The 57,671-nt window shown below is 48.3% G+C and carries 50 protein-coding genes, 1 tRNA gene and 1 pseudogene (2 of these 52 cut by a window edge); 25 read left to right on the forward strand and 27 right to left on the reverse strand.

From position 1 onward, the window contains the following. The 4 genes from CWM47_RS26005 to CWM47_RS26020 form a co-directional block, all read right to left on the reverse strand. Positions 1–624, reverse strand: the 5' end (the start) of a protein-coding gene (locus tag CWM47_RS26005; RefSeq protein ID WP_100991356.1) for a SusD/RagB family nutrient-binding outer membrane lipoprotein. Its footprint begins 1,020 nt before the window's first position; only the first 624 of its 1,644 coding nucleotides appear in the window; the start codon lies at positions 622–624; its stop codon lies beyond the left edge, outside the window. A gap of 21 nt (positions 625–645) precedes the next feature. Further along, positions 646–4,059 (reverse strand): SusC/RagA family TonB-linked outer membrane protein, encoded by a 3,414-nt coding sequence (locus CWM47_RS26010; RefSeq protein ID WP_100991358.1) that lies wholly within the window; start codon positions 4,057–4,059, stop codon positions 646–648. 81 nt (positions 4,060–4,140) lie between these two features. Further along, a complete protein-coding gene (locus CWM47_RS26015) occupies positions 4,141–4,338 on the reverse strand; it encodes a hypothetical protein (RefSeq protein WP_100991360.1) in 198 nt (65 codons plus the stop codon). Between the two features lie 89 nt (positions 4,339–4,427). After that, positions 4,428–4,970 carry an RNA polymerase sigma factor gene (locus CWM47_RS26020; RefSeq protein WP_100991362.1) on the reverse strand — a complete coding sequence of 181 codons (543 nt, stop codon included), beginning with the start codon at positions 4,968–4,970 and terminating at the stop codon, positions 4,428–4,430. A 638-nt stretch (positions 4,971–5,608) separates the two neighbouring features. On the opposite strand from CWM47_RS26020, the gene CWM47_RS26025 reads away from it, so the two are divergent. From CWM47_RS26025 to CWM47_RS26035, 3 genes are all read left to right on the forward strand, one after another. Next, on the forward strand, positions 5,609–7,840 hold the full coding sequence (locus CWM47_RS26025; protein WP_100991364.1) for a ligand-binding sensor domain-containing protein: 2,232 nt from the start codon (positions 5,609–5,611) through the stop codon (positions 7,838–7,840). Positions 7,841–7,881: 41 nt separating this feature from the next. Then, entirely contained in the window at positions 7,882–8,817 is a 936-nt protein-coding gene (locus CWM47_RS26030) for a glycerophosphodiester phosphodiesterase (protein ID WP_100991366.1), read from the forward strand. Positions 8,818–8,983: 166 nt separating this feature from the next. Further along, positions 8,984–10,129, forward strand: a complete 1,146-nt coding sequence (locus CWM47_RS26035; protein ID WP_100991368.1) for an acyltransferase family protein — start codon at positions 8,984–8,986, stop codon at positions 10,127–10,129. A gap of 213 nt (positions 10,130–10,342) precedes the next feature. On the opposite strand, the gene CWM47_RS26040 is transcribed toward CWM47_RS26035, so the two are convergent. Continuing rightward, complete coding sequence (locus CWM47_RS26040) at positions 10,343–11,272, reverse strand: dihydrodipicolinate synthase family protein (RefSeq protein ID WP_100991370.1); 930 nt, start codon at positions 11,270–11,272, stop codon at positions 10,343–10,345. A 1-nt stretch (position 11,273) separates the two neighbouring features. Continuing rightward, on the reverse strand, positions 11,274–12,866 hold the full coding sequence (locus tag CWM47_RS26045) for a sodium:solute symporter (RefSeq protein ID WP_100991372.1): 1,593 nt from the start codon (positions 12,864–12,866) through the stop codon (positions 11,274–11,276). A gap of 171 nt (positions 12,867–13,037) precedes the next feature. Here CWM47_RS26045 and CWM47_RS40070 point away from each other — a divergent pair, with 171 nt between their 5' ends. The 4 genes and pseudogenes from CWM47_RS40070 to CWM47_RS26060 all read left to right on the forward strand — a co-directional run. Beyond that, positions 13,038–13,466, forward strand: coding sequence for a carbohydate-binding domain-containing protein (locus CWM47_RS40070; RefSeq protein WP_317046651.1), 429 nt, complete (start codon positions 13,038–13,040; stop codon positions 13,464–13,466). Between the two features lie 18 nt (positions 13,467–13,484). After that, positions 13,485–15,629: a beta-N-acetylhexosaminidase gene (locus CWM47_RS26050; protein ID WP_317046652.1), complete on the forward strand. Its 2,145-nt coding sequence runs from the start codon at positions 13,485–13,487 to the stop codon at positions 15,627–15,629. Between the two features lie 43 nt (positions 15,630–15,672). Then, a complete protein-coding gene (locus CWM47_RS26055; RefSeq protein ID WP_100991374.1) occupies positions 15,673–16,509 on the forward strand; it encodes an ROK family protein in 837 nt (278 codons plus the stop codon). A 25-nt stretch (positions 16,510–16,534) separates the two neighbouring features. Beyond that, positions 16,535–17,479 (forward strand): annotated as a pseudogene (locus CWM47_RS26060) (MFS transporter); the annotation flags it as partial. A 43-nt stretch (positions 17,480–17,522) separates the two neighbouring features. On the opposite strand, the gene CWM47_RS26065 reads toward CWM47_RS26060, so the two are convergent. The 4 genes from CWM47_RS26065 to fabD form a co-directional block, all read right to left on the reverse strand. Continuing rightward, positions 17,523–19,889 (reverse strand): hypothetical protein, encoded by a 2,367-nt coding sequence (locus CWM47_RS26065; protein ID WP_100991376.1) that lies wholly within the window; start codon positions 19,887–19,889, stop codon positions 17,523–17,525. Between the two features lie 27 nt (positions 19,890–19,916). Then, positions 19,917–21,149: a DegT/DnrJ/EryC1/StrS family aminotransferase gene (locus CWM47_RS26070; RefSeq protein WP_100991378.1), complete on the reverse strand. Its 1,233-nt coding sequence runs from the start codon at positions 21,147–21,149 to the stop codon at positions 19,917–19,919. Between the two features lie 162 nt (positions 21,150–21,311). After that, a tRNA-Gln gene (locus tag CWM47_RS26075) sits at positions 21,312–21,382 on the reverse strand. A 122-nt stretch (positions 21,383–21,504) separates the two neighbouring features. Continuing rightward, complete coding sequence (gene fabD, locus CWM47_RS26080; RefSeq protein ID WP_100991380.1) at positions 21,505–22,383, reverse strand: ACP S-malonyltransferase; 879 nt, start codon at positions 22,381–22,383, stop codon at positions 21,505–21,507. 333 nt (positions 22,384–22,716) lie between these two features. Between fabD and CWM47_RS26085 the strand changes: the two genes are divergently transcribed. From CWM47_RS26085 to CWM47_RS26100, 4 genes are all read left to right on the forward strand, one after another. Beyond that, entirely contained in the window at positions 22,717–23,412 is a 696-nt protein-coding gene (locus tag CWM47_RS26085) for a succinate dehydrogenase cytochrome b subunit (RefSeq protein ID WP_100991382.1), read from the forward strand. A gap of 81 nt (positions 23,413–23,493) precedes the next feature. After that, positions 23,494–25,431, forward strand: a complete 1,938-nt coding sequence (locus CWM47_RS26090; protein WP_100991384.1) for a fumarate reductase/succinate dehydrogenase flavoprotein subunit — start codon at positions 23,494–23,496, stop codon at positions 25,429–25,431. Between the two features lie 108 nt (positions 25,432–25,539). Further along, positions 25,540–26,298 carry a succinate dehydrogenase/fumarate reductase iron-sulfur subunit gene (locus CWM47_RS26095; protein WP_100991386.1) on the forward strand — a complete coding sequence of 253 codons (759 nt, stop codon included), beginning with the start codon at positions 25,540–25,542 and terminating at the stop codon, positions 26,296–26,298. 157 nt (positions 26,299–26,455) lie between these two features. Further along, positions 26,456–26,944: a GtrA family protein gene (locus tag CWM47_RS26100; RefSeq protein ID WP_100991388.1), complete on the forward strand. Its 489-nt coding sequence runs from the start codon at positions 26,456–26,458 to the stop codon at positions 26,942–26,944. Positions 26,945–27,135: 191 nt separating this feature from the next. On the opposite strand, the gene prfA is transcribed toward CWM47_RS26100, so the two are convergent. Next, positions 27,136–28,209, reverse strand: coding sequence for a peptide chain release factor 1 (prfA, locus tag CWM47_RS26105; protein WP_100991390.1), 1,074 nt, complete (start codon positions 28,207–28,209; stop codon positions 27,136–27,138). A gap of 238 nt (positions 28,210–28,447) precedes the next feature. On the opposite strand from prfA, the gene CWM47_RS26115 reads away from it, so the two are divergent. Further along, complete coding sequence (locus tag CWM47_RS26115) at positions 28,448–29,038, forward strand: hypothetical protein (protein WP_206170544.1); 591 nt, start codon at positions 28,448–28,450, stop codon at positions 29,036–29,038. A 101-nt stretch (positions 29,039–29,139) separates the two neighbouring features. Here CWM47_RS26115 and mnmH read toward each other — a convergent pair whose 3' ends face one another. Continuing rightward, positions 29,140–30,207, reverse strand: coding sequence for a tRNA 2-selenouridine(34) synthase MnmH (gene mnmH, locus CWM47_RS26120; protein WP_100991396.1), 1,068 nt, complete (start codon positions 30,205–30,207; stop codon positions 29,140–29,142). A gap of 148 nt (positions 30,208–30,355) precedes the next feature. Then, positions 30,356–31,078, reverse strand: coding sequence for a pyridoxine 5'-phosphate synthase (locus tag CWM47_RS26125; protein WP_100994053.1), 723 nt, complete (start codon positions 31,076–31,078; stop codon positions 30,356–30,358). 131 nt (positions 31,079–31,209) lie between these two features. On the opposite strand from CWM47_RS26125, the gene CWM47_RS26130 reads away from it, so the two are divergent. From CWM47_RS26130 to CWM47_RS26145, 4 genes are all read left to right on the forward strand, one after another. After that, complete coding sequence (locus CWM47_RS26130; protein WP_100991398.1) at positions 31,210–31,659, forward strand: GatB/YqeY domain-containing protein; 450 nt, start codon at positions 31,210–31,212, stop codon at positions 31,657–31,659. 104 nt (positions 31,660–31,763) lie between these two features. After that, positions 31,764–32,291: a CvpA family protein gene (locus CWM47_RS26135; RefSeq protein ID WP_100991400.1), complete on the forward strand. Its 528-nt coding sequence runs from the start codon at positions 31,764–31,766 to the stop codon at positions 32,289–32,291. Positions 32,292–32,352: 61 nt separating this feature from the next. Continuing rightward, a complete protein-coding gene (gene rlmN, locus CWM47_RS26140) occupies positions 32,353–33,402 on the forward strand; it encodes a 23S rRNA (adenine(2503)-C(2))-methyltransferase RlmN (protein WP_100991402.1) in 1,050 nt (349 codons plus the stop codon). Between the two features lie 251 nt (positions 33,403–33,653). Continuing rightward, positions 33,654–35,075 (forward strand): inorganic phosphate transporter, encoded by a 1,422-nt coding sequence (locus CWM47_RS26145; protein WP_100991404.1) that lies wholly within the window; start codon positions 33,654–33,656, stop codon positions 35,073–35,075. 75 nt (positions 35,076–35,150) lie between these two features. Here the strand turns inward: CWM47_RS26145 and CWM47_RS26150 are convergent, their stop codons facing one another. Next, on the reverse strand, positions 35,151–35,954 hold the full coding sequence (locus CWM47_RS26150) for a lysophospholipid acyltransferase family protein (RefSeq protein ID WP_100991406.1): 804 nt from the start codon (positions 35,952–35,954) through the stop codon (positions 35,151–35,153). A 285-nt stretch (positions 35,955–36,239) separates the two neighbouring features. On the opposite strand from CWM47_RS26150, the gene CWM47_RS26155 reads away from it, so the two are divergent. Together CWM47_RS26155 and CWM47_RS26160 are read left to right on the forward strand one after the other, a co-directional pair. After that, entirely contained in the window at positions 36,240–36,932 is a 693-nt protein-coding gene (locus tag CWM47_RS26155) for a porin family protein (RefSeq protein WP_100991408.1), read from the forward strand. A 323-nt stretch (positions 36,933–37,255) separates the two neighbouring features. Continuing rightward, positions 37,256–37,867: an outer membrane beta-barrel protein gene (locus CWM47_RS26160; RefSeq protein WP_100991410.1), complete on the forward strand. Its 612-nt coding sequence runs from the start codon at positions 37,256–37,258 to the stop codon at positions 37,865–37,867. 147 nt (positions 37,868–38,014) lie between these two features. On the opposite strand, the gene CWM47_RS26165 is transcribed toward CWM47_RS26160, so the two are convergent. Continuing rightward, positions 38,015–38,458 carry a hypothetical protein gene (locus CWM47_RS26165; protein WP_100991412.1) on the reverse strand — a complete coding sequence of 148 codons (444 nt, stop codon included), beginning with the start codon at positions 38,456–38,458 and terminating at the stop codon, positions 38,015–38,017. A 357-nt stretch (positions 38,459–38,815) separates the two neighbouring features. Here CWM47_RS26165 and CWM47_RS26170 point away from each other — a divergent pair, with 357 nt between their 5' ends. Further along, positions 38,816–39,847, forward strand: coding sequence for a fatty acid desaturase (locus CWM47_RS26170; protein WP_100991414.1), 1,032 nt, complete (start codon positions 38,816–38,818; stop codon positions 39,845–39,847). Between the two features lie 155 nt (positions 39,848–40,002). Here the strand turns inward: CWM47_RS26170 and CWM47_RS26175 are convergent, their stop codons facing one another. Together CWM47_RS26175 and CWM47_RS26180 are read right to left on the reverse strand one after the other, a co-directional pair. Then, positions 40,003–42,093 carry a cytochrome c biogenesis protein CcdA gene (locus CWM47_RS26175; protein ID WP_100991416.1) on the reverse strand — a complete coding sequence of 697 codons (2,091 nt, stop codon included), beginning with the start codon at positions 42,091–42,093 and terminating at the stop codon, positions 40,003–40,005. 153 nt (positions 42,094–42,246) lie between these two features. After that, a complete protein-coding gene (locus tag CWM47_RS26180; protein ID WP_100991418.1) occupies positions 42,247–43,080 on the reverse strand; it encodes a phytanoyl-CoA dioxygenase family protein in 834 nt (277 codons plus the stop codon). Between the two features lie 142 nt (positions 43,081–43,222). Between CWM47_RS26180 and CWM47_RS26185 the strand changes: the two genes are divergently transcribed. Continuing rightward, complete coding sequence (locus CWM47_RS26185) at positions 43,223–44,092, forward strand: AraC family transcriptional regulator (RefSeq protein ID WP_100991420.1); 870 nt, start codon at positions 43,223–43,225, stop codon at positions 44,090–44,092. A gap of 115 nt (positions 44,093–44,207) precedes the next feature. Here the strand turns inward: CWM47_RS26185 and CWM47_RS40350 are convergent, their stop codons facing one another. Next, positions 44,208–44,510 carry a YXWGXW repeat-containing protein gene (locus CWM47_RS40350; protein WP_100991422.1) on the reverse strand — a complete coding sequence of 101 codons (303 nt, stop codon included), beginning with the start codon at positions 44,508–44,510 and terminating at the stop codon, positions 44,208–44,210. Between the two features lie 293 nt (positions 44,511–44,803). On the opposite strand from CWM47_RS40350, the gene CWM47_RS26195 reads away from it, so the two are divergent. The 3 genes from CWM47_RS26195 to CWM47_RS26205 all read left to right on the forward strand — a co-directional run bounded on the left by CWM47_RS26195 (position 44,804) and on the right by CWM47_RS26205 (position 47,353). Continuing rightward, positions 44,804–46,093, forward strand: a complete 1,290-nt coding sequence (locus CWM47_RS26195) for a serine hydroxymethyltransferase (protein WP_100991424.1) — start codon at positions 44,804–44,806, stop codon at positions 46,091–46,093. Between the two features lie 104 nt (positions 46,094–46,197). Then, complete coding sequence (gene tatC, locus CWM47_RS26200) at positions 46,198–47,055, forward strand: twin-arginine translocase subunit TatC (protein WP_100991426.1); 858 nt, start codon at positions 46,198–46,200, stop codon at positions 47,053–47,055. Between the two features lie 79 nt (positions 47,056–47,134). Next, positions 47,135–47,353 (forward strand): hypothetical protein, encoded by a 219-nt coding sequence (locus tag CWM47_RS26205; RefSeq protein WP_206170545.1) that lies wholly within the window; start codon positions 47,135–47,137, stop codon positions 47,351–47,353. On the opposite strand, the gene CWM47_RS26210 is transcribed toward CWM47_RS26205, so the two are convergent. From CWM47_RS26210 to CWM47_RS26250, 9 genes are all read right to left on the reverse strand, one after another. Next, positions 47,350–48,702 carry a DUF58 domain-containing protein gene (locus CWM47_RS26210; protein WP_100991428.1) on the reverse strand — a complete coding sequence of 451 codons (1,353 nt, stop codon included), beginning with the start codon at positions 48,700–48,702 and terminating at the stop codon, positions 47,350–47,352. The two genes, CWM47_RS26205 and CWM47_RS26210, sit on opposite strands and share 4 nt — an antisense overlap. A 60-nt stretch (positions 48,703–48,762) precedes the next feature. Beyond that, complete coding sequence (locus CWM47_RS26215; protein WP_100991430.1) at positions 48,763–49,116, reverse strand: DUF1016 N-terminal domain-containing protein; 354 nt, start codon at positions 49,114–49,116, stop codon at positions 48,763–48,765. Between the two features lie 29 nt (positions 49,117–49,145). Further along, a complete protein-coding gene (locus CWM47_RS26220) occupies positions 49,146–49,964 on the reverse strand; it encodes a tetratricopeptide repeat protein (protein ID WP_100991432.1) in 819 nt (272 codons plus the stop codon). Continuing rightward, on the reverse strand, positions 49,961–51,097 hold the full coding sequence (locus tag CWM47_RS26225; RefSeq protein WP_100991434.1) for a hypothetical protein: 1,137 nt from the start codon (positions 51,095–51,097) through the stop codon (positions 49,961–49,963). The genes CWM47_RS26220 and CWM47_RS26225 overlap by 4 nt, the downstream gene beginning before the upstream one ends. Then, entirely contained in the window at positions 51,094–52,068 is a 975-nt protein-coding gene (locus CWM47_RS26230) for an AAA family ATPase (RefSeq protein ID WP_100991436.1), read from the reverse strand. Before CWM47_RS26230 ends, CWM47_RS26225 begins: the two co-directional genes overlap by 4 nt. Before the next feature lie 167 nt (positions 52,069–52,235). After that, positions 52,236–53,414 (reverse strand): DUF4350 domain-containing protein, encoded by a 1,179-nt coding sequence (locus CWM47_RS26235; RefSeq protein WP_100994055.1) that lies wholly within the window; start codon positions 53,412–53,414, stop codon positions 52,236–52,238. A 30-nt stretch (positions 53,415–53,444) separates the two neighbouring features. Beyond that, entirely contained in the window at positions 53,445–54,248 is an 804-nt protein-coding gene (locus CWM47_RS26240; RefSeq protein WP_240625479.1) for a DUF4129 domain-containing protein, read from the reverse strand. Continuing rightward, positions 54,232–55,119 carry a hypothetical protein gene (locus tag CWM47_RS26245; protein ID WP_100991438.1) on the reverse strand — a complete coding sequence of 296 codons (888 nt, stop codon included), beginning with the start codon at positions 55,117–55,119 and terminating at the stop codon, positions 54,232–54,234. The genes CWM47_RS26240 and CWM47_RS26245 overlap by 17 nt, the downstream gene beginning before the upstream one ends. Next, a complete protein-coding gene (locus tag CWM47_RS26250) occupies positions 55,116–56,060 on the reverse strand; it encodes a stage II sporulation protein M (RefSeq protein WP_100991440.1) in 945 nt (314 codons plus the stop codon). The genes CWM47_RS26245 and CWM47_RS26250 overlap by 4 nt, the downstream gene beginning before the upstream one ends. 172 nt (positions 56,061–56,232) lie before the next feature. On the opposite strand from CWM47_RS26250, the gene CWM47_RS26255 reads away from it, so the two are divergent. Then, the gene (locus CWM47_RS26255) at positions 56,233–56,928 is read left to right on the forward strand and encodes an RDD family protein (RefSeq protein ID WP_100991442.1); all 696 of its coding nucleotides are present in this window, start codon (positions 56,233–56,235) and stop codon (positions 56,926–56,928) included. Between the two features lie 70 nt (positions 56,929–56,998). Further along, positions 56,999–57,671 carry the 5' portion of a M20 metallopeptidase family protein gene (locus tag CWM47_RS26260; RefSeq protein WP_100991444.1) on the forward strand. Its footprint extends 515 nt past the window's final position, so only the first 673 of its 1,188 coding nucleotides appear in the window; its start codon is at positions 56,999–57,001; the stop codon falls past the right edge of the window.

Consider the following 57,671-nt stretch of genomic DNA (forward strand, 5'->3'; position numbering starts at 1 on the left):
GAGTTTCTGCCATTTGGCCGGATCACCCGCATAATACATATCAGCGTTTTCGACAATGCTGGAATAGGCTGTTTTTGGTTTCGACAGCAAAACGCTGGCTTTATCCAGATCCGCCAGAATGCCCGCGTAGATGGTGGCCTGATCGTCAAATTTTGGCGCAATATAATCTGCGCTACCCTGTTCGCCCTTCAGCGCATTGGTGTAGGGCGCATCGCCCCAAAGGTCGGTAATCATGCCAAAGATCATGGATTTCATAACCAGGGCCACTCCCTGCTGAAATTCCATGTTGAGCGTAACCGCCCGCTGGTAGAGCAGGTCATTGTTGCGCAGCAGATCATAATATCCGGTCCAGCTTTGGTCGCCACCCCAGTCGTAGTCATTATGTCCGCTGAAAAAGGCATCTTTCTGCGTGTGCTGAACCACGCCGGACATGTCCTGATAGCCAAGGTTTAAGAACGTCTTCCCGGTCTCGGTGAGCACGGTGGGCAGAATCAGGTTCGGGTTAACCGTTTCGGGCTGAACGCCGTTTGGGTTCACATTCAACTGGCTCAGGTCTTTGCAGGAAAACAGGAAAGACAGTAGCAGAACCAGGCAGGCAGTGTTCTTTATAAAGGTATTTTTCATGGCAAATGGCGTTTGAAGTTCTTAAAACGTGAGACCAAGTTTGAAACCGACCGGAATAGTCCAGGGCGTTACGTTGTACCGCTCGATGCCTTGTTTAAACTGCGTACCGGCCTGTGGGCTGGACTGAGGCTGGAAAGCCATTTCGGGATCGACGTTGATTTTGGCAGCTGTCCACAAAATGATGTTTCGGCTGTAGACCGAGAATGTAGCGCTTTGCAGGCCAATCGACTTGACAAACTGAGCGGGTAGTTCATAGCCCAGCGACACTTCCCGAAGTTTGACAAAGGAGGCATCAAATGTGGCGGCTCGGGTAAAACTCCAGGGGTAGTTATCGCCATAAGGAATAATTTTGGTGCCTGCTCCACCCAGATTTTCGGTGTAGCCGGTTATGTTACCCTGCGAGTCATACTGCGCAATAACCCCCGGATTGAAAACGCCATACGCATACGTTTTACCACCAAATTCAAATGGATAGCCACCATAGGCTGCTGTTGGTCCACCTACGATAGGGAAGTAATTGCCCTGAATCTTGATGTTCTTATCGGCGTTTTCTACCAGCCAGTTACGGAGGGCGTCGCCGGTTCGGTCGCCGGGGTTAATCAGGTTATCCAAAAACCGCTGTGAGCGCAGGTCGGATTCCATGTACCGGTAGGTTTGCGATACGAAATCGCCACCTGCCCGCCAATCGAGGGAGAAGTTGAGTGTAAACCCTTTGTAGGAAAGTGAGCTTTGGGCACCCAGCATGAAGTTGGGATTGAAGTTCCCGATCTTGTTCTTCGTGTTAGTCGCGCTTTTGCTCTGCCAGGAACCGTCATTGTCCAGAATGGGATAGCCATAATAGGATGATTTCTGGTCGGTTACGGTAATAACCTCTGCATCGTAAATGTCCCCTACTTTATCGCCTACATACGTCCAGGCACCCCCTTTCGCATCGGTCCAGAGAGTATAATAGGGAATGCCTTCGGCCAGTTCTTTTATACGCGTTGTGTTCTTGGTGAAATTGGTGGTCAGGTCCCAGCGCAAACCACCTTTGTCGACGAGTGTGCCGCCGAGCGATAGTTCGATACCACGGCTTTCCAGCAGACCCGCATTGATGTTTTTTGTGGTGAAACCAGACGATGGAGAAATCTGCGAAGGCAGAATCTGGTTGCGGTTGTCGGACATATAGTATGTTCCCGAGAAGCGGAGTCGATTTCGGAACATGTTGTAGTCAATACCTACTTCGTAGGAAGTGGCAATTTCCGGTTTCAGATTGGGCAGCAAAATACTTCCCGATTTCGACAGGCGTGTTACACCGTTCCAGGCACCCGCATCGCCCAGGGTAGGATAGAGGCTGTAGGGGTTTGCATCATTACCAACCTGCGCAACCCCGGCCCGAAGTTTAAACATGTCGACGTTGTTGGACAGGTGCACTATTTCGTTGAGCAGCAAACTCAGCGAAGCCGACGGATAGAAATACGAGCGATTGTTGACCGGCAAAGTACTTGACCAGTCATTGCGGGCGGTTAAGTCCAGGTAAATCATGTCTTTGTAGCCCAGGTTAGCCGTAGCATACGCGCTGTAAATGGCCTTCTTGTAGAGGTAGTTGCTATACTGAAGATTATTTGGCGCGATATTCTGAATGGTGTACAGGCCCGGAATAATCAGACCCGCGCCACTTTTGCTGCTGTTGCTCAAGTCCGTCGATTGCGAGTAACGGTTGTTTCCCCCCGCCGATACCACAACGCTCAGGGCATTAAACCGCTTGGTATACGTTGCCAGGAAGTCGGCATTCCGTTCGTAGCGTTTCAGATTGATCAGACCATATGCCCCATTAGGTTCGCCGGTATAGCTTTTGGCTATTTTGGTTTCCCGCTGTTCAGAATAGGTGTCAAGTGCATAGCGCCCCATCAATTTGATTTCGGGAGTGATCTGCCATTCGGCTTTCAGGTTACCAAATACCCGATCCCGTACGTAGCCATTGTTTACTTCATAGGCCAGAAACCAGGGGTTATTATAGTTGCCTATACTTTGTGATTGCTGTTGTAAGCCTTCTTTACCGGGCACCCAGTAATTTCTCAGATCATTGATGTCGATGTGCGAACCCACCCCATATGCCCATTGCAGGGGGTTGGTACCGCGTTCGCCAGCAGGCCGGTTGTTGGAATTATTGCGGCTGAAATCCAGGTTTGTACTCAGCGTCAGTTTGCTGTTGACCCGCACATTTGTGCTGATGGCCAGCGTATTTTTGAACAGATCAGAATTAGGGACAATCCCCCGGCTGCTCATATTGGAATAGGACAGTCGATAGGTGATCTTCTCCGAATTGTTCGAGATCGACACTCCGTTTGTGCTTGTAATGCCGGTCCGGACAAAATCCCGAACGTTGTTTGGATGCGACACAAGGGGCGTTGGAATTTGATTGCCGTCGCTCCCAACGGGACTATTCCATTGAATGGCGTTATACCCTTTGTCTAATTCGGGGCCAACACCGCCCGACGAACTCTCGTCGATTTGCAGAATTCCGCCCGGATAAGGATTGTTGTCGGGTGTAAATGGAAGAATACCCGTGGCAAATTTGCTGCCCATTTTCAGGTATTTATAGGGCTGGTCAAAAACAGTATTCGACGTAACCGATACCGTCATTTTCTGTGATTTTGAGCCGCTTTTGGTTGTAATCAATACCACGCCATTACCCGCCCGTGAGCCATATAAAGCAGCCGCGCTCGGGCCTTTCAATATGGATATGTTCTCCACATCGTCGGGGTTAATGTCCGAAATGGCATTTCCATAATCGACGCGGTTGTCGTTACCTATCTGGCTAACATTGTTCAATGAATTGGCGACAGGAACCCCATCGACCACAAACAGCGGCTGGTTGTCGGTATTAAGGGATTTGGCTCCCCGGATAATCATACTGACCGACGAGCCCGACGGCCCGGTTGAGCTGATCTGAACACCGGCTACGCGACCCGCCAGTGAATTCAGGACGTTTTCCTGTGCTACCCGGCTCAGGTCCTTTCCCTGCACTTCGCCTACGGAGTAGCCCAGCGAGCGTGCTTCGCGCTTGATTCCCAGCGCCGTAACAACCACTTCGCCCAGTACTTCGTTGTTTTCGACTAAGGCAACATCAATGATCGACTTGTTGCCAACCACGACTTCCTGCGTTTTGTAGCCGATAAACGAATAGACAAGAACCGCGTTGTCGGCGTTTACGGTGATGGAGTAGTTTCCCCGCTGATCCGTAATCGTTCCGATCTGGGTGCCTTTTATTACAATATTGGCGCCCGCAATCGACTGGTTATTAGTGCCTATTGTTACGTTCCCGGTTATGGTTCTGGCCGGTTTATTTTTGGCAGATCCATTGGCCAGCACATGCGTGAAGCAGACCCCTACCAGCATAATGATGGGTAGTGTTTGCCTCAGAATCAGCTGAAAAGTAGAGAATGGTTTCATGCGTGTTCAATTATAAGGTGGTCGATAAATACACAGATTAATAGGCAGGCTATAGTTATTTACGGGGTTGGCGGACTGGTTTTATTTCGTTTGTTTATCCGGTTCAGGCTGATACGGATGTTGGTTCAGCAACTCCGTAAATAATGCTTCCAGTACTTCAGAATAGGTCTGTATGGCATCGGGCTTATGCAGACCCGCTAAAAAAAGATCCAGCTCCGCTCCCGACAGCTTATTTTTGAGTAGTTGCTCAATCAGATAGTTACTGTCAGGCGTTGACATAGTATCGTACCCTTTAGCTGGTTTGCGTATAGTACGGCTGACCCTGACTAAAGGACTATCATTAAGCCTATTAATTTTTTCAGAAGTAATTACAAAACCGCAAAATCGAGTTTCTCCCGCAGGAGTTGCTTGGCTTTCACGAGTTGGTTTTTTACTGTGTTTTTTGAAATTCGCAGCATCATAGCAATTTCCTGATAGGATTTGCCTCCATCCACATTTAGAAGCAGTATCGTTTTTCGCTTTTCGGAAAGTGAGTTGACTGCGGCCTCAAGTCGGCTAATGCGAGCTTCCTGATCTTCTGGCTCGTCAAACGTGCCCTGCGTTCGCTCCATGTAGCGTTGACGCAGCAGTTGGTTCTTTTCAACTTGCTTCAGATAGTCGAATGCCCTGTTTCTAAGGCAGGTAAACAAGTAAGAACTGAAATTCAGGTTTGGATTGATCTGGGCTCGGCGCTCCCAGATTTTTATGAAAACATCATGAATCATGTTCTCTGCCTCTTCCTGGTCTTTCAATAAGTAAAGGCAGAATTTAAGGGCGGGGCTGCGGTAGTGCCGGTACAATTGTGCGAAAGCCGCCTGATCGCCCTGAATGACGTTGCTGAGAATACGATCAATTGGGAAGTTGAGGTGCATACAGGGAAGTTTTAGGTAGGTGGCCAAATGAAATAATTAGATCGAATTCCAGTTAAACTAATCGCCCCAGAGCATATGCCCCTTATCCGGATGGTCGATTATATCCCCTATCATTAATCACCTTGGAAGAAGGTAATTGAATAGTTTCAAGAATTTATTGTAATTATTTTGCCTTTTTTCCAAATAATATTTGGACTTCCCTGCCAAAGATTTTGTCACTACTAGCGGACAAAAGCTTTATCTTCCCTTAAAAAAAGCTTATAGCCAAAATTTTATTTGGCACAAATAGTAGCTTCGGAACAAATATAGAGCAGTATTTTTTAATTCGTTTTCGCACTTTGCGTATTAATGCCTTCTATTTGCGAAAACTATATTGATTTTATAATTACATAATATAAAGGGAAGAAAAATCTTCTTTATAGCCTTGAAATCAGTCAATTACTTAACCATAGTATAATATATAATTTATGAACAATGTCGGTTTCTTTACTTTGGCAGGTGATCGCCGGGTGTTATAGCCATTGCCTGTAAGCGTGCTATTTCTGGTATTCGACTGTTCATAAAAATTTACCTGCCTGCGAATAGCCCGATGCCGTTGGTTCGGCGTATATCAACAGAACATAGTATGCCCGATTTTTATGTATAAATTCTGTTTTTCTGAACTCCTCACGTTAGTTGTTGCCATCTTTTTTTTGAGTACGAACACGGTAGCACAATCGGTCTATCAGGACAAGCCATATGGGCAAGTTTATAGCGTTAAATATTATACGGAGAAATCCAGCGGAAACCTGTCCGGCCTGGCCTGCGACCGAAACGGCGTCGTTCAGATATGTTCGTCGGATGGTCTTCTGCATCCCTATGGGGGCGAGTTTCTGATACTTGGCACCTTACAGCCCGACCGGACGTATAGGCCGCTAGAGGATATGAAAGTAGCTGCCATTAGTTCTTGTGATCAGCAAATTGTTTACCTCAGCAACCGGGCAGTATTGAGTAATGCCTGGGCCGGAAAACTGCTTGGCGAACATCAACTTCCGAAAGCCAGATTCTTTGATGGAGGTACTAATTTTACGTTCCTTGTTTCGGACGGAAAGGCCCTGCATCTGGTCAAAGAGGGGGCTATTTTGTGGAAAGGAACAATCCCCGATGATGAGGTGATTGGTGTCCGGTTTCAGCCTGGTTCCGGTCTATTCTGGATATTAGGCCGAAAATCAGTGTATTCGCTTTCAGAAAAAGGGGACAAACTCAGCAAGGTGTTTGAGGGCAGCAACTTCACCTCGTTTACGCTTGCCGGCAAGAGCCCAGTGCTGATTATCGGTACCAGCGACGGCTATATCGAAGTTGATCCCATCCGTAAAAAGCAAATTGGGGCGATCCGCCGGAAACTCCCCTGTACCGACATTACGACTGTGGCCGAGGTAAATGGTACACTTTGGTTTGGCACCCCACAAGGTGCATTTGCCCTACGGCAAGATGGTAAATTCGACTACTACAATGGCGAACGCTGGTTGCCCGGTAATGCCGTAACCCAGATCGCGGCCGGGCCGAAAAACACAGTGCTGGTACTCACCACAGCGGGTATGGCCGAAATCAGAACGAAACTCATGACGCTTCATGAGAAAGCGCTATTCTTTGACGATAAGGTGCGTCGTCGGCATATCCGGAATGGATTTAACGCATCATTGGACGGCCTGGAGAAAGGCCATCTGGCTACGGGTTATCTGGCTGATTCTGATAACGATGGGTTGTGGACGTCGATGTATCTGGCGGGTGAGGTATTCCGATATGCCGTGACAAAAGATAAAGATGCGCTGCAAAACTGCCGGGAATCGCTCGATGCTATGGAACGGCTCTATACGATTAATCCCGTGCCGGGTTTTCCGGCGCGGTCGTTTGAGCGGGCGGGCTATATTGCCAGACTCAGCGATCCTGAACGCTGGCAGCATTCGCCCCAGGTGGACTGGGACTGGAAGTCGACAACGAGCAGCGATGAAATAATCGGGCACATTTTTGCCTTTGGGGCTATGGCCGAACTGATGGACGATAAGAATCTGCAACGACGGTCTATTACGCTCATTGACACGTTGATGAGTCATATTCTGACCCATGACATGTATTTGATTGATTTCGACGGCAAGCCAACCATGTGGGGTAAATGGAATCCTGCCTATGTGAATTCTTTCCCGATCAATGTAGGCGACCGCAAACTCAACTCCTCCAATATTGTGGCCATGCTCCAAACGGCCTACCGGTTCACCAAAAAGGAGAAATATAAAACGAAAGCGCTTGAACTGATGCAGAAACACGGCTATCTGGAAAACCTGATGCGCCCCATGAGCGTAATCGGAAAAGCCCCGGATGATGCCAGTGAACACAGCAAACACATGTCGGACGGCTGGAATCACTCCGACGATGAGATGTATTTTGTGGGCTATTGGGGACTGTACCGGTATGCTCTGAACGATGCGCTCAAGGCGAATTTTAAAAAAGCCATTATCGACCATTGGGAAGTTGAGCGACCCGAAAAAGAGGGTGCCTGGAATATTTTTACGGCCCTTACCGGGACCAAATCGTTTGATCTGAATGAGGCTATCTGGTACTTACAGGAACACCCACTCGACCTGATCGACTGGGAGATCAGAAACAGTCACCGCAAAGACATTGAGCTGTTACCCGCCAATTTCAGGCAACAAACTACCAAAGAGGTGCTCTCTCCTGCCGAGCGGCCCGTTCAACGACACAATGGTAATACATTTGAGTTGGATCGAACCCGGAGCAACGGTCAATCCGAACACAGTGCGGGCGATATCTGGCTGCTACCTTATTGGATGGGTCGCTATCTGGGCATAATAAGCGGGCCGGTCGGGAAGTGAGCCATTGCCATACATTATCGAAAATGAATTTTTTCAGTAGGATGCAGACATCAAAAAGGACGCTACGTTCAGACTTGCCGAATAATATCCTGTTGGCAATTGTCCAGAGAGTCCGTCAAAATGCCGGGGCTGTCTTTTGTTTTATTGCCTGTTGGCTGATTGGCTTTAGGCCCGGTTTCGGTCAACCGGCGGTAACTGACTCCACCGGCTTTTATCGGGCCAGGCTAGTCAAAAACTACAAAATTGGTGTTTCCGCGCACCGGGGTGCGTCGGGTATAGCGCCCGAAAATACACTGGCGACTTTTTGGCTTGTTCTACAAATGCAGGTCGATTATATCGAAATTGACATTCGAACAACTAAAGATGGCCAGCTTGTTATTTTACACGACGCTACACTGAATCGCACCACTAACGGAGCCGGACCGCTAAACGGTCAGACACTTGCTGAACTGAAAAAACTATCGGCGGCAAAAGGAGCTGGCGAGTCATTTCAATCCGAACAGATTCCATCACTGGAAGAGGTATGTCAACTACTGGCCGACTGGAATGCTCATCATCAGGCAAGAACAAAGCTGTACGTTGATTGTAAAGACGTAGCCCCAGCGCCAATGGTCGCTATATTAACCCAATATGGGCTCCTGACCGACGCCGTTTTTTACGGTTCCGACGATAACCTGCTCGCCCTGCAAAAGGTGGCTCCGTTGGCAAAGCTTATGCCTTCTCTCAACAAAGCCGACATGATGACCGATAAAATTGAAAAACTGCATCCGTATGCGTTTGATGTAAGCTGGCCTGCCGTTACAGAAGCGCTGGTTGAGAACATTCATCAACAACAGATCAAGGTATTTTCTGACCTGTTAGGTGGCTATGATTCTGTCAGTCAATACGAAAAAGCGGCTCGCCTGGGCGTAGATGTCATTCAAACAGATCATGTTCTTCATGTATATAAGGCACTATCAACAGAAGCGGTTAAGTAAGAACAAGGCTTTATTCTGACCATTAGCAACACATGAAAAATGAATTAAAATTCTGCATGGGGAAGCGCAACAGAACAATAACGCTCGGAAACAGGCAAAAAAAGACTAATTTGGTCTGATTGTGTACCTACCCTCTCTCGGCAATCTCTCTTCTTACGACAACAAAATGACGACATCACATTCGCCCGCTGAACCGGCTATTGCACAGCCTGCGCCTGTTAAACGACTTCTTTCGCTCGATACGCTTCGCGGTTTCGATATGTTCTGGATCATGGGGGGTGAAGAAATCTTTCATGCGCTGGCAAAAACTACCGGTTGGGCCTGGGCTATTGTTGTGGCTGACCAGTTCTCGCACCCCGACTGGAATGGCTTTCGGGCATACGATCTCATCTTTCCGCTCTTTATGTTTATGGCGGGTGTTTCAACGCCATTTTCAGTGGGGTCAAGGCTGGATAAGGGAGTGGACAAAACAGAAATTGCCCGCAAGATTATTAGCCGGGGACTGGTGCTGGTGCTACTTGGGATCATTTATAACAACGGCCTTTTTACTAAAGCTATCCACGATATGCGTTTCCCGAGTGTTCTTGGTCGTATCGGGCTGGCGGGCATGTTTGCGCAGTTAATTTATCTCTATGCCCGGCCACGCACCCAGTACATCTGGTTTGCCGGACTTTTGCTGGGTTATTGGGCCTTGATGATGCTGGTGCCTGTGCCCGGTTGCGGGGCGGGGGTGCTGACTATGGAATGTAATCTGGCCAGTTATATCGATCGGCTGGTGGTTCCGGGCCATTTGTACAAAACGATTCATGACCCGGAAGGACTGTTTTCGACCATCCCGGCCATTGGCAATACGTTGCTCGGCATTTTTGCCGGGTCATTTCTGCAAAAGCAGGGCAAAACGGGAAACCAGAAAGCGCTGCAATTACTGGGGGCAGGTGCCGTTTTTGTACTCCTTGGCTGGCTTTGGAATTTTGTTTTTCCCATCAACAAAAACCTCTGGACCAGCTCGTTTATGCTGCTTACCGGTGGGCTGAGTTTACTGCTGCTGTCGGTATTTTACTGGATCATCGACGTAAAAGGTATCAAACGCTGGACATTTTTCTTCACAGTCATTGGCATGAACTCCATCCTGATCTATCTGGCGGGCGAGTTCATTGATTTTGGCTATGCGGCTCGTTTTTTCTTTGGTGGCCTACTCAAGCTGTCCTCTTCCGAAGTCGTCCATGAGGTGGGTGGTGCGCTGGCTTTTATCGCCGTTGAATGGGCTTTTCTTTACATTTTGTACAAGAAAAAAGTATTCCTTCGGGTGTAATGAAATACGGGGTCGGTTACAGGGCTTTCTTATAAAAATCGAATTCATCCAATGATGACTAAAAATGGAACCGCACGGGCGGCCCCGACGGATGACACCGATTGAACGGATTTTCACGGATAAAATTCAGTAACGTCAGTTGTTCCAATGGAAATCCGTTCAATCGGTGTCATCCGTGTTCCATTTCTGTTACTAAAAAAGCGCCAACATAGCCTATACCAAATTCAGCTCAAGTTCCTCCTGCAAGCGGGCATAATCAGCAAATAAGCCGTCGATTTGTTGTGCGATGGCTGGCGTAAATGTGCCTACGTCTCGCCGGGTAAAGGTGGATACGTTGAGCCCCCGGCGCTGCAAAAAGTATTTCGAGGTGATCGGGTAAACGTGGTGCATAACGTCCATTTTATCGATCAGAAACTGTTGAGCCCGGTCCACTTTTTCCTGTTGACTGGCATCATCGTAGTGTTGACAAAGCCAGACGATCAACTCGGGGAAGTAATTTCCCTGAATGCAGGAGAGCCCCGCCGAACCAGCTTTTAACGACGCGACAGCGTGCCCCATATAGGCGTCATATAAACCAAAGCCAGGCCGGGAAGCCAGTCGGATTTTTTCCTTGATCTGGTCCAGGTCAAGACAGGTATCTTTGTGGTAGATGACCCGCCCGGTGTTCACAAACAGCTGTAAGTTCTCCGGCGAAATCAGGCGTTTATAGGGAACCGGGCACTCATAAAACCCAACCGGAATCGTTTCGGTACGGTCCAGCAACTGAAAAACGCGCTCGTTGAAAACAGCCTCCGATTCGGTTTCCTCCGCCAGCAAACCCGTTATCAGAATAACGGCATCCGTACCGGTGTCATGCACCTGTTTCACAAAATCGGCCTGTTGGTCAATCGCCCCGCCGAACGTGCCGGTGGCCACAACAGGAACGGCCCCGTTCACCACCTTGATAACGTGGCCGATAATCTGAAGCCGCTCGGGCGCACTCAATTCAAACATTTCGCTCGACAGGCAATTGGCAAACAAACCAGCCGCACCAGCTTGCAGATAAAATTCGGTGAGCCGGGTCAGGGCATCAAAATCAATGGAGCCGTTGTCGGTAAATGGGGTGAGCATCACCGGAATAAAGCCTTTAGTCGCTGTTTTCATGTTAATTATTCGATACGATAGCCGCTCGTTTGGTGCGGTTTACTCTACCGCTTTTTAGTTTTGTCAAGAGTATACCGATCAAAAAGATGGTAAGGGTACCTACCACAATAATCATATTGCTATGAAGCGGATTGCGCAGATAGCTATAGGCATCGGGCAGGTTGCCGGAAAAGGTCATCCAGAGAATAACCAGCACACCAATGGCGGTGGCCGTAAGGGCTTCGTGGCCGTTGGTACGCCGACTGATCAGCCCCAGCAAAAATAGGCCAAGCATTCCAGCCGCAAAAATACCGGAGAGTGTCCACCAGGCATCCAGAATACTTTTTACGCCAATCATAGCCAGCCCCGCCACCAGGCCCATGATGCCAACCACCACCGTGGCCAGATGCAGCAGCAAAAGCTGTTTTTTGGGAGACGGATTGGGGTTAAAATAGCGTTTGTAAATATCTTCGGTGAAGACCGTTGCCGATGCATTCATGCCCGAACTGATGGTACTCATGGCCGCCGACAGGATAGCAGAAATGATCAGGCCCATCAGACCCGGCGGCACATTGGTTACCATAAAATGCGGCATTACTTTATCGCCATAATCGGCGGGTTGGAGGGTGGCCATTAGCCGGGATACTTCACTGGCTGAGGCCGTAGCGGGTAAGCGATCCAGGGCCACTTTCTGTTTAATGGCTTCGATAAATTCGGGGTGAACCTGATAGTAGGCAAACAGGCAGGAGCCAATGACAAAAAACAGAAGTGACGCCGGCACGTACAGCCATACGCAAAGCCAGAGCGATTTGGAAGCCTCTTTGGCCGAGGAAGTGGTATGATATCGCTGTATGTAATTCTGATCCATCCCGAAGTTATTCAGGTTGATAAAGAACCCGTATAGCAACACCACCCAAAACGAAGATTGGGTGAAATCGGGCGAAAACGTACCCAGACTAAATTTATCATGAGCCGCCCCAATGTCCACAATGGAGGATACGCCCCCCGGCATGGCCTGAACAATGAGGTAGAGAATCAGCAGGGCACCAAACGTTTTGACAACGGCTTGAACGACCTCCGTCCAGATGACGGCTTCTATGCCACCCAAAACGGTATAGATGATAATGCAAACGCCCATCACGATCATAATCATCTGCATCGAGAAACCCGTCAGGGCCTGTAAACTGAGGGCAATACCCAGAAAAATGGACCCCATGCGAGCCAGTTGGGTAAGTAAAAAACAAACAACGGCGTAGGTCCTTGCCCAGGGACCAAAGCGGTGCTCAAAGTGAGTGTAGGCTGATATTTCGCCCGTTTGCCGATAGAACGGCACAAAAAAACGAGCCGCCATGTATGCAGCCAGAGGCATGGATAAGCTAAAAACGAATGAATTCCAGTTTCCACCAAAGGCTTTCCCCGGAACGCCCAAAAATGTGTTGCTGCTCAGAAACGTAGCGTAAATGGACAAGCCCGTTGCCCAACCCGGAATAAGGCCCGATGCTTTGGTAAACTGATCGGCATTTTCGTTTTTTCGGGAAAAGTAAACGCCTACCAGCACCATAGCAACAAGATAGACGGCAATCATAGCAAGATCAAAAAAAGGAAGGTTTTTCATGCACGCACTGTCAATAAAGTAAAAATCGGGTAGGGACTGAAAATCGGGTTTACATCACGGACATTCGTTGGCGTGAGCCCTGAGGCATTAAAAAATAAAAAAGCCCATGTCTGTCGATAGTATCTTTAGTACTGAATCAAGTACTATATGGGCTACTTAACCTGACTATTTATGCGTACTGGTTTTTATACTACCCTTTGTTTTTTGGTTCTTATTGGTGCAAATAGCTGTCGGTCATCAACTAAAGGAAGCGAAGAAGACGGAAAACTACTGGCTGTTTCCTGGGAACTGGTCAGTAATTTCACGGAGGTAGAAAATGGATTCAAGGCTTGCTTTACGCTGACAAACAACAGCAGCTTACCCCTGACGGATGCGAATTGGACGTTATTTTTCAACATGTCGCCCCGGCCTGTGCTTCCCGCCAAAACACCGCAACCCGCTACGGTTCAGCACATAAACGGCGACTGGTATAAGCTTAAGCCCAATAAAGGGTTTAGCCTTAAACCGGGAGCTTCAACGACCGTTCTGTATGAAGGTACAGAGGCCATTACGAAGGTCACCGATGCTCCTATGGGCATGTACATTGTTTTTTACGATTAGGAAGGGAAGGAAGAAAACGTGGTTGAGATTGCGAACTACACCGTCCGGCCATTTACCCGGAAAGAGCAGATGATTCGGGGTAAGGACGATCTGGAGCCATTGCCAACCGCCCAAAATACGTATCGAAATAATCTGGCGTTTTCCCTGCTACCGGCTGAACAGCTCCAGAAAATCATTCCGTCGCCCATTAAATTGACTACTGGTGCGGGACGGCTGGCCTTAACGTCCTCATTGCCGATTTATGCGGAGAAGGGGCTCGAAAATGAAGCTGATTTCCTGAAACAGAAACTAAAAGCACTAACCGGAAAAGACTTTTCGATCAGCACCGGAACCCCGTCGGCAAAGGGTATTCTCCTGAAAACGGGCCCTATCAGCGTTAAAGGAATTACCAAAGAAGCCTATAAACTGGATATCGACGGAAACGGCGTGTCCATTACCGGAAGCGATGCTGCCGGGGTGTTTTACGGTGTTCAGAGCTTATTGGCACTTATACCTATAGAAGCCTATTTGACCCCGGCAGCCGACATTGAGCTTAGGTACACGCAAATTGAAGACGCTCCCCGTTTCCCATTTCGCGGGCTACACCTGGATGTAAGCCGAAACTTTCAAACGAAGGAGACAATTCTGCGGATTCTTGACCTGCTGGCGTTTTATAAAGTCAACCAATTTTTGTTCTATACGACCGAGGACGAAGGCTGGCGTCTAGAGATTGACGGCCTGCCCGAACTGACCAAAGTTGGTGCACAACGGCAGCATACGTCCGGTAAAGAAACCTCCGTGCTGCACCCGGCCTATGGGTCCGGCCCAACCCCATACAAAGAGGGCAAATACGGCAGTGGCTATTACACAAAGGCTGATTTTGTCGAAATTCTGAAATACGCGAAAGCGCGTCATATCAAGGTTATTCCTGAGTTGAATTTTCCGGGTCATGCGCGGGCCGCTATCAAAGCTACGGAAGCTCGCTACGAGCGGTTGATGAAGGAAGGTAAACCGAAAGAAGCCAGCGAATACCGACTCATCGACCCTGACGACAAATCGGTGTATATGTCGGCGCAGGGATATTCCGACAATGTGGTAAGTGTTGGACCGGAGTCTACCTATCATTTCTATGAAAAAGTGGTAGACGAAATCACTAAACTATACAAGGAAGCTGGCCTTCCGATGGATGTTATGCACGCCGGTGGCGATGAAGTACCCGAAGGGGTCTGGACAAAATCGCCAATAGCGGCCAAACTTCTCAAAGATAACCCGACGATAAAAGACCCTAAAAATTTACAGGCTTATTTCTTCCGCAACTTGCTGAAACGACTCAGAAAACGCAATCTTGAGGTGCATGGCTGGGAGGAGGTTGCCCTTACTAAACTGGCAAACGGGACGTATGTGCCAAATTCCGAATTTGTTGGTCAACATGTGGTTCCTTACATCTGGAACAATCTTTTTGATCCCGATTTAGGTAATCGGATGGCCAATGCCGGATATCCGGTTATTCTGTGCAACGTATCGAATTTCTACTTCGATATGGCCTACAACAACGATCCGCAGGAGCCGGGACTTTATTGGGCCGGATACGTTGACACCCGAAATAACTGGGCCTTTGCCCCCTTCGATATGTTTAAGACTACCTATAAAACGGCTATGGGAAAACCAATCAATTTTGCCGGTCTGGAACGAATGAGGCCCGATGCGCGTAAAAACGTACTGGGTATTGAAGCGCAGCTCTGGAGTGAAACGGTCAAAGGACGCGATATGGCCGAATACGACATTCTGCCCAAGTTACTCGGCTTTGCCGAGAGCGCCTGGGCACCGGAGCGGCCGTGGGAAACCATCGAAAACCGGCAGGCCCGTGAGAAGTCGATGGCCGTGGGCTGGAATGTATTTGCGAATACGCTGGCACAGAGGGAACTGCCCCGACTGGCCCGCATAAACGGGGGGTATAACTATCGGCTGCCGCTGCCGGGGGCTACATTCGACAAAGGTCTGCTAACCGCCAATGTCGAGCTGCCGGGTCTGCTGGTTCGATACACAACCGATGGCTCCGAACCTACCATGCAATCGGCCTTGTATACGGCTCCAGTGAAGGTGACGGGTACGGTGAAACTGAAAAGTTTTGATCGCGCTGGTCGGTCGAGCCGGTCAGCGATTGTTGCCGTTCCAAATCCATGAGGTCTCGCAGACCGTATGGGTTAAAACCAAAAACTGCTTTTTTATGACTATTGGGGTTGATTTAGGAGGGACCAACGTACGGGTTGGTCTGGTCGATAAAGGCGTACTTGTTGACCAGCGTAGCATGGCGCTGGAGCAAAAAGACTCGCTATCGGCAACGCTGGCGCAGTTGATCGAACTGATCCGGCCATTCACGCAGGCATCCGTAAACAGCATCGGTATTGGCGTTCCGTCGGTGGTCGACATAGAGCGAGGCATTGTCTACAATGTGGTCAATATTCCGTCCTGGGAGGAAGTGCCTCTGCGCGATATTCTGGAAAAAGAGTTTGATCTGCCGGTTTTTATCAACAATGATGTAAATTGTTTTATTCTCGGCGAACATCAATTCGGGCTGGCAAAGGGCTATCGGTCGGCGGTCGGGATGTCTATTGGTACGGGCTTGGGTTCGGGTATTATCATCGACAATCAACTCTATTCGGGTAGTAACTGCGGGGCGGGTGAAATTGGGTTGTTGCCTTATCTCGACAAAAACATCGAATCGTATGCTGCTTCCGTTTTTTTTGAGGCTGTTCACGGAACAACTGCTCTTGACGCCAGTCAGGCGGCTAAACTGGGATCGACAAGCGCCCTGCAACTCTGGGCCGAATTTGGAAAACACTTTGGTGTGGCGGTCAAAGTAGTACTCTATACCTACGACCCGGACGTAATTATTCTGGGAGGCTCCATTGCCAAAGCCTATCCTTTTTTCAAAGCCGCCATGTTTGACAGTATGGCTGACTTTGCCTATCCGGTAACCCTCCAGCGGCTGAAAATTTTTCAGTCTCAGAATGAGAACATTGCGTTGCTTGGAGCTGCTGCCCTGGTGCGTCAACTGGTTTAAAACGCCCTCCGTCAACCAAGTCGAAATGAAACGAAACGCCCTGGTTGTTGCCCTGATTCTATTAATTTTCTTTGTTATCTCCTTTTTGACCAATATTCTGGGGCCTATTATTCCCGATCAGGTCGAGAGTTTCCAGATACGTATCGGGTTGGCGGGGTTTCTTCCTTTTGCTTTTTTTGTTACTTATGGTGTATCCATTCCATCGGGAATTCTGGTAGAAAAATACCGGGAAAAGCTGGTTCTGATCTGGGCCTTTTTTCTGGCCTTTCTGGGGTCGCTCCTCTTCGCCCTGATCCCGCATTTTTCGGTCGCCCTGGTGTCGTTGTTTTCTATTGGTGTGGGAATGGCCATGTTGCAGGTTGCTATTAACCCGCTGCTGCGCGTGGCTGGGGGCGAAGAGCACTTTGCCTTTAACTCGGTGCTGGCGCAACTTTTTTCGGGAGCCGCTTCGTTTTTCAGCCCATTGCTCTACAGCTACTTTGTGCTGACGATCCATACCGATACAACCTCTTTTTTACTTCGGCTACTCAACTAGGTTGTACCGCTTCATTTCGAATGGGTGTCGTTGTATTGGATCTTTGCCCTCACAACCCTGCTTATGATGGTAGTGGTGGGGCTGGTCAAATTTCCGGCTGTGGCCCTCAAAGACGATGAACGTATAGAGATTGGCGGAACACTTACCGAACTACTTAAAAATAGAACGATGCTTCTCTTCTTCGCCGGGATATTTGCTTATGTGGGCACCGAGCAGGGCATTTCTAACTGGATGTCAAAATTCCTGCAACTCTATCATGGCGTTGATCCGGCGACCGAGGGCGCTACGGCGGTAGCTTATTTCTGGGGGCTGATGACCATTTGCTGCCTGCTCGGCTTAGTGCTTCTGAAGTTTGCCGATAGTCGTAAAGTTCTGATTTTCTTTACAGTAGGTGCCATTTTGTCGTTGGTGTTGGGCTTGTTATATGGCCGGGAAATGAACGAGCTAGGGTGCCCGCCCAATTCGGCCACGTAGTCTGTCACTCATTCACCTTTTCTTTCAGCAGCCAGATATCCGAAATGCGGGAATTTTGCCGCCAGTTCAGGTGCGATTCTTCGGGCTGGTCGAATGTCACGCTAATGCGGCCATCCTGCGTAGCCGACAAGGGAATGATCCATTCTTTAACCGTATCAGCTTCGCGGTTATAGATCATGGGTTCCAGCCGCTGGCCATCCACGCGCAAAAGGGCTTCGCCAAAACCAACCACCCGAAGGCTGTACCGCGCACCGGGGTCGAGGTTTTCATAACTAAGCGCCGGGCTTCGCTGAAACGTTTGCGACGATAATCGGGCACGGCTTAGGCCATCTTTCCACCAGGCAATATCGGTGGCATCGTCGGAGATGGTTTTTATGCGTGGCCCTTTACTTATGTTCGATACATCGTCGTAGAAACTGCCTTTCCCTGGATTTTCCCAGGTGCTGATTTCCCGCAGGCGGGTTACCTGCTCGCCCGTCGTTTTCAGCGATCTGATTTTTATAAATTCATCGGCCAGCCACCAGCGGTTGTTTAATGGGTAATCGACGAAGTCCAGTACGCAGCCCCGTTCGTACCCTTTCGCTTTGTACTTCGCCACACTTGTTTGTAAACCAATCGACGCAAATAAATCGGCGCATAACGTCTCTATTTTGCTTTTTAACTCAGGCGAAATGGGGCTTTTATCAGGCTGATTAACAATGTCAAGAGCCTGGTTCATTGCTGTTTCGGGTCCTATCGCATTGGCGTTGACTAGTATAAAATTCGCTTTCTTTTCAAGGCTTTGTTCATACAATAACCGCCTGCGGGTGTAGGTGTCGTAATTGGCGCGGAGCAGACAAAGCTGCCAACGCCAGTTGGTTGCCAAAGCGGGGTTATCGGCTTCCAACTTTTTCCAGAAAGCAAACGTTGTTTCAACACCCCCGTTTTCGGCTAATGGACCCTGCCAATTTTGTTCGAGGGCCGCAATTCCATTGGCGGCAGCTTCGTCCAGCTTCGGGCCATAGAAAAAACGGCCATAATCGGTCAATAGCTCATGTACATCCGCATCCGAACGCCAACCGCGCTGGCTCCAGATCACCTTGTTGACGTCGTCGTGACACCCATCCGAATACGAAACAAAGCCGTCGGTAAACGGGGCGGAGTTTGCCTGTGTTTTCGCAAAAAAATACGGGCGCGGATTGGTGGCTTCGCGGCCCAGTGTAAGAGCATACGCCTGATCCCAACGTTCGACCGGGTATTCGCAACGAATGTTGTGGGTAATGTCGGGATATTGCCGGAGCTGGTATTGTTTCGGCAACCGATAGCGGGTTTCGGCCAGCGATGGGCTTCCCGGCCCATGTACGACCCCCGCTAGCCAATCGGGTTTTTGTTTGGCCAGATAGCTATAGAAATAATCAATCTGTTCAACCGTAAACCCTTGCAGCGATAGCCAGATTTTCGCTTTCGGATGGTATTTGATCAGGCGAGTTTGCAAGTCGTTCAGGAAAGGCATTACCACTTTCGGGTGGTTATCACCCGGATCGCCCCCCGGCACGAAAATGTGGTCGAGACGAGGGCAGGACCGGTAAAACGCTTCGTGCAAATCGAGTTCGGCTTTTCGCTTGATTGAGTCTGTCAAGTTAATCGTGGCGGGTGTCCACACCCAATAATCGAGGTCGTATTTCTGACATATTTCACTCATTTTTATCCGCATCTCCGAGGCCGGTAGTTTAAAGTGGGAGCTGGGCTTTTCGGCTTCATGAAAGGGAATACCCTCAATGGCATTTGTCCCAAAAATGGCCAGCTCCCGAATATACTGGTCAAACTGAGCTACAGACCAGGCGTCGTATGAGTTGGCCGTTGACCGATACCCCAATTGATGCCCGCGTATTGGGTAGTCAGGTGCCGTTGCTATATCGGCGGGTACGGACAACTCCAGCCGGTTTTTATCCATGTTGAGCTTTCGCAGTACCCAGCCGGCACCGAACAGAATACCACGGGCATCGGCCCCTATAATCCAAAGCGTAGTTCCCTTTGGGGTAGTTTCCTCAACAACCCGAAAGCCTTCAGGCATCAATTCGGGCTGGTCTTTGCTCGTGTTAACCGGAACCCGAACGCCCTGTAAAACCTGATCGCCAGACAGCACAAAGGCCACGCAGACTGTGTTCGTTTTGGGCCAGTTAGACACAGTCTTAAGCGTTATTCCGGTTCGCCGGGCCACTTCCTCTACAAATACTTGCGGGGCCGTTTCGTGCATGGGCGCAGGTACCGAGGGCGATATGAGTAAAACGGCCCGTTCAAGCGTGATGGACTGGGCTGCCAGTGATGCGGAACCCACTAACATCAGGATAAGAAATGAAAAGATGCCCGTTTTATGCCGGTTCGAATTCATAAAAATGGGTGAGAAATCAGTGTAGGCTTATTGATTAACTGCCTGTTGAATTTTACGAATGGCATCGGCAAACGAGTCCATATCGCTGCGTGTACCTAACATGGCTTGCTGAAAAATCCATACGGCTTCATCGGCGCAGGCCCGTTCGGCAACCGGGCAGTATACGGTCGAATAATCGACTGAGTCGGGGAGGGCATAACAAAGCCAGTTTTTTTCCTGGAAAACAGGTTGTTTATACAGCGGATGCGGGTAGCCTGACGAACAAGGCAGCCCTTCTGCCAACAGCATAGCTACAAATTCCTTTTTCGACAGCATGCCGAACGTTGCCTTGTCATACTTGAAAATATACAAATGATACGAATGGCGTATCTCGACCTGTCCCCGACTCAGCGGAGTGATTCCATCTATATTCTCCAGCAGGCTATCCAGATAGAGACCATTTTCATTTCGAATGCGCGTTTGCTCCTCAAGCCGGGTTAATTGCTGGCTGAGCAAAACCGCTTGTAGCTGGGTGATCCGGTAATTGCAGCCCGGATTAAAATGGTCATACCATTGGCCGTCCGGGAGTCGCCCCACATTTCGCAGGGAGTTCATGGTTTGGTACAGCGCATCATCGTTGGTAATAACCATGCCTCCCTCGCCCGAGGTTAGATTTTTAGACGACTGAAAACTAAAACTGCCCGCGTCGCCAATGGAGCCAAGCTTTTGACCCTTGTATTCGGCCCCGTGTGCGTGGGCGGCATCTTCAATGACCCGCAATGTATGCCGACGCGCAATGTCCAGAATAGCCTCCATATCGCAGGGCAAGCCCGCAAAATGAACAGGTATAATGGCTTTGGTGCGCTCGGTAATGGCGGCTTCAATGGCAGCAGGGTCGAGGTTATATGTATCGGGGTGAATATCGACAAAGACGGGTACACAGTTTACCTCCAATACCACAGAAGCAGTGGCAATAAATGTATAAGGCGGTACAATAATCTCATCGCCGGGGCGCACTCCACAGGCAATCAACGCCAGCCGAAGTGATACCGATCCATTTACGCAACTGATGGCATATTTACTCCCGCAATACCGGGCAAACTGCTGCTCAAATTCGGCGACAGCCCCGGCGCAATCGGGATTTCCCCATTGGCCGGTTCGAACCAAATCGGCCACGGCCTGCACATCCTGTTCATCGTAAATGGGCCAGGGAAAGGTAGATGTAACGACTTTTTCGCAACCTTCTATAGCTAATAGCCCCGTCGAAGCTGTCTTGATCATGTGATATGAAGGAAAACAAGTAATGTACTCCTTAATACGGCATGAATGGGGCTTTGGGCTATTGACCCTTGCAAATTTTGTTAGTCTGGCAGAGAAGCATCACCAGCCGCAATCGCCTAAAAGCAAAAAAAGCCGCCTGATATGAATCAAGCGGCTTTCTTGTAGTCCGAGAAGGATTCGAACCTCCACAAACAGAACCAAAATCTGTCGTACTACCCTTATACTATCGGACTGTTTTGTAATTGCGAGTGCAAAGGTAACGGATGGATGGGGTCAAAAACAAATATTGCCACAAAAAAAAAGGCTTTTTTGTGGCAATAAAGGTATTGCTGTTGATTATCAGTTACCTATCCATTTACTGTACACCAACTGCAGGTGTAGCAGGACTAATCTTTTTGATCAATCCCTGTAGCACTTTGCCCGGCCCACATTCATAAAACTCGGTAGCCCCGTCGGCAACCATCCGCTCAACAGACTGTGTCCAGCGAACAGGCGATGTTAATTGGGCAATCAGATTGGCTTTAATCTGCTCAGGATTTGAGGTGGCTTCGGCGTTGACGTTCTGGTAAACGGGGCAACGGGGCGCACTGAACGGCATATTTTGAACGGCTTCGGCAAATTCTGTTCGTGCAGGCTCCATAAAGGGAGAGTGAAAAGCCCCACTCACCGCTAATTGCACCACGCGTTTGGCACCGGCAGCTTTCAGATGCGTTTCAGCGAGCTGAATACCCGCTACACTTCCCGAAATAACGACCTGACCGGGGCAGTTGTAATTGGCAGGAACCACAATCTCCTCGGTAATTTCGGCACACACCCGCTCAATGACGTCATCGGCCAGGCCCAGCACAGCCGCCATAGTCGATTGAACCAGTTCGCAGGCTCGTTGCATGGCCGTTGCCCGAACAGACGCCAGCCGCAAACCATCTTCGAAGGACAGTACACCCGCTGCCGTTAGCGCTGACAATTCGCCCAGTGAGTGACCGGCCACCATACTAGGCGCAAATGAATTGGTGGTTAAGGCTAATACCACACCGTGCAGAAAAACAGCCGGTTGTGTATAAATCGTTTGTTTGAGGTCTTCATCGGTTCCTTCGAACATAATGCTGGTGAGATCATAACCCAGAACTTGATTGGCTTGATCGAATAACTGACGGGCGGCTTCTGACTGTTGGTAAAGGTCGTGCCCCATACCCCGAAATTGTGAACCCTGACCTGGAAATATGTATGCTTTCATAATAGCAGATGAAACTGACAAAGGGTGCAAAATTGTTAGATATTGTTGGTTGTTCAAAAGAAAATCCTGATCCGTTGTCGATCTGTCTTGCAATCAACCAGTTGTTTGATGTTTATTTCCTAACAAGACTATTGGCCAGCCAAACAATCGGCTAAAACAGTCTGTTCCGAAATCAATCGTTCAGGTTAATTTATATAGACTGTAAATAAGTTATAAAATGGCTTATAATACCACTTAATCTTGTTTCCGTCGGGTTTGTGATTTAGCTTTGGTGCGCCGTTTAAAGCGGCTTTTCTTCAATCGTTTACACTAAATTTTCGTGTCGTTCACCGTATGGCTTGGGTAACACAAACTCTCTCCAGCTCCCTCGGCCGCAAGGTCATCATGTCGCTAACGGGACTGTTTTTAAGTTCTTTTTTAATTGTACATATGGCTGGTAACCTCCAGCTATTCAAAGCTGATGGCGGAAGAGCCTTCAACGAGTACACGTATTTCATGACCCATAATCCGGTCATCATGACTGTATCGTACCTGCTTTACACCTCTATCTTGGTTCACGCGTTGATGGCCTTTATCCTCACACGCCACAATCAGGAATCGCGGCCTGTTAAGTATGCGTACAACAAGCCAGAAGCCAACAGCGACTGGTCGTCTCGTAACATGGGCATCCTGGGTACTATCCTGTTACTGTTCATTATTATCCACATGCGCACGTTCTGGTACGAAATGCACTTCGGTTCTGTCCCTATGGCCGAATATGACGGCAAAGAGTACAAAAACCTCTATGCAGTAGTGCAGGTAGCTTTTGGTGAGTGGTGGTATGTTTTACTATATGTGCTTTGCATGGGTGCGCTTGGTTATCACCTGGCGCATGGTTTCCAGAGCGGTTTTCAAACGCTTGGAGTCCGGCATAAAAAATACACACCGATTATTGAATTTTTGGGCAAATTCTTCTTCGCAATCATCATTCCGGTCGCGTTTGCAGCTATGCCGATTTACGTGTTTTTACAGGTTCACCATATAATTTAAAGAGTAAAAGAGTGAAAGAGCGAAAGCTGGCTGATAAGTCATTTTCGCTCTTTCACTCCTTCGCTCTTTCGCTCTTTAAATATGAAACTGGAATCAAAAATCCCCGAAGGTCCTTTAGCCGAAAAATGGGCACGGCAAAAGTTCGCGTTGAAACTGGTCAATCCAGCCAATAAGCGAAAATACGAAATTATTGTGGTGGGCACCGGTCTGGCTGGTGCATCGGCAGCTGCATCGCTTGCCGAATTGGGCTATAGCGTTAAGGCATTCTGCTTTCAGGACAGTCCCCGTCGGGCGCACTCGATTGCCGCTCAGGGGGGTATCAATGCGGCTAAAAACTACCAGAATGACGGCGACAGCGTGTTCCGTTTGTTCTACGATACGATTAAAGGCGGTGACTACCGCGCTCGTGAAGGCAACGTACACCGTCTGGCCGAAGTCAGCGTGAACATCATTGACCAGTGCGTGGCGCAGGGCGTGCCGTTTGCCCGCGAATACGGCGGTACGCTGGCTAACCGCTCGTTTGGTGGTGCGCAGGTGTCACGTACGTTCTACGCTCGTGGTCAAACCGGACAACAACTGCTGCTGGGTGCTTACTCGGCCCTGAGCCGTCAGGTTGCCACCGGTAAAGTGAAGCTGTACCCACGCACCGAAATGCTCGATCTTGTCGTTGAGGGCGGTAAGGCGCGTGGCATTATTACCCGCAACTTGGTTACGGGTAAGATAGAATCCCATTCAGCACACGCCGTATTGCTTTGTACAGGTGGTTATGGTAACGTGTTCTACCTATCGACAAATGCAATGGGCAGCAACGTTACCGCGGCTTGGCGGGCACACAAGAAAGGTGCCTTTTTTGGTAACCCCTGCTTTACGCAGATTCACCCAACCTGTATCCCGGTATCGGGACACTACCAGTCGAAACTGACGCTTATGTCGGAGTCACTGCGGAACGACGGTCGGGTGTGGGCACCCAAATCCAAAGAAGACGCACAGAAGATTCAGAAAGGCCAGCTAAAGCCAACAGATCTGGCTGAAGATGCCCGCGATTACTTCCTGGAGCGTCGTTATCCTGCCTTTGGTAACCTTGTTCCCCGTGACGTAGCGTCTCGCAACGCCAAGAACATGTGCGACGAAGGCCGGGGAGTTAGTAAAACCGGACTGGCCGTATACCTTGATTTCGCTGACGCTATTAAACGCGACGGCCGGAAAACGATTGAGGCTAAATACGGTAACCTCTTTGAAATGTATGAGAAAATCACCGGCGAAAACCCGTATGAGTTGCCGATGATGATCTACCCCGCTGTTCACTATACAATGGGTGGCTTGTGGGTCGATTACAACCTCATGACAACGATTCCCGGCCTGTATGCCCTTGGCGAAGCTAACTTCTCCGACCACGGTGCTAACCGCCTTGGCGCATCGGCGCTGATGCAGGGTCTTGCTGATGGCTATTTTGTAATTCCTTATACCGTTGGCGATTACTTGGCAACGATTGGACCAGCCGACAAAATACCAGTCGATTCGCCAGCCTTCAAAGAAGCCGAGCAGAAAGTTCATGCTCAGGTTGAACAGTTACTGGCTATCAAAGGTACTCGTCCTGTTGATGAACTACACAAGGAGTTGGGCCATATCATGTGGGAGTATTGCGGTATGTCGCGTACTGCTGAAGGACTCAAACTAGCCAAACAAAAAATTCAGGCTCTGAAAAAAGAGTTCTGGACAAATGTTAAGGTGCTGGGCGATTCAGAAGAGATGAATCAGGCGCTCGAACAGGCATCTCGTGTTGCTGATTTTATCGAGTTAGGCGAACTAATGGTCGATGATGCACTCAACCGCGAAGAGTCGTGTGGTGGGCACTTCCGCGAGGAACACCAGACACCCGACGGCGAAGCCCTGCGTGACGATGCCAACTTCGCTTATGTAGCTGCGTGGGAGTATCAGGGTGACGGCAAGCCAGAAATACTTAACAAAGAAATTCTGGAGTTCGAGAATGTTAAATTGACACAGCGGAGTTATAAATAATAGGTAGTAAGTCGATAAGCTAGTAGGTCAGTAAGTGGCTGACGCATCGTTCATCCGCCACTTACTACCTTACCGACTTGCCAACTTACCTACTCACTGACTGTAATCATGAAAATTAATCTAAAAGTCTGGAGACAGAAAAATAATAATACAACCGGAAAGCTGGTTGATTATCAACTGGATAACGTATCGGAAGATATGTCTTTTCTGGAAATGTTCGATGTCCTGAACGACTCGCTAACCCGGAAAGGCGAAGATCCCGTAACCTTCGATCACGACTGTCGCGAAGGGATTTGCGGTATGTGCTCGATGTACATAAACGGCCGGGCTCATGGTCCGCAGACGGGTGCAACCACCTGTCAGCTGCACATGCGGTCGTTTAACGACGGCGATACGATTGTGGTTGAACCCTGGCGGGCGCGGGCCTTCCCGGTTATCAAAGATCTGATGGTTGACCGGTCGGCTTTTGATCGGGTTATTCAATCTGGCGGGTACGTATCCGTAAACACGGGATCAGCTCGTGATGCGAACGAAATTCTCATTCCTCGTACCATTGCCGACGAAGCGATGGATGCTGCTGCCTGTATTGGTTGTGGTGCCTGTGTAGCTGCCTGCAAAAATGCCTCGGCTATGTTGTTCGTTTCGGCGAAAGTTTCGCAGTTGGCACTTCTGCCGCAGGGACAGTCGGAGCAAAAAGAGCGGGCAGAACGCATGGTGGCACAAATGGATGCCGAAGGATTTGGTGCCTGTTCATTTACCGGTGCCTGTTCGGTTGAGTGTCCAAAGTCGATTTCACTTGATCACATTGCCCGTATGAACCGGGAGTATCTGGGAGCTAAACTGTCTTCCGACAACGTGCAGAGCTAGGCTACAGGTAACGATTATATACGAATGAGTCCGGTCTTCGAAATGAGGACCGGACTTTTTTATTGATTCCCGGATGGGTTTATGTGAGCGGTTTACAGGTGGAGAGTTACAATAGTTTGGCAAAGGATATTTAGCTTTGCCCACTTATTTTTAGATTATGGCAGAGGGGCTTTTTAATCGCAGGGATATCCTTGCTTATTTTATTGTTGCCGCTATCGGGGCTTCTTTACAACTCGTAGCAGGAAGTGTATTTCAGGATTGGTTTCAGTTTAGTTATCAGCAGGCATTACTGGCGGGCTACATAATTGCGTTTTTTGCGGGCTTTTATTTGACAAAACTCTTTGCTTTCAATGCAAAGAACTCCGCTAAAACGAAGCGTGAGGCCGTCAAATTTACGCTTGTATCGATCGTTTCGTGCCTGATTACGGTCTATGGCTCCTCACTTCTTTACGATTTTTCGATAAGTAAGTTTCACATATTAACCGTTGTCATTCCTTTTTCGGTAAAGACAGTGAATCTTAATAAACTCATTGCGCACACGACCGGTATGGGCCTGAGTTTTGTGAGTAATTATGTGCTACACAAAACATTCACGTTCCATAATACCGGCTTTTACGAAAAGCTGAAACGATTACTGAATTTGTAAGGCGTTAATTGAACCAGAAAAGGATTTCTTACTGCTGACGTTAGAATCTGTCAAAAAAGGGTTTAACCACAGAGACACGGAGAACACAGAGGTTTGATAGGGGATAAAGTAACCCGTCAAACCTCTGTGTTCTCCGTGCCTCTGTGGTTAAACCCTTTTTTAAGGATCAGATACTCACGTATGACCCTTTTCTACGCTGTTGCGCCTTCTTTCAATCGCTCGGCATTTTCGGCGATGCGAAGCTGTTCGATAAAGTCACCGATGCCGCCATCCATAACGGCAGGAAGGTTATAGACCGTTAGCCCGATGCGGTGATCTGTTACGCGGCTTTGTGGATAGTTATACGTTCTGATCTTGTCGGAACGGTCGCCACTACCCACCATTGTTTTGCGTTGGGAAGCGATGGCGTCGTTGTGTTTCTGCAATTCGATTTCATAAATCCGCGACCGTAGTACCGTCAGGGCTTTGTCGAAGTTTTTCAACTGCGAACGCTCATCCTGGCACTGTACAACAATACCCGATGGGATGTGAGTAAGCCGCACCGCCGAGTAGGTCGTGTTTACGGACTGACCACCCGCTCCCGACGAGCAGAATGTGTCTTTCCGAATATCGTTCATGTTTAGTTCAACGTCCACCTCTTCGGCTTCGGGTAGCACGGCAACGCTGGCGGCTGAGGTATGGATTCGTCCCTGCGTTTCGGTTGCTGGTACTCGCTGAACGCGGTGTACGCCCGATTCGAACTTGAGCTTGCCATAAACATCTTCGCCTTCGATCTCAGTGATAATTTCTTTATAACCACCGGATGTGCCTTCGGTGAAATCGACCAGCGACATTTTCCAGCCCATTTTCTCGCAAAACCGTTGGTACATTCGGAATATATCGCCCGCAAAGATGGCGGCTTCATCGCCACCGGTGCCGCCCCGAATTTCGAGAATAACGTTTTTGCTGTCATTCGGATCTTTGGGCATCAACATTTCCTTAAGCAATTCCTCCAGCGTATCCCGACGAGGCTGCAGTTCGTCTAATTCGCCTTTAGCCATATCCCGAAAATCTGCATCTTTTTCGGTAGCTATGATTTGCTTTGCATTCTCAATCTCTTCGAGCAGTTGCAGGTAAGCTTGATACTGCACAACGATCTTTTCTAAATCTTTGTATTCTTTACTCAACTTCATGAACCGCTTCTGGTCAGAGACGGCTTCGGGCTGCACAATTTGTTGAGCTACTTCGTTGAAGCGTTCGCGGATGGCTTCTAACTGGTCAAGCATATATGTATTTTTCTTTTGTTCATCTAACAGAGATAAATTCTATCTGCGCCAAACGGACAATAAAACGTTATGACAATTATAAAAAGCAAAATTACGAAAATTCCTTGGACCGGCATCCCGGTGGTCTGGCATCCTGTGGTCCGGCAGTTCGGCTTTGTATTTACGAATTGCAACCAAGCTGCTATTGGAATCGTTTTCCAGATAAATGACGAAACCCCACTACATTAAGTTCCTGTTTATGAAACGCCCACTAGTGCTGTCAGCCTTATTAATCAGCTTTTTAGCCGCCTGTACACCCGAGCGGGTGCGCTACACCAACGAACTAAAGCAGGAAATGGCCGATTCGAAGATCAAGAGAATCACCAATGCTGACATGGTGGAAACGGTCGATAATTTGGGCGGAAAAGTTACCACTGTACTGGAAAAAGAACTGACTACACAACTTCAGAAATCGACAAATCCTGCCGAACGTGCTAAACTCTGCCAGCTGCAAAACTTACCCCGCGCTAAGGCCATTGCTGAGCGTTACGCGCTGGATATTCGGTTGTTGGGTAAAGCCGATATACAAAACAAAGGGTTGAGTACTAAAGAGCGAGAGATTCTGGACGCTTATTTATATAGCGCCAAACAGAAATCGACGGCTATTTCCAACATCCAAAAAATTACGGATACGTCGTTCGTCTACAACGCTCCGGTGCCGGTTAACAGTGTTATTTGTGAAGCTTGTTTTGGTAAACAGGAAACTCCATTTGCGGTTTGGCACCTGGGCTTCAATAAACGGGAAGTGGTTCGGCGGATGGGAAATACAAAGAAAAAGAAGCAATCGTAAGGGGTTCTGTCTGGCGCGGGTATTTACCCGTGCCTGTAATTAAGCCAGTATTTACTGGCACAACAGAAATAGCTTCGATTCGCCAGTAAATACTGGCTATATTAAAGGCACGGGTAAACCGGAACGCCGGACCGACCCGCGCCAGTACTCTCTACCCACTCAATCAACCGTTTAGCGGTTTCTTCGGGATTGTCCTCACCCGTTTCTATGGTTTGAATCGTAGCTGAATCGCGCTGAGAAAGGCCGTGTAGATACGCTTTGTCGTAATAATCCAGTGTTAGATCAGCCACGGTTGCGTAATCATGAAGAGCCAGTGCGTGAAGGGCATCTTTAGTCACTTTGCCCCCGAGCCGTTTACGAATTCGCTCGGTTGCCTCGATAAGCAAACCATGATCGATATTTGCATATTCGGCTACCAGGCGGTTCACGCGTTTAGCTTTCGGTAAGTCGATAAACGCTACCGGAGCCGCTCGCATTTGCAGCCAGAGTGCCATTGGAATGAAGCATGAACCAACATTTCGGCTTTCATCTTCCAGCCAGATTCTGCGGGACGTGTCCAGGGTCAGCAACGTTTGGAAAAGCAGATTCTCAAACTGCTCTGTTGCCGGTTGCGGCTGTTGTCCGATAGCTCCATACGATGAGCCTTTGTGGTTGGCAAACCCTTCGAGGTCAATGATCTGTTCACCTTGCCGGGCTAGTTCTTTCAGTATATCCGTTTTACCACTCCCCGTTTTACCTCCCAGAATGATAAGCTTTAGCGGTTGGGCAAAGGAGTCGAGAACTGCATTACGGTAGGCTTTATACCCACCCACCAACGTCGATGCAGTCAGTCCAGCGGTATCCAGCAACCAGGCAAATGATCCGCTGCGCATACCTCCCCGCCAGCAATGCACCAGCACTTCCTTGTTTTGCGGATTCAGTTTTTTGGACTGTTTCACGAAGTCTGCCAGTTTTGGCCCCACAAAGCTGAGCCCCACCAACACAGCTGCATCTTTCCCCGCATTTTTATACTTAGTGCCAACCAGTGCCCGCTCGTCGTTGTCGAACAGCGGAATACTCACCGCGCCGGGAATATGTGCATGGTCATACTCGCCCGGCGACCGAACGTCAATAACAGGCAGTTGGCGTGCCTTGTCTAAAAACTCATTGACGGGTAATTGATGGACCATTCTTGACCGGGATTTTAACAAGATTTAAAGGATTAAACAAGATTACTTGAATCAGGATTTTCGGTAAAGGATTAATTTGATCTTTCTGCAAGTCTAGATAAGGTCAGCTAAAGCTATACGGCAGTAATCTTGTTTAATCCTTCAAATCCTAAGAATCCCGGTTCAGACACCTTAAATACATCTGAATCGTATTCTCCAGGCCAAAATAAAGCGCATCACAAATAAGCGCGTGACCAATGGACACTTCTTCCAGACCGGGCACTTGTTCGTCGAAAAAGCGTAAATTCTCTAAACTTAAGTCGTGGCCCGCATTTAGGCCTAAGCCCAATTCGATAGCCCGTTGCGCGGCTCGAACGAAGGGAGCAACGGCCGCTTCCCGATTTTCGGCATAGTGGGTCGCATAGGGTTCAGTATACAGCTCAATCCGGTCGGTGCCAACGGCCTTGGCCCCTTCGACCATACGCTCGTCGGCATCTACGAAAATGGATACGCGAATACCATCGGCCTGAAATGTCTCGACTAACTCCCGGAGATGGTCGGCGTGGCGAATCGTGTCCCAACCGGCATTGGATGTAATGGCGTCGACAGCGTCGGGAACGAGGGTTACCTGAGCGGGCTTCACACGTTTGACCAGTTCAATGAACCGCTCATCCGGATTGCCTTCAATATTAAATTCGGTTGTAACAACTTCGTGCAGATCCAGCACGTCCTGATAGCGAATATGCCGCTCGTCGGGGCGGGGATGGACGGTGATGCCCTGTGCTCCGAAACGTTCGCAGTCGAGGGCGACTTTAACAAGATCAGGATTATTGCCACCCCGTGCATTGCGAATTGTGGCAATTTTGTTGATGTTAACGCTTAAACGTGTCATCTGGCAATGAATAATGACTAAAGTACAATGAACAATGACTGGTTTCTTAACTTTGCTAAACCGTTGATGGTTCATGGGTTTATACCGTTTCACCATCATCCATCATCCATTTTACATTATTCATTAGACCAATGTCTCTAAAACAACAAATTGACGCCGATATAAAGCAGGCTATGCTGGCCAGAAATCAGGATAAGCTACGCGCATTGCGGGCCGTGAAGTCCATGATTTTGCTCGAAGAAACGAAAGAAGGTCAATCGGGCGATCTTAAACCTGAAGACGAAACCAAAATTCTGACCAAAGCCGTCAAGCAACGGAAAGACTCGGCCGACATATACCGTCAACAGAATCGCGCCGATTTGCTGGCCGTCGAAGAAACAGAAATCGCTGTCATTGAGCAGTACCTGCCCAAGCAGCTTTCTGAAGATGAATTAAAAGGAAAACTACAAGCCATTATGACCCGGCTGGGGGCTTCGGTGCCGTCAGATTTGGGTAAAGTGATGGGTGTAGCCTCCAAAGAACTCGCCGGACAAGCCGATGGAAAAGCCATTTCGGCGATGGTGAAGGCATTACTTTCTTAAAGAGTGAAAGAGCGAAAGAGTGAGAGAGCGAATAGGGTCGCAAATCACTCAATCGCACTTGCACTCATTCACTCTTTCGCTCTTTGAATACACTCGATTTACTCATGCTTATTCCCCTCGCCTGGGGGGCTTTTAATGGATACCGCAAAGGTCTTCTTGTCGAGATCGTGGCGGTCATCGCGTTTGTTGTGGCCATGATTGTCGGGTTTAAATTTCTGGCGTTTGGAATTGACCTGCTCAGTCCTTATATCAGCCGCGAGCTAGCCCGAAAAATTCTGCCCTGGCTGGGTTTTTCGATAATATTTTTCCCTACGGTGGTCATGATCAACCAGATGGGATTTGCCATCCGGCGGTCGCTAAAGTACTCCGTATTAGGTACCTTCGACAGTGTAGCAGGGGCCACAGTTGGGGTTTTTACGTGGGTCTTTGGAATTAGTGTTATCCTTTGGTTGTTCAGCTATATGGGTGTTAAACTACCCGCTCGTCAGGCAAAAACCGCCTTTATGTATCCGTATATCAGGCCAATAGCGCCAAAAGTGATGGATAAAGCCGCCGTTTGGGTACCCAAGGGGCTGGATGCAGGAAAGAAGTGGCGGGCCGACAATATAAAGAGCGAAAGAACGAAAGAGTGAAGGAGCATTTAACGCGGTTCTTTGCGCTCTTTCAGCATTCGCTCTTTCGCTCTTTAAAAATATGAAACAAGATATTCGTAAGCTGACGGCTGTTCAGTTAAAAGACTGGTTTACGCAAAATAACCAACAGGGGTTTCGGGCCAAACAGGTTCATGAATGGCTCTGGAAAAAATCGGCGCTCTCGTTTGAGCAAATGACTAACCTGTCGCTGCCAACGCGGGAGTTGCTGAATACGCATTTCGAAATTCGCCCCCTAACCGTCGATCAGCAGCAGAAGAGCAACGACGGCACAATTAAATCGTCGTTCAAGCTATATGATGGCAATCTGGTTGAAGGTGTTCTAATTCCGTCACTTCGTACTGACGACCTAGATCGTATGACGGCCTGCGTATCGAGCCAGGTGGGTTGTTCGCTTACGTGCAAGTTTTGCGCAACAGGCTATATGGACCGGAAGCGTAACCTCGACGCGGCTGAAATCTATGATCAGGTCGTAGCCATTGATCGGCAAGCCAAAGCAAACTACGACGCGCCCCTTACAAACATCGTGTATATGGGCATGGGTGAACCCCTACTGAACTATAAAAACGTACTCGAATCGGTTGATCGCATCACTTCACCCGATGGCTTGGGGATGTCGCCCAAACGCATCACGGTGTCAACAGCGGGGATTGCCAAGATGATTAAGCAACTTGGCGATGACGAAGTGAAATTCAATCTGGCCCTGTCGCTCCACGCGGCTAATGATTTCAAGCGGGATCAGATTATGCCGATTAACGAGAGCAATACGCTGGAGGTATTGGGCGACGCGCTGACCTATTTCTACAAAAAAACAGGTACGCGCATCACGTTTGAATACATTCTCTTCTATAATTTCAACGATACATTGCAAGACGCGCAGGAGCTTTGGAAGTTTACCAAGCGTGTACCAGCCAAGGTCAACATCATTGAATATAACCCCATTGCTGAGGCTAATTTTACCAATACGGACCCGCAGACATTGGACAAGTTTGCTGGCTATCTGGAAAGCAAAGGCGTAATCGTAAATATTCGCCGGAGCCGGGGTAAAGACATTGATGCCGCCTGTGGGCAACTGGCTGGTAAAAAGGCGTAGAGACCGGTCCGCCTGCGTCTCATGCGGTAAACCCTTTGCATCTCATTATCTAGCAATACCTCGCGTCTTATTATCTATCATAATTAGTTTAAAGTATAGTAGGCTTTTGCATAATTCGGTCAGGAGACGCAACCGGTTGCGTCTCTACTTAACAATTTGATAATATAGCTCTGGGTAGTTTCACGTACTTTTGTGGCAATCATGAGCTTACGGACCCACCGTTTGCTTAACTACTGAAGATACTCCAATTTATGTTTGGCTTAGAAACGGATGTTTTTATCCTCCTATTTATCAGCCTGTTCGCTGCCTGTGCCTTTGAGTTTGTTAATGGTTTTCACGATACAGCCAACGCCGTTGCCACCGTTATTTACACGAATTCGCTAAAACCTACCTACGCGGTTGTGTGGTCGGGGATATGCAATTTTACCGGCGTTCTGCTTGGCGGTATCGGGGTTGCAATGGGTATTGTAAATCTCCTGCCTGTTGAGTTGCTGGTCGATCAGAATGTCTATCACAGCGTAGCTATGGTGCTTGCTCTTCTCCTGAGCGCCATTATCTGGAATCTGGGAACTTGGTACTTTGGTCTCCCCAGTTCAAGTTCGCACACACTTATTGGCTCGATTCTGGGTGTTGGCCTGGCATTTGCCACCATGCCCGAAAACAAAACCGGCGCTGCTGTCAACTGGGACAAAGCGATCGAAACGGGTTACGCCTTATTACTCTCGCCCTTGCTGGGTTTCAGTTTGGCTATTGTATTGATGTTTATTCTACGCCGGTCTGTACCCGAAGAAGCGAAAGATCAGCTTTTTAAAGAACCAAAAAAGAATACTGAGCCTCCTACCTGGGTTCGAGCTATATTGATCACTACCTGTTCGCTGGTGAGTTTCTTTCATGGCAGTAATGACGGTCAGAAAGGGGTAGGGCTAATTATGTTGATTCTGATTGGCATTGTCCCCTATCATTTCGCGGTTAAATCTGATCTTGACCCTCGCCTGATGCAGACAAATATTGCTGCTATTCAGCAAACGATGGGCGTATTGGACACGACTCATCTTTCATCAATAAACCGGGAGCGTGTCGTTCAAACTAATAAAGAGCTTTCTCAGTTAAAGGCCCTGGTGAATGGGCCACTTATAGATGGCAAAATTCCAAACGAAAAACGCCTGGAAGTACGGAGTGATCTATTGCTGATCAACAGTAATATCAAAAAGATTACGGCTGATGAAGGGTCGAATTTAAGTTCAAGTCAACTGGCTGTACTAACGAAAAACCTGGGCGAAGAAGGCGGTCTGCGTCGGTTTACCGACTATGCGCCACTCTGGGTAATTCTGATGATTGCGCTATCGCTGGGCCTTGGTACGATGATTGGCTGGCGCCGGATTGTGGTAACGGTAGGCGAAAAGATTGGTAAGCAACACTTAACCTACGCACAGGGGGCCTCGGCAGAGCTAGTCGCGGCCATGATGATCGGGATGGCATCCTGGCTGAAATTGCCTGTTAGTACAACACACGTTCTTTCGTCGGGTATTGCCGGTAGTATGGTGGCCAACAAAGGGGTGAAAAACTTACAGGCTGGAACCGTAAAAAATATTGCTTTGGCCTGGATATTAACCTTACCAGTTTCGGTATTACTCTCCTTTACGCTCTATATTTTCTTTCGTTGGGTATTGTAGTTGGCTTTAATTTGCCGTTTTTGGCTAGTACTGTGGTTCAATGCAACCCGAAACAGCAAACAAACTACTGAGCACCTATTGTGCCCACTCCGGCGCATCCTGTTCGATAGCATGGCGAACTTTTGCCACAATATCATCAACGCTATCATCGGGACCGAAATGCATCGGGACTTTAAATTGCACCGTCAATAAGGTATTCCGCTTCTTAAAACGTAAGCCTTTTTTATCAAAGGCTCTACGAAAGCCGTTAATTACAACGGGTATAACGATAGGCTCATTGTTTTTGATGAGGTGCCCTGTTCCTTTTCGTATAGGCGCAAAGGGCGTTGTTGTGCCTTGCGGAAAGCTGACGACCCAGCCATGTGCCAGCGCGAGGGCAATTTTTTCGTTGGCTGTATTATCCACAGACCGTTGTACTTCGCGTCCTTCGGCCCGCCATGAGCGTTCAATTGTGATGGCGCCACCCGCAGCAAAAACGCGCGGCACAATGCCTTTTTTCATTGTTTCAGAAGCGGCTACATAGTATTGCCGCGCCCGTGGCCCGAACAAATAAACGGGTGGCAGCAACGTGTTCTGAAATCCCCACTTTACGGCGCAAAAGATGTGGAAAAAGGCGATCACGTCGGCAAAATACGTCTGGTGATTCGACAGGAATAAGACGTTGTTGATGGGTAAATTCTCCAGATTCTCGGTCCCCTCAATTTGAATCCGGTTCACTACTGTGTAGCGGGCGTAGGTCAACCAGCCAACCATGCCAATTATTAGTCTTCTGGCCACCAGAGAGTTGCCAAAGGGATCGCATTCGAATAGACCGAGGATATCCAGAGGCATCAGGAACTTAGGCAGGTAGCTGAATTTAGTTGGCTTTATGTACTTCATTAGTAGGTTAGGAATCTCAGGTAATGAGTAAAGTTACGAGTATGCTACAATGTTTTCAAGAAAAAGTGCAACTGGCTGTCTGTCACTGGAAATTCCTTTCTGTAAGACGTGGTTAGGGTACTCATTGTTGGGGAGTCATAAATTTTTTTTAACCCGGATTAATCCTTTTCTATACTACACCCTCTAACCTTCAAATTCACTAGTAAAAAACTACCTCGCCTATAGCCGACAGTTTACACAATCAAATTCAGGTTTTCCTTTTTCAAACAGTTTTCCTTTACAGCCATGAAACGAATTGTGCTTGCCGGTATCGTTGCCCTATTGGGTTTGTGTTCTGCCCAAACGTCTTTTGCTCAGGTTCAGATCGGTATCCGGGGCGGTGCTAACTTCGGGTTTGCTTCCAAACCAGCGTATATGGGCAGTTTAACGCCCGATTTTCATTCATCTATCGGACCAACTGGTGCTTTATTCTTAGATATCCCTTTCAGTGACCGCGTATCGTTTCGCCCCGAAGTTTCTTACATTCAGAAAGGCGTTGCTATAAAAGAAGGGTACGATCTAAATATAGGGGGCTTTACGCTCCCGCTTGGTGCAACCATTGCCTACCAGTCACAACACATTGAAGTGCCATTATTGTTTAAGTTCAATTTGAGCGATGGCCCTGTACAACCCTATTTCATTGCCGGTCCTGCCGTTAGCTATGCGTTTGATGGCCGGATTCGTACTCGTGCTTCGGCCCTGATTACGACCCGCCCCTTCGATGTAGACATCAATTATGGCGGTATGTTAAATCGCTGGGACGTTGGTGCCGTTGGTGGATTGGGCCTGGCAATGGATGCCGGAACGGGTAAGTTCTTTATCGAAGGACGTTACACGCAGGGCTTCACCCGGCAGGTACAGGTGCCCGTCGTTAACGTCAACGTTCGTAGCCGGGGCGTAGCGGTATCGCTGGGCTATTCGTTCCCGATTGGTTATTAGCAGAGTAGTTAAGTGGGTGGGGTGAGTAACTAGCTAGCCAGATTTAACTCACTCCATCCACTTAACTCCCCCACTTACTGAACCATTCCACCATTTCACTCACTTCACCATTCTACCATTCACTCATTTTATATTGAATCAACCTGAATCAGTAAAGGCGGGGTCTGTTGACTTCGCCTTTCTTGTTTGTTGCGCTTAGGCCAGTGAATAGTTTACTAATAAATCCTTCAACCAGTTAAAAATAAAATTGGCAACGTCGTAGCTTTCTTGGGATTACAGTCGTTTAGCAGTAAACCGAATCTTGTTTACAATACTCACGCGCTATGAAAACGTTTCTACTCTTTGGGGGGCTATTTCTGGTAACAACAGTCTCTTTACTGGCTCAAAGCCGGGTGTCGATTGCGCCTTCATACTGGTTTAACTATAATCCTTATTCTTACCAGATCAACTTTACGAATAACGGGTCGACAACGCAGACACTGGCCTCCGGCCACAATATAGTTTCCTCATTTGGGTTAACGGCTCGTTATCATGTCACCCCTCAATGGGATGTCTCGGCGGGAGCATTGTATTACCGAAATACCGATCACGTCAAGAGTCCACAAGGTCCTTACGGAGACACTACGCCCTTCACGAGTGAGGGGTGGCAATTGCCGGTTCTAATTAATTACCGGTTAACCAGCCATCGTTTATCTCCTTATTTTTCTGGCGGGGCCATTTTTGCCAAAAGCAAGACATATACCGGACGCCCAATCACTACGGATGGGGTAGTGGGTGTGGGGCTAAATTACCGAATCGACTCGGGGTTATCGGTACTTCTTCAACCTACGGCCAGCTACTCCTTCTATCGGCCAGCTAATGATGCTATCATAGCTTTTACTCAGTACAGCTCCTATAGCCTTGGCCTACAAACCCAGTTAATCTGGCATTTCTAAGCCTGAAGATCAGCTTTTTTATGTTGCGGTGAAGTGCCCCTTTTGTAGGGGATTTTTGTGAATAAAACCCCGAGAAGGAATTATTTCCGTAAAAATCACAGCCGTACCAGACTATATAGCTGTGATTTTTGTGATTAAACAGATCATTTATTCAACTGAAGTTAACAATGATCGCTCTGTTTTGGAGTGATTTATTTGATCAAGCTTGTTTGGGTTGGGCACTACTTCAGTTAGAACTAATGGTCCGTTAGGTGGAAACAACTCAAACTTGGCATCCCCTTGTAGATAATATTCCTTACCTGCCTCCAGATTCAAACTCAGAGCCGGTTGAGAAGTTAAAGCCAAAAAAGGAGGTTTAGTTGTGAATGTGGTTTGACCAGCAGGTAAAACGATCTGACAATGACTATTTCGACCTAATTTACACAGAAGTTTTCCGTTGGCGTAAATGCGATACTTAGCTGAAAATAGCCCAAACACTTTGCCTTGGTACAAGTGTATTGTCGCCGATTTTTGAGGTTCTGGCTGGGCTAAAAGCAACGTCTGTTTAATACTCAGAAAGAGCAGGATAAACACAAGTTTTCCTTTTTTCATGACACGTTAAGGTTAATTTTTTAATTATTTATAAAAGTTACGGAATATACCTAACATACGTGAAAAAAAATCGTATGTTCTGGCCCTATGTCAGTTTGGTATTTTAACGTGAATGCCTGTAAACATTCGGGATGGTATAAGTGCTTGGAGAGATTTAGCTTATCAGGATATATATACTGAGAAACTGGCTATCAACTGGACCTTATTCTTGTCCAGATGCGATCTGGTAAGTATACCGTTAAAATAAGGGAATTTTGGTTGCTTAGCTGGTGTTTCAAGTTGGAATTGTATTAATTTTACTTCTCGTTATTTACCAAACCGCACGGGCGGCCCCGTTGTATTGGCGACACTTAACTTATGGCAATGGTATCTGATTTTGTTCATTCAACCGCTCCCGAACCGCACCGTATTCGGACCCGGCAAATTCTGAAATCTCACCCCGAAATTAAAAAACTGATTGGTCAGAAGAACCCGACTACATTGTGGGTAGCCGTAGGGTGTGTGATCCTGATGACGGGCCTGGCCTGGCTGGTGCGGGATCAATCGTGGTGGATTGTTGTGGCAGCTGCCTGGTTTATTGGCGCTTTCCCAGCCCATACGCTGTTCGTTTGTATCCACGAAGCGGCTCACAATCTGGTCTTCCGTAAACCGTCGGCCAACATATGGACGGCTATTTTTGCCAACCTGCCAACCGTTTTTCCAACAGCATTGACCTTTAAGAATTTCCATATCAAGCACCACGCTTTTCAGGGTGTTCACGAGCTGGACGCCGATTTGCCGGATTGGTACGAAGCAAAGTTGATTAATAACTACGCCATTGGGAAAGCGATCTGGCTGTTGTTCTATCCTATCTTTCAGGGTATTCGTACCCTGCGCATGAAAGAGTTAGCCGTTTTTGATAAGTGGGTAATTGCCAATTTCATTATCCAGATTACGTTCGATGTGTTGATCGTAACGTTTTTTGGCTGGAAGGCGCTGGCTTTCATGGTGCTGTGTCTGTTCTTCTCGGTTGGGCTCCACCCACTGGGTGCCCGCTGGGCTCAGGAGCACTTCCTGACCCTCGATCCTACACAGGAAACCTATAGCTACTACGGCCCATTAAACGGTCCCAACCTGAACGTTGGTTTCCATAATGAGCACCACGATTTTCCGTCTATTCCCTGGAACAAGCTACCCGACATTAAGAAGTCGGCTCCTGAGTATTACGATTCGTTGAAGTACCATACATCGTTTATTAAGCTATTTTTCCTCTTCCTGTTCGATCAGGAAATCTCGCTTTACTCGCGCATCGTTCGCAAAGAGCGGGGTCGTGTCCCCGTTTCCGATCAATCGAAACCTGATATGGACCTGGTTCAGGCGGAATCGGTTAAAGTCGAAGCTGCTCTCTAGTATATATAATTTATTGCTTCACAAAAAATCCCCGCTAGACTCTAGTGGGGATTTTTTGTTAGATAAATAGCGCGGACGTCTCGTCCGCGTAGCCGAAGGCTAATAAATTACAACTTAGCCTTCGGCTACGCGGACGAGACGTCCGCGCTACTTATCTAAAACTTCGCCTTTCCTGAATCCAGAAACGCGACGAAATGCGTTACGTTCCGGTCGTAATTTTTAGGCGATACCAGTAACTTGCCCTCTTTGTTGACCAGGCAGTAGTGTGGCTGAGCATTGTTGTTGAACTTCGTGATTTGCAAATCGGCATTCTGGGCACCGATGGTCTTTTTGACTTTCTGGTCGTAGGTCGAGGTGTACCAATCGGCCTCAGGCAACTCGGTTTTATCGTCTACATAAAGGGCCAGAATCACAAAATCATTTTGAAGGCGGGACATCACGGCGGGGTCCGACCAAACACGAGCTTCCATTTCGCGACAGTTGACGCAACCGTGACCAGTGAAGTCAATAAAGATCGGCTTGTTTACTTTTTTGGCGTAGGCTATTGCCTGTTTGTAATCAAAAAAGCCCTGTAAGCCGTGGGGTAAGTGAAATAAGTCACCATATTTAGGCGTCTCGGTTAGCGCATTGGCTGTGTTTGCCGCAAACTGCCGATTATTCAGATTGAAATCCTGCGAGGTTTCCGGGGGTAAATAGCCAGACAGGGCTTTCAAAGGAGCACCCCAAAGTCCGGGAATCATGTACACCACAAAAGAGAGCGTGATAATGGCCATCAACAGTTTCTGAACACTGATGTACTTGGTTTCACTGTCGTGCGGTAACCGGAGTTTGCCGAGGAAATAGAAACCGATCAACGCGAAAATGACGATCCAGAGCGACAGGAATACCTCGCGGTCGAGCAAACCCCAGTGATATACCTGGTCGGCAATACTCAAAAACTTTAGTGCCAATGCTAGCTCCAGAAAGCCCAGTACAACTTTTACCGAGTTGAGCCACCCACCCGAACGGGGCAGGTTTTTAAGCCATTGCGGGAAAGCGGCAAATAATGTGAATGGAATCGCAAAGGCCGACGAAAAAGCGGCCATACCCAAAATAGGCTTGATGACTTCGCCACCTGCCGATGCTACCAGCAAGCTACCCACAATAGGGCCAGTACAGGAAAAAGACACCAGCACCAGCGTAAACGCCATGAAGAAAATCCCGGCAATGCCACCCTGCTCGGATTTAGCGTCGGCTTTATTGATCAGCGAGTTGGGCAATACAATCTCGAACAGACCCAAAAAGGATAGCCCGAAAACAAAGAAGATCGCGAAAAACAACAGGTTTGGGAGCCAGTGTGTGCTTACGAAATTGGCAAAGGCCGGGCCGTTGAAGCGCGACACGACCGTACCGATAAGTACGTAAATGCCAATAATGAAAGCGCCATACAGCAACGCTTTCCATTGACCACCCTGCTGATTCGTAAAGAAGCTGACCGTGGCGGGAATGATTGGGAAGACACAGGGCGTGAGCAAGGCAACCAGACCCGACAGAAAAGCCGCCAGCATGAAACTCCACATCGACCCGCCCGCTGCGGTTGTTGCTTCGTCGACGATCACCTCGGGTTGGGTAGCCGTTACTGCGCTGGTCGACGCGGTTTGCTCAGTTGCTTCGGTGGCCGTTACCGCTGGGGCTGGCGTAGTAGCCGCAACCATCGTTTCGGAGGTGGGCTTCGTCACAACCGAGGCTGTGGCAGGCGTGGAGGCTACCGCCACTGTTGTAGCCGATTGGGCTGCTACAATCAGGCCCGTAATCGTAAAGTCTTCGTTGCCCGGAATACACGACCCATCACTGTCCGTACAGGTCTGGAAGTCAATATTACCCTCAATAACCGGATTGGCCGCGAGAATTTTAATCCGCTGGGAAAACAGGGCAGGGCTATGCATCAAATACGTATCGCCCTCGAAGGCTTCTTCGTATTTAGTTTCTACTTTACTGACTGGCTTTACTTTGCCAACCAATTCGTAGGTTTTATTTGGCGTGAACTTGATGACCGTTGGCAGTGGGCCATCAATCTTTGGGTTCACTTCAGAAGAATAGATATGGTAACCGGCTTTAATACTGGCTGTAAAACGTAGTTCAACAACCTCACCAACTTTGGCAGATGGCTTGACCGATTTATATGTCCAGGCGACTGGCTTAAGTATTTGGGCAAACGTGGCCAGGGGTAGCAACAGCCACACAATAAGCGTACTAAATGATTTCATACCGCTTTGGGTAAGTGATGGTTTGGTGAGTGAACAGCAATTGAACGAAAATATTTCCATTTCCTGGCTAACAAAGCAAGAAAACCCCGGTGCTTGCCGGGGTTTTTCTGGTAAAGACGAAAAGATTCTGGTCAAAATGAGGAAAGTAGTCAATTAATAGCTGAACAGCACCGGGTTCAATTCATCCTGTGGATGGCTACCAACGGGAGCATTATCGAGCCACTTAGCATGGTCGGCTACCTGGAATTTGTTCCGTGGTTGCATGATCACCTGATCTTTATCCATATAAATCATGGTCATAACCCCGCGTGGCCGGTCAGAAATGTTTGGTCCGGCGCGGTGGAATGTCCAACCGGCGTGGAAGCTTACCTCCCCCAGGTCGAACGGGGTATCATGCATTACGAAGTTCTGCTGCTGAAGTTCATCGGCCAGGATTTTTTCGCTTGCATCGCTAATCTCCATGTCCCGGCCAATTTCAACATGCTGACTTCGCTCGGCAAAGGCCAGCGGTCCCATTTCCATAGGTGTTGCCTGTAGCGGAATCCAGACAGTAACGGTGTTTGGGGATGCCAGTGGCCAGTAGAACTGATCGGCGTGCCAGGGCGTGATACCGCCGGACGGTTCTTTATACAACGCCTGATCGTGGTAAATCCGAACACCTTCAACCCCCATCAGGTCGGCAGCGATTTTGGCAAGGCGCTTCGAGAAAACGAATTCTTTAGCCTGGTCATCTTCGCGCCACAAATTCATGATCTGAAGAAAAGCCCGCTCGTAGGTGGTACGCTCCTCCATCGGTTTAATGAGCGTATTGAGTTTGAAAACCAAATCGGTAATAATGTCGCCGTAATAATCCAGCACTGCCGGACTCAGTACATCTTTCAGCTTGATGTAACCCTTCTCACGATAAAATGCGATGGCTTCCGGGCTAACAGTATAATAAGAATCTAATTCGTTTAGTAGTGCTCCTTTATCGATTACAGCTTCCATTTGGTAATGGTTTAAGAATAATTGAAAGAACAAAAATAACTTGTATTTATCAAGGTTGTGAATGTAAATTTTACAGATATATGATTAATTTTGACCCAATATGTTCTCTTAGTTAACTATATAGGTTAAAATAGAACTCTTCGTGAAAGCCCTTTTTGAGAAATTAATGTTCAACGAGCAAAGTTCATTGCTCGTTCGCCGATTCAAATTACAGTATTTCGATGCTCCGTGGCACTACCACCCTGAGTATGAGTTGACATACATTGTCAAAAGCCAGGGTCGGCGGTTTGTTGGTGATCATGTTGAGTCATTTCAGGCTGGCGATCTAGTATTGCTTGGGCCTGATCTGCCTCACTTCTGGCGTAATGATGATGAATTTTATCCGAGGACATCAACGCAGGAGGCCGAATCAGTAGTGGTACAGTTTCCGTCTACATTTACAGAAAGAGGACTCGCATTAGTGCCTGAAGCGACTGCCGTTCGTCAATTGCTCGAACGCGCTCGCTACGGATTGCGCTTTAGTTCGGCAATGAGCCAAACGGTGTCAAAACAGTTAGAAGAGTTGCCGCAGTTGAATGGATTAAATCAATTACTGAGTTTATTGGCTATTCTCAACCAGTTAGCCACAGATCAGGATGCACAGTTGCTGGCAAGTGACGGCTACCAACTTGCTCCGGGCGTAGCTGAAACAGAGCGCATGAAGCGTGTGCTGGAGTTTGTGTTGCTTAATTTTCGGGAAGAAATTCGAATTGAGCAGATTGCGTCTATAGCTGGTATGGCTCCGGCGGCTTTTTGCCGTTATTTTAAAAATCGTACCCGAAAAACGTTTGTCGAATACCTGAATGAACTGCGCATTGGCCATGCCCGTAAACTGCTCACCAATATTGATTTGAGTATCGGGCAAGTGGGTATGGAATGCGGTTATAATAACAGTTCACACTTCCACCGTCAGTTTAAGTTAAGTACCGGCATGACGCCTTTTCAGTATCAGGCGTTGGGAAGGGGGAAATGATATTCGATAGACCACAGATTTTTATGATTGTTAAGATCGTTTATGATCGCTCAATAGCATAATCATAACTGATCATAAAGACCATAAAAATCTGTGTTCCATACCAATCCGTCACTTATCGCCAACGACCTTCAACCCAAACGGGCCCACGGCGAGATTGCCGCCAATAGCCTGGCGCCCAGGCTCTATAGCGTGCTGGAGCTACCTGATAATAGCCATTTACCCAAATGTAATTACGTCCCCGACGTACATAATGCCCCGGAATCCAGACGTGCCGTACGGATGGTGCAACTGGAATTACTTCGACTCGCGCTGGAGGTGGTCCTTGTACCGTTGTTGTCGCAGTAGCTGTGCAGGCCGATAGTAAAGCTGGCAATAACAACCCTGCTAATACCAGTAATCTTGCTTGCTTTTTCATGATATATCTGGTTTGTTACAGGCATTTGATCAAGGCTGAGAACCTCGCCAATGCCCTGGCTTGTTGATTTTCTTAATAAGATTGAATTTTAAGTCGATGGTTTAGATAGCGTTTGGGTGTTCATGAAAAATTCAGAGTCACTCACGGCTTCCCTTCTTGTACGATCAGGGGTAAAATCTTCCTAATCCTACCATTTTCTGCCGTACATTTGTACCTTAATGAGTTGGTTGTTTGTTGGTTCACAGAGGCAACAGGCAAGGATCAAGATAACCGAATACAAAAACGCTTGTAGCATGACGACCGCCACCACCACCCGCGATACGCAGGTATTTGACCTAATTGCAAAAGAACAACACCGGCAGGAGTCGGGCATTGAATTAATTGCTTCCGAAAACTTCGTTTCGCCCGCCGTTATGGAAGCGGCTGGCAGTGTCCTAACCAACAAGTATGCCGAGGGCTTGCCCGGTAAGCGCTATTACGGTGGCTGCGAAGTAGTAGATCAGGTTGAACAAATTGCTATTGACCGCGCTAAAGAACTTTTCGGCGCTACCTGGGTCAACGTTCAGCCGCACTCCGGCGCCAATGCAAACACGGCCGTATTTCTGGCTTGTCTACATCCCGGCGATACGATTTTGGGTTTCGATCTCTCGCACGGTGGCCACTTAACGCATGGTTCATCGGTCAATATTTCGGGTAAATACTTCCGTCCAACATTTTACGGCGTAGAGCGGGAAACCGGCGTCATCAACTACGACGTTGTTGAAGAAACGGCCAAACGTGAACGCCCCAAATTGCTTATCTGTGGCGCTTCGGCCTATAGCCGCGATTGGGATTACGCTCGTCTGCGCGCTATTGCCGACGAAATTGGCGCGTTGCTCCTTGCCGATGTCTCGCACCCGGCTGGCCTGATTGCCAAAGGATTGTTGAACGATCCGCTGGCTCACGCGCACATCGTAACCACCACAACGCACAAAACGCTGCGCGGGACACGGGGTGGTATCATTATGATGCGCAATGATTTCGAGAACCCATACGGTATCAAAACCCAAAAGGGCGAAACCCGGCTTATGTCGTCATTACTGGACTCGGGGGTATTTCCCGGTACACAAGGCGGCCCGCTGGAACACATTATTGCCGCAAAAGCCGTTGCCTTTGGCGAAGCCCTGACCGACGATTTTTACGATTATGCTGTGCAGGTAAAAGCAAATGCGCAGGCAATGGCCACTGCATTCCGGAGCTGGGGTTATGAAATCATTTCGGGCGGTACCGATAACCACCTGATGCTGATCGACCTGCGGTCGAAAGGGCTGACGGGTAAATTAGCCGAAAATACGCTTATTAAGGCTGATATTACCATTAACAAAAACATGGTTCCATTCGATGATAAATCGCCGATGGTAACATCAGGGATGCGGGTTGGAACGGCGGCAATGACAACGCGAGGTTTAAAAGAATCGGACATGGAGCAAATTGTCGTATATATCGACAAGGTGCTGATGAACCATGATGATGCCGCCACATTAGCAACTGTAAAAGAAGAAATTAACGAGTGGATGAAAGCATTTCCACTTTATAAAAGTTAATAAGGTTTAAAGAGCGAAAGAATGAAAGAGCGAAAGAGCGATAAGCTTCGCACCACTTTCGCCCTTTCACCTCTCGCTCTTTCACTCTTTCGCTCTTTAAATAAATGCCATTAGATCAACTGACTGACGAAGAGATCGAATCCGAAGGCAAAGAAATGTCCTTTCTGGATCATCTGGAAGAACTCCGCTGGCACATTATCCGTGCAGTTGGTGCCATTTTTGTATTCGCGATTCTTGCTTTTATTTTCATTGAGGATATTTTCAGAGTTGTAATTCTGGGGCCTAAAAACCCGGATTTCTGGACGTATCGGATGATGTGTAAGCTGGCCGACACGACGGGCTATGCCGATTTATGCGTGACAAAGCTCAACTTTGAGCTACAGTCGCTGGGCGTCTCCGATCAGTTTACGATGGCCATGACTTCGTCGGCTATTATTGGGCTATGTTTTGCCTTTCCGTATGCATTCTGGGAAGTATGGCGGTTTATCAAACCCGGCCTTCGCTCAGTTGAAAAGAATGCTGCCCGTGGTGCGGTATTCTTTGTTTCCCTTTTGTTTACTATAGGGCTGCTGTTTGGCTATTTCATCGTATCGCCCTTGGCCATCAATTTCCTGGCGAACTTTCAGATTACTCCGGAAATTAAAAACCAGTTCGATATTACGTCTTACATCGGAATTCTGGTGACGCTCTCCCTGGGCTGCGCACTGATATTCCAGATGCCGATGGTAGCTTATGTGTTATCGAAAGTAGGCGTTCTGACACCAAAATACATGCGCGAATACCGCAAGCATGCCTGGATTGTTATTCTGATTGTAGCCGGTGTTATTACCCCATCGCCTGATATTTATAGTCAGGTGCTGGTGGCGCTGCCCTTGACTTTGCTTTATGAAGTAAGTATTCTCGTCTCGGCTCGAATCGAGAAGGCTCGTCTCAAGGCGCAGACAGAATTAGAAAAATTATAGTAGCCTTATTATCGACTGGACGTTAGGCGTTGGATGTAGTATCCGGTGACTAACGTCCAGTCGTCTTATGTAATGACTTATGCAGTACGATTTTAAAAAATACCATTACCAGTCCATCAATGCGGCTACTGATGCCGAACGGGCTGCTATCAATCAGGAACTGAGAGATTTGTATGCTGCCTTACCTGAATCGGAGAAGGAAGAGTTCAACCGCCAGTTGCAGGCGTTTTTGGCTAAAGAAATGGGACGCCTAAAGTCTAATTATGAGTCGGTGAAAGGCGGGTTGGGGGATAATTAAATCATGCCCCGCGCTTTCAACTCCAGGTATTTATTTACCGTGTTAGCAGTCAGGTTTTGCGGTGCCGTCAAGATCGTCTGGATACCATATTGGGCCAGTTCCTTCACAATCTGTTTTTTCTCGAAGGTAAACTTCTCGCCGATCGTTTTGAGATAAATCTGCTCCGTATCGGTTGCGGGTTGATCGAGCAAGCTGCGGAGTTCGGTGTTTTCGAAGAACACTACCAGTAATAAATGATCTTTGGCTAACCGGCGCAGATACGGCAACTGCCGTTGCATGGCACTAACGGTTTCGAAGTTGGTAAACAGCAGCAGCAAACTCCGCTGACGAATGTGTGTCCGAACGCTGGCATACAGGCTCTCGTAATCCGTTTCCAGAAAACGCGTTTTTTGCCGATACAGCAATTCCAGAATTCGGAGCATGTGCCCCGAACGGCGATCGGCGGGGAGGAGTTGGCCTACATGATCGGAAAACGTAAGAATACCGGCCCGGTCCTGCTTCATCAGCGCAATATTGCTCAGTACCAGACTAGCATTGATGGCATAATCAAGCAGCGTTAATCCCTCAAAAGGCGATTGCATGACGCGACCTTTGTCGATCAGGCAATAGACGGGTTGTGAGCGTTCGTCCTGATAGGCATTAATCATTAACGACGCGCCCTGAGCATCACTTCGGCGGGAAGTGGCTTTCCAGTTAATGGTTCGAACATCGTCGCCGGTGGTGTAGGGGCGAACCTGTTCAAATTCCATGCTGTGTCCTATGCGTCGAATCCGTTTCACGCCCACTTCATTAAGTCGGTTAGTCGCTGCCAGAAGCTCATATTGTCGCATCTGTAAATAGGATGGATAAACGGCCACCAACTTGCCCTGCTCAAACTGATACCGACGTTTTACTAAACCCAAGGGCGATAGGGCAAAGACATTAACTGCGCCAAAATTGTATTCGCCCCGGCGCGTTGGTCTAAGTTCGTACCGAATGGCTCGCGTCTCGCGCGGATTCAGTCTGGCCCGAAACAGCACATCACGCCGTTGAAACTGGAACGGGATCTCGTCAATCACTTCAACATACGTCTGGAAAGCGTACTGATTTTCCAGATAAATTGTAATCGGATTTTCATCGCCATTCGACAGGCGGTCGGGTACTTCACGTCGCGCGAAGATACCCGCGCGAGCCTGAGGCCGGAATAAAAGCCAGACATCCAACCCAATCAATACCACAAATACCACGAAAGCAACTCTTACCAGCGGAAACAGGATTGGGAATGCGTAGGCCGTAATAAACAGCAGTACCATCGTGGTCAGAACAAACCATAGACGGTTGGCAACGAAAAGAGAGCGGAATGATTTCATTCAGTTCGGCGATTTTGGGCCAGCAATAATTTGTCGCGTTCGATTTCGGCCATTAATTCTTCATCTGTACCAGGCACGGGCATCTGGATTATCTACTTTTAGTAATAAGCGGTAATGAGTCCAGCTCAATTCGTGACGCACTGCGTCACGAATTGGAAAGGCCTTGTAAAACAGGCGTATATATCGGAGGTTACTTTCATCAAACCCCTTTCCAAAATCGCTGGTCAATCGTTGGGCGAGGTATTTGAGTAAGCCGGTGCCATACTCGGCCCTATTATTTCCCTGCTGTTCTTCGTCAACAATCAACTGGCCGATCTGCCAGTAGGCTTCGACCATTGCGAAATTAACAGCTCTGTAGGCATTCTGTCGGGTGCTGTCCAGAACAGCCCTATTATTCTCGTAAAAGGTTTGCATCAAGTGTTCGTTAGGGTTCAGGTCATAAGTTACGGTTTTGTTGGTTTTAATTGACTTAAAGCCTCGTCAATTTCTTCTTCATAGACAGGGTTATAGTCATCTTCCTGATAATCGCCTGTACGTTCGGCGCGTAAGGCTTTGTAGAAAAAAGATGCATCCTGAAACGCTGTTCGGGCCTCGGCGGTGCGACTCAGTTGCAAAAGTGCGCGGCCCCTATGGTAAGCCACCAGCGCACTCCGGCTGAAATTTTTGTTGGCTTTGGCCAAATCCACGAGTGCTTTATCTGCCTGCCCGGTAGCAATATAGCTCATCGCTCTACTCACAAAATGTTTGTAATTGACCCATTCGGCACCGTGTTTGAGGGCAAGTGAGTCGATACCAATACAGAACTGTTCAAGTGCTTTTGTATGGTTGCCGAGATTACGATAGGTCAACCCACGCAGGTAACTAACGGGGTTGTTGCCGATCATATCGTCGAAGTAGGGAGTCAGTGCATCGTAAGCGTCCAGATGGCGCAGTGCCCGAGGGTAATCCTGTAACTTCGACAAATAAACCTCCCCGATCATGCCGTTTTCCTTAGGGTAGTTGTCTCCCGTTTTTTCCATCCAGAGCGTAGCAGCTTCGTAGTCATTTTGCCAGAGATAGGAAAAAGCCCGGTAACGATAATTCTGTGCAGAAGCTGAAAGCGTATCCGGCTGATTGGTACGTCGCCCGGTCAGAAAAAAGGGAAACCGCTGTGGCTGCCTGTTATTCGTCAGCATGGATGCGCATGACTTTAACTGCTTTTCACCATCCTGAGCAAAGGCCGAAAGGGGCAACAGAAGACTTAAGAATAGGACATACTTCATGGCAAAATATCAATTATGCGTCCATCTTTGAGCCGGAACGTTAAAGCAACACTTACATCGTTTGGCGGATTCGGTGGTTCAGATTGCCATAGTGTTGGATCAGTCGCAATGCGGTTCTTGCAGATTTCCTGTAATTGCTGCGTTATACGGCTGTCGAATGTCTTCGGGCAATAGTCTTCGTCGAAACTGGTGAGTGTAAATGGGCCCTGTTCGCCCTGGCAGTTAACGACAAGTTGAATACGGATTAAGCCTGATTGCCCAGCCTGCACAATGGTCTGATAGTGTTTTGCAACCAGTTGGCTAATGCCATAGCGTTTGGGCGAACGGTTGAGTGGTGCTTCATGCCACAAGGCCTGAAAACAATTGTTGCAGGTTTGAAAGCCACTGCCACGGTATGACTCGTTAGGCAGTAAATTTCGAACGAAACGAAATGCCTCGGTCGCCACTATACAACCATTCCAGCCAATCGCTTTCATCTGGTTTGGCAATACGTCCGCAATCTGCCACAAAGGTTTGTAGCCGCCTTCGCGATTATGCTGATTACCAGAAATGACAATAAATACCGATTTGCCAAATGTTGCCAATCGCCAGAAATGTATCGTTCGCTGTTTTGTCAGGGCACTTTCCAGACTCGCCCGACCATTAGTATAAAGAGAGATAATCAGGTTGTTGGATTGCCAGATGCGACCAGCCAACTGGTGAAATGTACTTGCTGAATCTATTGGAACGTCGGTAAACCGGCGAAAAACCATTGGGAAATTGGCACCTATACGAAGAAAATCGTTCTCAATCGTCAGGAGCCGTGGGGCGAAATGGATGGTATCTAAACGGACAATTTCTCCATTGACCGCCCAGGTTGATTTGAAGGCGGTAGCCGAACCATCGACCATGCCCAACTGATAGGTACTATCGGCGCCTAACTGAATATAAGTTGGTAAAGGACATTTAAAATCAATGTCCAGTTCAGTATGAACACCAATCCAGGTTCCTGTTAGTTGGTCTCGTGTTTGCCCTTCGGTTAATGATGAGTGAAGAATGAGGCATATAAAATATAAACCAGCCAGACACCAACGACTCGCCCGCAACCAACGGATTGACTGGAAGAGGTATGACGTATGTCTGCTACTGTTCATCGGGGCACCTCAATTTTCTGCACTAGCTGTGCGATAATGTCATCGGCAGTGCCGCCTTCCATTTCGCGTTCGGGGGTTAGCAACACCCGATGCCGTAAGACCGGCGCGGCAAGTTCCTGCACATCTTCGGGCGTGATAAAATCGCGGCCCCGGAGTGTGGCAAGTGCCTTCGCACTGTTCAATAACGCTACCGACGCCCGAGGTGATGCACCCAGGTAAAGTGATTTATTGACGCGTGTTGCCTGAACGATCTGGGCGATGTATTCGAACAGTTTATCCTCAACATGAACCTGATGCACCAGCCCACGTAAGGTTGCTAATTGGTCGGCGGTGAGCACGGCGTTGACGGCGTCGAGCGCATCGGCCAGATTTCGCCGTTGATGGTGACCACGCAAAATATCGACTTCTTCATTTGCTGCCGGGTAACCAATAATGATCTTAAACAAAAAGCGGTCTAGCTGGGCTTCAGGCAGACGGTAGGTACCTTCCTGCTCAATGGGGTTCTGGGTAGCCAGCACCATGAAAGGTTCATCGAGGCTATAGGTTGTACCGTCGTTTGTTACCTGCCGCTCCTCCATCACCTCGAAAAGTGCCGCTTGTGTTTTGGCCGGTGCCCGGTTTATTTCGTCAATCAGCACAAGGTTAGAAAAAACAGGTCCTTGCCTGAAAACGAAATCACCGGTTTTAGGGATAAAAATAGAGGTACCCAGCACATCGGACGGCATCAGGTCGGGGGTAAACTGAATCCGGCTAAAACCTACCGACATGGTTTTGGCGAGAAGTTTGGCCGTCAGCGTTTTGGCAACGCCCGGCACCCCTTCAATGAGTACGTGGCCATCGGCAAGCAAAGCCGTCAGTAGTAAATCAACGGTCTGATGCTGGCCAATAATGACTTTGCCTACTTCGGCGCGAATAGTATCAACGGCAGTAGTAAGCGAAGTGAGGTCGATGCGAGTTTGAAATGAGTCCATAATGATGGACCGCTCCGGCGGCCCGGCGGGATTTTTACAAGATTTAAAGGATTAAACAAGATTATCTAATACAGCTCTTCGAGCTTTTCAGCGGGATAAGTTGGCTATTGGATAATCTTGTTTAATCCTTTAAATCTTGTAAAAATCCCGCCGGGCCGCCGGAGCGGTCAGTGTTTAAAATGTTCCATTGCCCCGTTCAGGGTAATTAAGTCATATTCTGAAAGCGAAATGCTTTTCTGAGTGTCGCGTAGGAGCCGTACTAGGTCCGACGTTTCGTCTTGCGATACACCACTTTTTCGGGCCAGCGTTTCGGTAAATTCCTTGTCTAAAACCGTTGTGTTCAAGCCATATCGTTCGCGGATGTCAGCTAGAAAATACTGGATTTTCTTACGGGCAATATTTTCATGGTCACCCTGTTGATAATACATGCGACCAATGGTTTGTACAAAATCCAGAGACGTATTTTTGGGCGGCTCTACAACCGGAATAATCCGCTGAGTTCGCTTGCTCGCGAAAATAGCGTAGAAAATTAACCCAAACGCCACTAAATAATAGGCCCAGTTAAGGGCTGGTTGCGAACGAATATACCGGAAAATTGATTGTTCGTCCTCAGTAAACCGACCCTGTTTCTGGTACTCGTCCCAATATGTTGGCTGAGCGGGCAAATAGGAGAGGGCTTTGAACGCGTAATCGGACGTTTTCTGATTCAGGACATAGTAATTCGTAAAAGCCAGGGGTAAATTATGAATAAAAAACTGTCCTTTCCCATATCGAACCTTAATGAAAACAGGTTCTTTTCGAGCGTTGCGGCCTAGTACGGTTATGAGGGCAGGCTTTTTAATAATCAGGAAATTACGACCGTCATCATGAATAAAATTATAGCCGGAAACCTTGTGCAAGGATGGGTTTACGAAATTCTGCCGCAGGGTCGAATCAGCCTCTTTTGGGTCTTTTACTTCTGCCTTAAAGCCAAGTAATTTTCCCAGCGTATCGGGCAATTCATAGGCCGAAATGAAGGCATTGTTCCCGCGGCCAACATAGGCTAATAGTTGGTGAATATCATTTTTATCGACCCCGAAATCCTGACAGATAGCCACATAATTGCTGGGCGTTGGCAGCGCCTTTTCGCTCACAAGGTTGTATATGGGCAAAAGCACCGTTTTGATCGCCGATGGTCGCATGACATCGGGCAGTAGCTCGAAAAGAGCCTGAGTACCAAACGGAACTTTGTCGTCATTCTCGTAGGTCGCCCGCCAGTCGATAGGCTTCGGCCGATAATACTCAAAGAGCACGTAGGCCGTTACGGTAACCAGTAAAATGAGAAGATATTTGTTTGGTTTACGCAAAGTCAGGTGTGCCGGGTTACCGGGCAATTCTTAGGTTATAGGTTGTTTCTGACCAGCTTTGTTGAACTGTGAAAAGGCTGTTCGCAGCGCCGTCAACTGCGCTTCACCTATCGGGAAGTCGCCGTACCAGACAAATTCAAATTGACCAGTTAATCGCTCAAAATCAGGCTGTAACGATGAATTTGCTAATTCATATACGTATTGCCGATTGGTTTTGTCGGGCTTGTACTGAATACGTCCTGAGTCGGTTAATTGTTTAAGCGTTTGCAGGTATAACAAGCGAACAGCCAGCCGGTAGTTTTGCAAACTTACGGCCTCGTCGATAGCCTGGTTAAAGTCGATCTCGTGAATGTTTTCGCTTAGATTTTCATAATCGAGACCAGCCGCCTGGGCTTTCTTCGGAAATAGAAAACGCAGTACTTCGGCTTTCATAAGCAGATAAACAGCTACGCCAGCTATAGCAGCAAGAAGTACATACTGCCAAATGTTTTGATAGGCTTCGCTGGATAAAAACGCCCCGATTTTATGCATGAGCCATTGCCAGAGTCGCGCCAGCGGGTTTTCGGGCGGAGGTGCATCGTTCCCATACTGATAATCATGGTCTGTCTGTAAATCGCGCAGATGATCTTGCTCGGGGTAGCGCACACGCATCGGTGCCCGATCATCGCGGGTAATGACCGGGACAGGTGCTTTTGTCATTGAGTCAGCACGAACTGTCTGCGCCAGAATTGCCGACGGACCTAATAACCCTATTAACCCGACAACAAGACTCGCCCGATAGACAGCAAATCGTAGCTCGTGAATCGTCATTCGTAGATCAAAACGTTCCTTCATCCGTTGCGCGGGGGTGGGTAGTTGATGTACCGATGGCGTCGATGGCCGAAATCAGCCCCCGACCTTCCTGCCGTTCAACCAGATTTGTGTATTGAAAACCAATGGCTGTGTATAGCACAACATTTAACAATGTTCGGCCAACAAGGTTAATGACGTTGCCCAAAATGAGCCAGACAACCGACACATCGGGAAGCATTTTCGCTCCTGTCAGAAAAGCGATAATGGTAGTTGGCACGGCAAATATTAATCCGACAATTCCGACAATTAGCCCCGTGACAAAGATTAGTCCAAAAGTAGACCACCATTTGTCCCGAATAAGCTGAAAACAACGGCTCCAGGTGGGACCAAAGTCAGTGCCTTCAAAGGCAGTAACGGCTAATGACAGCGAGAGGACAACGGCCACATAAAGACCGGGAATAAAGAAAAAGATGAATGCAACACCAATAATAATGGAGTTCAGAATGGTAATAACGATGGCCCGGCCAATCATGGGCTGTACTTCGGTCCAGACGTCGGTTACACTGATCAGGCTGCTTTTGGTTCGGTCATACACTTTCATATGGGCGTAGGTCGTCAGAATGACCGCCACGTTTGCCAGAACGCTAAAGAACATAGCCAACCAAAATGAGGGCGATATAAACTGGCCCATTAACTGAAAAACAGCCATCGGATCATTTTTATTCGTGCCCGTGTCGCCCATTAATTGAAGCATGTTTGATTGCATGACACCGGTAGCAATACCGGCCACCAGAGCCACTGGCCCCACAATGTAGATCAGAGCCATGCCCAGGCTCCGCATATTCTGAATAATATACTGGAAGGTCGCGTTGATCTTGTTGCCGAAATCGCGTTGTTCGAAGAGTTGAATCATGGCTGTTTTGTACGGTTTAGGGAGATAGGATATAAAATAAAATACCAGATAATGAAAGCTGCCGATGTTAGGATGATGATTCCACTGACAACAGGCGGCAGGGTTAGCCGTGTGATAAAACTTTCCAGAAAACCCGCTGTAATAAAAATCGGGACGAGCCCAATGGCGATTTTCAGCCCCCGTCTAATACCGCGCTTGAATGACTCCAGCCGCGAGTAAGTTCCCGGAAATAGCAGACTATTGCCTACGGTGAGCCCCGCACAACCCGCAATAATGATCGCCGATATTTCGAGAGTGCCATGAATCCAGATTTTTAGAGCTGAGTCGAGAAGTAGCCCACGTTCGTAAAAAAAGTACTGGAAAGCGCCCAGCATTACCCCGTTATAAAACAGCATCGCGATGGTGCCAAAGGAGGCAAATAGACCAAATACGAAGGTTCGAAAGGCTACATAGATGTTATTCAGGGTGATCTGTATGAACATAGACGCTTGATCGCGGCTGTTGTACACGCCCAGCGGATCGCCTTTCTTGATGTTTTCGAGGGTCATATTAACGTAGCCATCCCCCAAAATGAGCTGCACAAACGTATTGTCGTGTGCCGCCGACACCCAACCCAGAATACCAGCCGCCAGAAAAATACCGGCCGAAATAGCCAGCAATCGGTGCGACTGTCGGAAAAGCAACGGCAACTCATATTTCCAGAACGTAACAAACCGACTCCGGTCGTCGCGCCGATTCTGCATCAGGCCGCGGTGCATCTGCGCGGCCAGCCCGTTGAGGTATCGGGTTACGTTTGAGTCAGGATAAAACGTTTGCGCATACGACAGGTCGTCGGTCAGTTCCACAAAACGGGCCGTCAGTTCATCGGGGTCGCGCGAAGGATTCTGTTCCATATCGCGCCACTTGTCCGAATTGCGTTTAACGAAAAGAGCTTCGCGCATATAAATAGACCGAAGAGCATCGGCTGGTCGTTATAAAGGGTGTTAAATTGGATTAAAAATCTGGTTTTAAGAAAGACTTAAGTGTCTTTTATGGTAAATATTTTGACCTCAAGGCCATACTTCCGACTTTTGGCTAATGACCGCATAAGCGACCCCGTTTTTATTCATCCGCATGTCTGTTACGATCCGCACGTCCCAAAACGTTTTACTAGAGTATGAACCAGCCAGCATTGGCGACCGGATTCTGGCGGCTATGCTGGATTATCTGATCATTTTTGGCTGGACATTACTCGTTTTCGGTATTCCTGCCAGACTAAGCGTGACACCGAGTACCTTTTATATTTTTGTCGTAGCCTTCCCCATTGTCGTTTATGACCTCCTGTCTGAATGGCTCTTAAATGGCCGTAGTGCTGGCAAAATAGCGCTGGGTATTCGGGTCGTTATGCTCGATGGCTCACAGCCGGGCCTGGGGGCATATCTGCTCCGCTGGTTGTTGAGGATCATTGAATCCGTCGCTTTTTTAGGCGGTGTCGTGCCCATTGTCACCGTTGCAGTCAATGGCAAAGGGCAGCGTTTGGGCGACATTGCCGCCGGAACGACCGTTGTGAAATTAAAACCGGCCGTTTTGCTGGACGATATACTGATTCGACCGCTACCCGAAAATTATATGTTGCAATTTCCCGACCTGCGGATGCTGTCTGATCGGGACATTGGCGTTGTTCGTCAGGCACTGCGGCAAGGCGACGAACAGGTAATTAAGCGTACTGCCGATAAAATTAAACAAGTGACCACCATCCAGAGTGATTTACCAAATCGGACTTTTCTGGAAACGGTTATCAGCGATTATCAGTTTATAACGATGCAGTAACGTATGGGCCAAGCTCCTGCCTGGCCTGTGATTAATTTAACTGGCCAAGCAGGAGCTTGGCCCAGCCTCTATGCTCGATTCCATCAAATCCCTTGCCCGACAATACGCGGCCGATATCGTTCAAACCCGCCGACACCTGCATGCGCATCCCGAACTTTCCTTTCAGGAACGGAACACGGCCCGCTTCGTAGCCGATCAGCTCAAAGCCATTGGTATAACCCCACAAGAGGGCGTGGCCGATACGGGTCTGGTCGCTATTGTAGAGGGTCGTAACCCTGGTTCAAGAGTGGTTGCCCTCCGGGCCGATATGGACGCGTTACCCATTCACGAAGCGAATGATGTGCCCTACAAGTCGACCGTCGAAGGCGTCATGCATGCCTGCGGGCACGATGCGCATACGGCCAGTTTGTTAGGTGTAGCCCGCATTCTACACGTTCTGCGCGACCAGTTCGACGGAACCGTAAAGCTGGTTTTTCAACCGGGCGAAGAGAAAGCGCCGGGCGGGGCATCGCTCATGATTAAAGAAGGCGTTCTTGAAAACCCGACGCCCATCAGCATGATTGGCCAGCATGTAGCCCCAAACATCCCGGTGGGAAAAATCGGTTTCCGTGAGGGTATGTACATGGCCAGCACGGACGAACTTTACCTGACCGTTCGCGGAAAAGGCGGCCACGCGGCCATGCCCGACAACCTCGTAGACCCGGTTTTGATTGCCTCCCACATCATTGTGGCCCTGCAACAGA

Origin of the sequence: Spirosoma pollinicola, assembly GCF_002831565.1 — a bacterium.
GTDB lineage: Bacteria > Bacteroidota > Bacteroidia > Cytophagales > Spirosomataceae > Spirosoma > Spirosoma pollinicola.

Excerpts from the sequence above, each read along its gene's own strand:
- CWM47_RS26045 (WP_100991372.1), bottom strand. The coding sequence starts at position 12,866 with ATGAAAAACCTTCCTTTTTTTGATCTTGCTATGATTGCCGTCTATCTT.
- CWM47_RS26090 (WP_100991384.1), top strand. The coding sequence starts at position 23,494 with ATGAAACTGGAATCAAAAATCCCCGAAGGTCCTTTAGCCGAAAAATGG.
- CWM47_RS26100 (WP_100991388.1), top strand. The coding sequence starts at position 26,456 with ATGGCAGAGGGGCTTTTTAATCGCAGGGATATCCTTGCTTATTTTATT.
- CWM47_RS26240 (WP_240625479.1), bottom strand. The coding sequence starts at position 54,248 with ATGAAGGAACGTTTTGATCTACGAATGACGATTCACGAGCTACGATTT.
- CWM47_RS26010 (WP_100991358.1), bottom strand. The coding sequence starts at position 4,059 with ATGAAACCATTCTCTACTTTTCAGCTGATTCTGAGGCAAACACTACCC.
- CWM47_RS26135 (WP_100991400.1), top strand. The coding sequence starts at position 31,764 with ATGCTTATTCCCCTCGCCTGGGGGGCTTTTAATGGATACCGCAAAGGT.
- CWM47_RS26085 (WP_100991382.1), top strand. The coding sequence starts at position 22,717 with ATGGCTTGGGTAACACAAACTCTCTCCAGCTCCCTCGGCCGCAAGGTC.
- CWM47_RS26250 (WP_100991440.1), bottom strand. The coding sequence starts at position 56,060 with ATGCGCGAAGCTCTTTTCGTTAAACGCAATTCGGACAAGTGGCGCGAT.
- CWM47_RS26220 (WP_100991432.1), bottom strand. The coding sequence starts at position 49,964 with ATGAAGTATGTCCTATTCTTAAGTCTTCTGTTGCCCCTTTCGGCCTTT.
- CWM47_RS40070 (WP_317046651.1), top strand. The coding sequence starts at position 13,038 with ATGCGTACTGGTTTTTATACTACCCTTTGTTTTTTGGTTCTTATTGGT.
- CWM47_RS26130 (WP_100991398.1), top strand. The coding sequence starts at position 31,210 with ATGTCTCTAAAACAACAAATTGACGCCGATATAAAGCAGGCTATGCTG.
- CWM47_RS26175 (WP_100991416.1), bottom strand. The coding sequence starts at position 42,093 with ATGAAATCATTTAGTACGCTTATTGTGTGGCTGTTGCTACCCCTGGCC.
- CWM47_RS26165 (WP_100991412.1), bottom strand. The coding sequence starts at position 38,458 with ATGAAAAAAGGAAAACTTGTGTTTATCCTGCTCTTTCTGAGTATTAAA.
- CWM47_RS26125 (WP_100994053.1), bottom strand. The coding sequence starts at position 31,078 with ATGACACGTTTAAGCGTTAACATCAACAAAATTGCCACAATTCGCAAT.
- CWM47_RS26245 (WP_100991438.1), bottom strand. The coding sequence starts at position 55,119 with ATGATTCAACTCTTCGAACAACGCGATTTCGGCAACAAGATCAACGCG.
- CWM47_RS26255 (WP_100991442.1), top strand. The coding sequence starts at position 56,233 with ATGTCTGTTACGATCCGCACGTCCCAAAACGTTTTACTAGAGTATGAA.
- fabD (WP_100991380.1), bottom strand. The coding sequence starts at position 22,383 with ATGAAAGCATACATATTTCCAGGTCAGGGTTCACAATTTCGGGGTATG.
- CWM47_RS26020 (WP_100991362.1), bottom strand. The coding sequence starts at position 4,970 with ATGCACCTCAACTTCCCAATTGATCGTATTCTCAGCAACGTCATTCAG.
- rlmN (WP_100991402.1), top strand. The coding sequence starts at position 32,353 with ATGAAACAAGATATTCGTAAGCTGACGGCTGTTCAGTTAAAAGACTGG.
- CWM47_RS26215 (WP_100991430.1), bottom strand. The coding sequence starts at position 49,116 with ATGCAAACCTTTTACGAGAATAATAGGGCTGTTCTGGACAGCACCCGA.
- CWM47_RS26170 (WP_100991414.1), top strand. The coding sequence starts at position 38,816 with ATGGCAATGGTATCTGATTTTGTTCATTCAACCGCTCCCGAACCGCAC.
- CWM47_RS26210 (WP_100991428.1), bottom strand. The coding sequence starts at position 48,702 with ATGAAATCATTCCGCTCTCTTTTCGTTGCCAACCGTCTATGGTTTGTT.
- CWM47_RS26150 (WP_100991406.1), bottom strand. The coding sequence starts at position 35,954 with ATGAAGTACATAAAGCCAACTAAATTCAGCTACCTGCCTAAGTTCCTG.
- CWM47_RS26230 (WP_100991436.1), bottom strand. The coding sequence starts at position 52,068 with ATGGACTCATTTCAAACTCGCATCGACCTCACTTCGCTTACTACTGCC.
- CWM47_RS26025 (WP_100991364.1), top strand. The coding sequence starts at position 5,609 with ATGTATAAATTCTGTTTTTCTGAACTCCTCACGTTAGTTGTTGCCATC.
- CWM47_RS26155 (WP_100991408.1), top strand. The coding sequence starts at position 36,240 with ATGAAACGAATTGTGCTTGCCGGTATCGTTGCCCTATTGGGTTTGTGT.
- CWM47_RS26035 (WP_100991368.1), top strand. The coding sequence starts at position 8,984 with ATGACGACATCACATTCGCCCGCTGAACCGGCTATTGCACAGCCTGCG.
- CWM47_RS26145 (WP_100991404.1), top strand. The coding sequence starts at position 33,654 with ATGTTTGGCTTAGAAACGGATGTTTTTATCCTCCTATTTATCAGCCTG.
- tatC (WP_100991426.1), top strand. The coding sequence starts at position 46,198 with ATGCCATTAGATCAACTGACTGACGAAGAGATCGAATCCGAAGGCAAA.
- prfA (WP_100991390.1), bottom strand. The coding sequence starts at position 28,209 with ATGCTTGACCAGTTAGAAGCCATCCGCGAACGCTTCAACGAAGTAGCT.
- CWM47_RS40350 (WP_100991422.1), bottom strand. The coding sequence starts at position 44,510 with ATGAAAAAGCAAGCAAGATTACTGGTATTAGCAGGGTTGTTATTGCCA.
- CWM47_RS26040 (WP_100991370.1), bottom strand. The coding sequence starts at position 11,272 with ATGAAAACAGCGACTAAAGGCTTTATTCCGGTGATGCTCACCCCATTT.
- CWM47_RS26115 (WP_206170544.1), top strand. The coding sequence starts at position 28,448 with ATGAAACGCCCACTAGTGCTGTCAGCCTTATTAATCAGCTTTTTAGCC.
- CWM47_RS26070 (WP_100991378.1), bottom strand. The coding sequence starts at position 21,149 with ATGATCAAGACAGCTTCGACGGGGCTATTAGCTATAGAAGGTTGCGAA.
- CWM47_RS26225 (WP_100991434.1), bottom strand. The coding sequence starts at position 51,097 with ATGAACAGTAGCAGACATACGTCATACCTCTTCCAGTCAATCCGTTGG.
- CWM47_RS26195 (WP_100991424.1), top strand. The coding sequence starts at position 44,804 with ATGACGACCGCCACCACCACCCGCGATACGCAGGTATTTGACCTAATT.
- CWM47_RS26015 (WP_100991360.1), bottom strand. The coding sequence starts at position 4,338 with ATGTCAACGCCTGACAGTAACTATCTGATTGAGCAACTACTCAAAAAT.
- CWM47_RS26180 (WP_100991418.1), bottom strand. The coding sequence starts at position 43,080 with ATGGAAGCTGTAATCGATAAAGGAGCACTACTAAACGAATTAGATTCT.
- CWM47_RS26065 (WP_100991376.1), bottom strand. The coding sequence starts at position 19,889 with ATGAATTCGAACCGGCATAAAACGGGCATCTTTTCATTTCTTATCCTG.
- CWM47_RS26205 (WP_206170545.1), top strand. The coding sequence starts at position 47,135 with ATGCAGTACGATTTTAAAAAATACCATTACCAGTCCATCAATGCGGCT.
- mnmH (WP_100991396.1), bottom strand. The coding sequence starts at position 30,207 with ATGGTCCATCAATTACCCGTCAATGAGTTTTTAGACAAGGCACGCCAA.
- CWM47_RS26160 (WP_100991410.1), top strand. The coding sequence starts at position 37,256 with ATGAAAACGTTTCTACTCTTTGGGGGGCTATTTCTGGTAACAACAGTC.
- CWM47_RS26055 (WP_100991374.1), top strand. The coding sequence starts at position 15,673 with ATGACTATTGGGGTTGATTTAGGAGGGACCAACGTACGGGTTGGTCTG.
- CWM47_RS26095 (WP_100991386.1), top strand. The coding sequence starts at position 25,540 with ATGAAAATTAATCTAAAAGTCTGGAGACAGAAAAATAATAATACAACC.
- CWM47_RS26030 (WP_100991366.1), top strand. The coding sequence starts at position 7,882 with ATGCAGACATCAAAAAGGACGCTACGTTCAGACTTGCCGAATAATATC.